Raw genomic sequence first — 57,671 nt, 5'->3', positions numbered from 1 at the left:
CCCGGTGTTGTTCACCGAGGTGTTCATCGGCTTGAGCGGGTCCTTCGGCGCCAGGGCCTTGTCCGCCACGAAGTCGTAGAACGGGAAGGCGTGGTTTTCGCCGATGAAGTACGGCCAGCCGAAGAATCCGGGCGCCTTGGCCTGGTTGAGTTCGTCGTAGCCGCGCGGGCCGAGTTCGGAATCCTGGGAGGCGTCGGGGCCCACTTCCCCCCAGTAGATGTAGCCCGTCTTGCTGTCGATCGACACGCGCCATGTATTGCGGTGGCCCATCGTGTAGATCTCCGGGCGCGTCTGCGGGGTGCCGGGCGGGAAGAGGTTGCCATCGGGGATGGTGTACGAGCCGTCGTCCTCGGGGTGGATGCGGATGATTTTCCCGCGGAGGTCGTTCGTGTTCGCCGCACCGCGCTGGTCGTCCCAGCTGCTGCGGCCGGGGCGCTCGTCCGTCTGCGACTGGATCACGTTCGCGGTGTTGTTGCCGATGGTCATGAAGAGGTTGCCGGCCTTGTCCCAGGCCATGCCGCCGCCCGTGTGGCAGCACTCCTCGCGCTGCACGGGATAGTCGAGCAGGATCTTCTTCGAGGCGTCGTCGAGCTTGCCGTTCCGGTAGTCCCACCGCGCGAGCACGTGTTTGGGCTCGGCCGGATCCGCGTAGAGCATGTAGATCCAGGGTTTCTGTGGGAAGCTCGGATGGAGCGTCATCCCCACCAGCCCTTCTTCCGCCTCGCGGACGTTCCCCTGGGCGTTCGTGTATTTGGTGTTCACGGGGATGGTGGCCACCAGGCTGACGGTTTTCGTCGCCGGGTCGAATCGTTTGAGGCCGCCCTTGCGCTCGATGAAAAAGACGGCGCCGTCCCGGGTCACCTCGAAGGCCATCGGCTCGTCCATGGTGGGTCCCTCGGTGAGGACAACCGGCGTGAAGCGGTTGTCGTCCGGCCGATCGGTCGACATGGGCCGTTCTGGGGTTGAAGCCGTACAGCCGATCAGGAGAAGGCAGAGGACGGCTGGCGCGAAAACGGTAGGTTTCATACGTCAGGTGCTCGTGGGGAGCGTTATGCGGTCGAATCTCATGAGCGACGCGCGCGCCGCTCGCGGGTGATAACCCTGTAGGATGCGGCAAAATGGGGTCAAAGTCATTAAGAGCTTGAAAAAACTTGCAAACGATGTAAAGGCGACGGCTATCTTTCCTCCGTCCTCGCCCCATTCCCGCATCGCATGAAACTCGGCACCTCCTCGCTCGTCGTCGCCGCCTTTATCGGCCCGGGCACCGTCCTCACCTGCGCGACGGCCGGTCTCGGGTTCGGGTACGATCTCGGCTGGGTGCTGCTGTTTGCCACCGTGGCGGTGTTCGTCCTCCAGTCGTATACCGCCGGCACGGGCATCCTCGCCGGCAAGGGACTGGGGGAAGCGCTGCGCGAAGCCGCCGACACGCCGGCGAAGCGCTGGGCGACGACGGCGCTGATCGTTCTGGGACTCTGGATCGGTTGCGCGGCGTTCGAAACGGGCAACCTGGTCGGCGCCGCCGCCGGCGTTCAGGCGATGCTGGGCCTGGAAGGCGATATGCGATGGCTGGTGGGTGGCTGCGCGCTTGTGGCCGGCTTGTTGCTACGGCTCCGGATGCGGCTCCTCATCCAGATCCTGGCGGTCTGCGTGGGCGGCATGAGCCTCACGTTCCTGGCGACGCTCGCGCTGGCGCCGGTCGACTGGGGGAGCGCCCTGGCCGGCCTGCTGCAGCCCGCGCTGCCGGAAGCGAGCCCGCTCGTCGCGGTCGCGCTCGTCGGGACGACGATCGTCACCTACAACCTCTTCCTGCACCCGAGCGCGGCGCGCGCGTACTGGGCCGGCGAATCGCCGCGCGCGGCATGGCGGGGCGAACTGCTGGGGATGGCGCTGTTCATTCCCGTCGGCGGCCTGATTTCGTTTGCGATCCTCGTCGCCGGCGCGACGCTGGCCGGCGAAGGCGGGACGGTGAGTCAGGTGGCGGACCTGGCCGCGCTGCTTGAGCCCGCGCTCGGCGGTGCCGCGCCCTACCTCTTCGGCGCCGGCCTCCTCGCTGCCGGGCTGACGTCCGCCGTGACGGCGCCGCTCGCGGCCGCGGCCGGCATCCGCGAGCTGTTCGGCTGGCCGGACGACCCCCGCGATCCCCGCGCGACGGCCGTGTGGCTGTCGGTCGTCGTCGTGGGGCTCCTGTTTAACCTCACCGGCTTCTCTCCCCTCGCCGTCATCGTCGCGGCGCAGGCGGCCAACGGGTTGCTGTTGCCCCTGATCGCGGCGTTCGTCGTGTACCTGGCCTACCGGCAGCAGGAGGTCCGGCTGCCGCGCTGGTACCTGGCGCTCGGCGTCGGGATCACCCTCGTCTGCGCCGGCCTCGGCGCGCGCACGCTGTGGTGGGTCTGGGGGGCGATTTGAGGGTTCATGGTTTCAGGTTGAAGGTTGCAGGGTTATGAAACGGTTTTGGATGCTTGAGGAATACGATCACGCGTCCTTGAACTTCGAACCTGAAACCTTGAACCCTGACCGGGTGTACCCCCCAAAAAATCCCCTTTGATCGATTATTTCAACCTTTAAACGACAACGATCGTGACTACCGAGACCAAAGAGGAAAAGGCCAAACGCTATACGTTCAAGGCCGAGATGAAGCAGTTGCTTCATCTTATCGTGCACTCGCTCTATACCCATCAGGAGATCTTTCTCCGGGAGCTGATTTCGAACGCGTCCGACGCGCTCAACAAGGCGCGGTTCAGAAAGCTGACGGATACGGACATCCTCAGCAAGGATGCGCCGCTGGAGATCCGCATCACGCTCGATGAAGCGGAGAACACCCTCGCCATCGAGGACACGGGCATCGGGATGACGCGCGACGATCTCGTCAAGCGGCTCGGCACTGTCGCAAGCTCGGGCACGAAGGCCTTTCTCGAGCAACTCCAGAAAGAGGGCAAGCCGATCGACGGCCAGTTGATTGGCCAGTTCGGCGTCGGTTTTTATTCGGCGTTCATGGTGGCGGAACAGGTCGTGGTCGAAACACGCAGCGCCGAGCCCGACTCCGAAGGGCTGCGCTGGACGTCGGACGGCGAGGGCTCGTTCACCATCGATACGGTCGACCGCGCCGAGCGTGGCACGAAGATCACCCTCAAGCTGCGGGACGATGCGAAGGAGTTCACGCGCGACTACCGCGTCCGCAGCATCGTCCAGAAATACTCGAACTTCGTCGACTTCCCCATCAAGCTCGGCGAGGAGCAGGTCAATACCGTGAAGGCGCTCTGGCACAAGAACAAGAGCGACATCACGGCGGAAGAGCTGAACGAGTTCTACAAGTTCATCTCGGGCGACTACCAGGAGCCGCTGGGGCATCTCCATCTGAATCTCGAAGGGGTCGTCAATGTCCGCGCCCTGCTTTTCATCCCGCAGCATGCCCCGCCGGCCATGTTCCGCGAGGACGAAGCCACAAAACTCCACCTGTACGCCAACAATGTCTTCATCCAGGACGACTGCAAGGCGCTGGTGCCGGACTACCTCCGCTTCATGCGCGGCGTCGTCGAAACCGACAACCTGCCGCTGAACGTCTCCCGCGAGGTGACGCAGAACAGCCCGGTGATGGCCAAGATCCGGTCGATCCTCACCGGCAAGATCCTCGGATTGCTGGAGGGCTGGGCGTCGAAGGAGGAGGACACCTACAACCGGTTCTTCCGCGAGTTCGGGCCGCTCTTCAAGATGGGCATCGGGAACGACTTCGCGAACAAGGAGAAACTCACGGATCTGCTCCGGTTCGAATCGACCCAGACGGGCAAGGGCGTCTACACGTCGCTGGCGGCGTATGTGGATCGGATGCCGGCGGACCAGACGCAGATCTACTACCTGCTGGGCGAGCACCGCGACGTGCTGGAACGCAGCCCGAACCTCGAGTATTTCCGCAAGAACGGGATCGAGGTGCTGCTGATGGACGACCCGATGGACGCGTTCGTCGTGCCGCACATCGAGGCGTTCCGCGAAAAGGAGCTGAAGAGCATCGAGAAGGCGGACATCGATCTGAAGACGGACGACGCCCGGCAGAAGGAGGCGCTCGCCGGCGCCGACGCGGATCAGCTCATCGCCCGCTTCAAGGTGACGCTCGGGGACCGGGTGAAGGATGTGGTCGAGTCCCGCCGGCTTGTCGATTCCGCCGTGACGCTCGTCGTGGGCGAAAGCGGGATGGACGTGCAGATGGAGCGCATGATGCGGATGATGGACAAGAACTTCAAGGCCGGCGCCCGCATCCTGGAGATCAACACGGCGCACCCGCTGATGAAAAACCTGCGGACCCTGCTGGACAGCGATCCGGAGACGGCGGACAAGGTCATGCTCCAGCTCTATGAGGGCGCCCTGCTCCTCGAGGGCGGCCTGACGCAGACGACCGACTACGTGGCGCGGATGACGGAGCTGCTCGTGAAAGCGACGGCCTGATGAGATCCGTGTGAAGCATGATTTCTCGGCCGCGCCGAACCGCACGCTCGTCGGCCTGACGATCCCCATCCTGTTTTCGCTCGTCGCCGAGCCGCTCACCGGGCTGGTCGATACGGCCTTCGTGGCTCGGCTCGGCGCCGCGCCCCTCGCGGCGCTCGGGGTGGGCACGATCACGCTGAGCAGCATCTTCTGGGTGTTCAACTTCCTGAGCGTCGGCACGCAGACGGAGGTGGCGCAGGCGTCGGGGCGCGGTCTGACGGAGCGGGCGGCGGAGCTCGCCGGCATGGCGCTCGCGATGAGCGCGGGGCTGGGGGTGGTCGTGGCGCTCGCCGGCTGGCCGGCGTCGGGTCTGGCGGCGGATGCGCTCGGGGCTACCGAGGCCGTGCGTGACGACGCCGTAGCCTACATCCGTTGGCGGCTCGTCGGCGGGCCGGCGGTGCTGCTCATGCTGGCGTCGTTCGGGACGATGCGCGGTCTCCAGGAAATGCGCCTGCCGCTGTGGATCGCGCTGGCGGTGAATGCGCTCAACATCGTGCTGGATGCCGTGCTCATCTTCGGCATGGGCCCCGTGCCGGCCATGGGCATCGCCGGCGCGGCGATCGCGAGTTCGGTTAGTCAGTGGGTCGGCGCCGGCCTCGCGCTCTGGCTGCTGTATCGACGCCTCGGGCTCCCGGCGGGCCTGAAGAGGGCGGACGCGAGCCGGCTCCTGGTCATCGGCGGCGACCTGTTCGTGCGGACGGGCATGCTGACGCTTTTCCTGCTCCTCACCACCCGCGAGGCGACGCGCATGGGCGCCGCCGCCGGCGCGGCGCATCAGGCCATCCGCCAGGTGTGGATGTTCGCCGCCCTCGCCCTCGACGCGTTCGCGATCGCCGGGCAGAGTCTGGTGGGGTATTTCATCGGCGCCGAGAACCGGGCCGCCGCGCGCCGCGTCGCGGGGTATGTCTGTCTGTGGAGCCTGGGGACGGGGGTGGTGCTGTTCGTGTCGATGGTCGCCGGCGAGCCGCTCGCCGTGCGGCTGCTGGTGCCACCCGAGGCCGTGGCCGTCTTTTCATCGGCGTGGTTCGTCGCAGCCGTCTTCCAACCCCTCAACGCGCTCACGTTTGCGACGGACGGTCTGCACTGGGGTACCGGCGACTTCCGCTACCTCAGAAACGCCGTCATCACCGCGACCCTGACCGGCGCGCTGTGCGTGTGGCTCCTCGTCGATGTCGCGCAACCCGGTTCGCTGACCCTGCTCTGGGTGGCGACCGGCGTCTGGATCGTGGTGCGCGCCGTGTTCGGGCTGGTACGCATCTGGCCCGGGGTAGGCGCGAGCCCGTACCGGGTGGGTGGTTCAAGGTTCGAGGATCAAAGTTTAAGGTCGTCTCCTTCCCTTGAGCCTTGAACGTTTTTTTCCGTGTCTTCTCGACCGGCGTACCTGCGCAGCAGGTACAAAGCGGAGAGACCTCCTGAAGATCGGCTATGCCATTCATCGGGAGGTCTCTCCATCGTGTCGCGGGAATTCGGTCGGGACGACAAATTAAGACGCAGGATCAAGGTCTAGGGTGTCTCCTTCCCTTAAACCTTGATCCTCACCCTTGAACCCTTCAATTGAACCCCGTGCCCGACACCACGGGCCGTTCGTCCTGATTCGCCACCTGCCAGGCGGTGGCGAAGACGAGGCGGGTGATGCGGGCCATGCGCTCGTATTCGATCTTGTCCGGCTCGTCGCCCACGCCGTGGTAGTCCTCGTGGGTTCCGGTGAAGAAGAAGATGAACGGGATGCTGTGCTTGCCGAAGTTCCAGTGGTCGGACCGGCGGTAGAACTGGTTGGGATCGTCCTTCGAGTTGTAGCGCTCGTCGAGTTCGAGGTGTGTGCCCGTGAGCTGGTTGACCCGCGCGTTGATGTCGTGCAGTTCCTGCGAGATCAGGTTCGACCCGATGATGTAGACGTAGTTCTCGCTTTTTGCCGGGTGCGTGGGGTCGAATCGGCCGATCATGTCGATGTTGAGATCGGTGACCGTGTTTTCGATCGGGACGAGCGGGTCGGAATCCGAATAATACGCGGACCCGAGGAGGCCTTTTTCCTCGCCGGCGACGTTGAGGAAGAGGATCGACCGACGCGGGCCGTGCCCGTCGCGCTGGGCCAGTTTGAAGGCTTCGGCCATCTCGAGCACGGCCACCGTGCCCGAGCCGTCGTCGTCGGCGCCGTTGTTGATGATGTCGCCCTCGCCGCCCTCGTTGATGCCGATGTGGTCGTAGTGCGACGAGATGACCACGACCTCATTCTTGAGGACCGGATCGGATCCCTCGATAAAGGCCGCCACGTTTTCGCTGCTGGTCTGGAACGTCTCCTGTTCGATGGCGCTCGTGATCGTGATGTCGCCCAGATCCATCACCGCCGGCTTCAGACTGGCGTCGATGCCGGCTTTCAGGTCCTCGATCTTTTTGCCGGAGGGCGCGAGAATCTGGTTTGCGAGGGTGCTGGAGATGACATAAAAGGGCGGAAAGGCGGGGCCGCCGCCCTGTTCGTTGAGGGAGAGCTGACCGATTCCTTCAAGAGCGGCCGCGCTCTTGCGGGCCTCGTCGGCGACGGATTTGCCGCGCGGCCCGAGGTCGCCCACCATGAGCACGCCCTTCGGCCGCGCGCCCTGCCGGCGCAGGATGGTGCCGCGTTTCATGTTGCCCCGCAGCGTCCAGCGGGACGGGCCGCCGTCGGAGGTCGGCAACAGGCTTTTGTCGGCCGTTTCGAGCGGTTCGTCGCCGAGGATCAGGAGCCATTTCCCCGACATGTCGATGCCGGCCTCTTCCATGGCCTTGAAGTCGTTGTAGCCGAGCGCCTCATCCTCGATGCCATAGCCGGCGAAGACGACACCGCCCTCGGCGTTCATCGCGCTGCCGAAAGCGAGGTAGGCGTCTTCGTCCTGGTGGGAGGCTGAGTAGCTCCTGGACGCCACGCTCCGGTTGCCCGCCTTGATCTCCAGCGAGGCCTGTTTCAGCCGCCGCCCGTAGAGGGGGAACGGCTGGAAGTAGTTCTCCGGGGCCATCGGGTTGGCGGTCGGGGCGTTCCCCTTGGGATCCAGCCCCATCTTTCGGTACTGGCCGGCGAGGTAGGTGGCCGCCAGCTTCTGGCCTCGGGTCGCCGTCTCGCGCCCCTCGAAGTAGTCCGACGCGAACACATAGAGGTGCGACGCGAGGTCGGATTCCGTGATGGTGGCCTGGTAGCGCTGGACGAGTTCGGGGTTTTCGAACGCGGTGGGCGTCGTGGCCGGCGACGCTACGCGGCCGGCGTCGGCGTTTTGCGCCGCGACGGGCCGGGCAAGCGAAACAACAACGAGCAAGGCCGGCACGCCCAGGCGGCCGGCAAATGAACTGGGCATAAGAGATCCTTCAAAACGTGCTGAAAACACCCGCAGGCGCGGCCGCGATGTATGGCGGCCTGCCCCAAAATACCACATCCCCGATAAAAAGGCCGCTTCCGGGTCAGCGTTTGTTCAGGTTATGTCCGAACAGCGTCACCGGCACGAGAGCGGCCAGGAAAATCAGGTTGTACCAGAGCGGAAACGAATCCCACGCGCTGGCCTGCACGCCGATCCCTACCGCGAGCAGGATGATGCCGAGCACCCAGGCCAGCCTGATTTGCGGTCCTCTGGCGATCAGGGGGATCACCCAGCCGGCGAGGAGCGAGCACACCATGCTGGCGATGAGAAACGCCACGAGCACGCCGGCGGAATCGGTCGATCCATCCTCATTGAAGTACTGGGGGGTGACGGACGATGCGGCGGCGAAGAAGCCGAGCCAGCCGATGGTCCAGACGATGAAGCCGCCGGCGACGGCCAGGATGTTGCGGAGCATGGGAGCGCCCGATTCGTGAAGTGTTTGTGTGGAGGCGGCTGGCGCATGACTGAAAGCGCTTTTTTGCTACCTTGGGTCAAGATACCCCCCCGCTCGCCGGCGTGCAAGCCGGCGCGGCCTCCGCCTCCCACACGCCTCCCGCCCGTGTGACCGTGTGTGACTCCGCATCGGTTTGTCGCTCGGCCCGGGCCTGCGGCAAGAGCAGTGCGGGTAGGTCCGCAGCGTCATCTGCAAAAAAAGATAAGGTCAAACCGGTCTTAAGGCTTCACTTAAAATGCGTTAAACAAGACGCCGGTGACTGCATTCAAGGAGCAGCACCGCTACACGGTTAGCGGCGCATCGACCCACGCGACTTCCAGCGTATGAATAATGTGGCACTCATCACGGGCGCGTCCAGCGGGATCGGCCGTGAACTCGCGCGCATCCACGCGTCGCGCAAAGGCGATCTCGTCCTCGTGGCCCGGCGCGCGGAACGGCTGCTCGAACTCAAGACCGAGTTGGAGCAGGCGCATGGCGTACAGGTGTTGACCATCGCGCGCGACCTGGCCGTCCCCGGTGCGGCGAAGGCCATCTACAAGGAACTGACCGACAAGCAGGTCGATGTGGAGGTGCTGATCAACAACGCCGGCTTCGGCGGCCACGGCTTTTTCTACGAGCGCGACTGGGAGGCCGACAAGGCCATGATCAACCTGAACATCCTCGCGCTGACGGCGCTGACGCGGATGTTTCTTCCCGGCATGGTCGAGCGCAATCGGGGTTGTGTGATGAACGTCGCGTCCACCGCCGGCTTCATCCCGGGCCCGCTCCAGGCGGTCTACTACGCGTCGAAGGCCTACGTCATCTCGTTTTCGGAGGCGCTGGCCAACGAGCTATCGGACACCAACGTGACGGTGACCGCGCTCTGCCCGAACTTTACGCAGACGGAGTTCATCGAAAACGGCAACCTCACCCGCACCCGCGCGGTCAAGCTCCTCTTTATCCCCACGGCCCGCACCGTGGCCGATTACGGTTACCGCGCCATGCTGCGAGGCAAGACGATGGCCGTCTTCGGCATCTTCAACAAATTTGCCTTTCACATCCTGCTGCGCATCCTGCCCAGAAAGCTGGTGACGGCGATTTCGCGTTCGACGATGGAAAAAGAGGGATAAGGGCGACCCACTATCTCTCCGGCGTCTCGCAAAAATGACCTCCTGCCCGGCACCGTCGCCTCGCCCGGCGCTCAGGCGATGGCCCGTTTCTCGATGGCATTGCGCGCGAACCATCCCTCCTGTTCCTCGGTGTGCTGGCCGTTCGCCCGGTCGTAATGGATGGTGAGCTGCTCATGCGCGGCGATGGGACGCCTGGCTGTGTAGGTCATCAGATCGTTCGCGGCATCGGGGCTGTACGACAGGTTCGGGTTATCGCTGTGGTTGTACAGGCTTCCGTAGCCGAGCACGATGGCCTTGCCGGTGTCGGCGCCCGTGAGGGATTCCCAGTCGTACACCCGCAGCTCAATGGACGGAGGGAGCATCCCCGTCAGGCCCTTCAGCAGGAACAACGGGGCGATTTCCACGGCCTCTCCTTCAAGAAAGGAACGGGCGGCAAATACCCCTCTCCCGAGGTTATTTCCGCAGTCTGCTACATAAATGTCGGGCGGATAGAGTCGGGCCGACGCGACGTCATCCGATTGTTTCTTGTGCGTGACCATGGTTCCAGGAAGGGCTGTTGGGCTGCACTCCGTACGGTTGTAACGGATTTCCCCACCGTATTTCCCCACCGTATTTCCCGGGCGGAAGGGGTTGTGCGAACCTTCGTTTCCCAGGAGTGGATGTATCGGCATGGAGAAGCGCCAGCCAATCGATCGTGCCCACCGGGGAGATTGCATCCGGTGGATGTGATCCGGCTCGTGTGTGCAGGTTGAAGTTTACTGTGACGGCGCGGTATGTCGCTGAGGCGACGGAAAAAATTCTTGAGTGAGCGGGAAAAAGCTTGACCACGATATAACATAATTGTTATATATCAAGTGTGTTATATCTAAATCCTATGGATCAGCTCGACCTAACATTTTCCGCCCTGGCCAACCCGATACGCCGGGCCATCCTGTCGCGTCTCGCCGAGGGCGAGGCCACGGTGACCGAATTGATGGAGCCCTTCGAGATCAGCCAGCCGGCGATTTCGCGGCACCTCAAGGTTCTCGAAGACGCAGGGTTGGTTTCGGTCAACCCGCAGGGCCCCTCGCGCCCCCGGCGCATCGAGGCGGCGCGGCTTTCGGAGGCCAGTGGTTGGCTGGATCGATACCGGGCGATCTGGGAGGCGAATTATGGGCGCCTGGACGAGGTCCTGGCCAAACTGCAAGCAAACCCTGAAGGTACATCCGATGATACCACTCCGACTGACAACACCCTCTGACACGCAGGTCCGCACCGAGCGGGGATTCAAGGCGCCGCGCTCGCTGGTATGGCGAGCGTTCTCCGAGCCCGAGCTCGTCAAACAGTGGCTGACCGGTCCGGAAGGCCACACCATGCCCGGGTGCGAAATCGATTTCCGGGAAGGTGGATCCTGGCGTTACACGTGGCTGACGCCCATCGATCCGATGGTGGCGTTCGGGACGTTCAAGACTATCACGCCGGAGACGTTGATCGTGCATACCGAGACGTTCGAGCTGTTTCCCAACGGCACCAGCATCGTCGAGACCGAATTTTTCGAAGCCGGCGACGAGACGATTGTGATCATGACCATCAACTGCAACGACAAGGCCACCCGCGACGCGATCGTCATGTCGGGGATGGACCAGGGCCTCGAAGCAAGTTACCGCAACCTGGACCGGCTCGTCCTCGAAGATCAGCACGCGTAACAATGCGCGATCGGTCAAACGCGGTGTCGTAGGTCGGGTTAGCGGCGCGGCACACGTGTGCGTTCGAGCACAGGTCCCTGCCCGCCGCGTAACCCGACGAATATCCGATTCAATCGCCCGATTCGACAGCCAGGCCGAAGAAGCCTCATCCCAAATTCCGAAATAAAGGGCGTGATGTGGATGCGCGACGATCAGCCGGCGATCATGGTCACCTTCACGCTTGGCGGGTTAAGTGGAATCAGCGTTTGATGAGTACAGCGGTGTCGGCGTGGCCGGCATCGTCGGTAAGGCGGACGAGGTAGGTTCCGCCACGCAACGGGGAGACATCGATGCTTTTCTCCGATAGGCTGGCGCTACCGGCAGAAATCGGCCCGGTGATCAAGGTCCGACCCAGCAGATCGATCACGTCGATCGTTGCACCATGGTCTGCACGCAAGGCATAGCCGATGGTGACGGTCTCGCCGGCGGGCATCGGAAATAACGAGAGGATGTGCGTGGCAGGAAGGGGGTGCGCGGGCTGTTCGTATCCGACATGGATGGCCGGGACGCCGTATGTGCGTCCGTCGATACGCGCATAGGTGAGGCCAGCTTCGTCGCCGTCCCAGTACTGATAGCTCACCAGACCGAAACCGGCGGCTATCACCTCCGAAACGAAAGGAACGAAAGGTACACGCTCGCCGAGATACTTGACGGCGGCAACCGGCACGACCGTGGTACCGATAAAAACCGTCGTGTCATATCGTCCCTCCACGATGGCTCGGGCTCCGAATTCCGCATCTACGCTGTCACCAAAATCCTTGTGATACCAGAAGAGGGTGGAGTCGATAGCCATGGTATCTTCGCCGGGATCCGCGAACGCGACGACGGCGCCAGCCGCATTATATCGCAGCCAGGCTGTGTGCGTGCGAATGAGGACCATGGAGTGATCGAACCCTTCTACGACATAGCGGAAATACCGGCGGTCCCCTACCAGCGTATCGGCGACGACGCGTTTCCGCTCATAAAAAGGGATGGCGGAAGCAAATCCATGACCTTCGTACTGCCACTCATTGCCCACGGCGAGCGGGAAATAGCGCCTGTGATCGAGGGTGTCCCGGATGATTTGCCCCTGCGCGGCGCCGGCGGATAGGAGGAGGGCCATGATGATGAACAGGGCTGAGCGGACGGGCTGTCGCGCACCATCCCGATAACCTGCCGTTGGATTCGGCCTCAAAAGAGCCGCAACGCGGCGACCCTCTGAGAAGCCCCCGTCTCCTGAGGCGGGGGCGGCGTCATGGATGGCAGGTGCGTTCATACGAGGCGGGAGAGGGGCGGGCAAAATGAATGGGTACATCGTCGGGTTACGGTCCCTGGGGGGGACCTAACCCCCATAACAAGGTTTTTGTCAAGGTAGCCCCAGATTTTCTTTCTGGCGCTGTATCGTAATCTACCAGGGTATACCTCGCCCGGCGGCGTGCTCGCTCGCACGTCGAATCTCAATAAAGGGCCGCACCGCAGGATCACGTTTGGTGTGTCCATCGACTCAGTTACGAGGCGTGGCAACCAAACCCCCATTCGGGCTTTGTGACTGGTTCAGTCGTGGAGCATTCGCTCCTGCCCAGATCCATGTCGGTGGCATGCTTGCTCCGTTCCCATTCCCGACCAGGAACGTCTACGGTTCAGTTAGACCGTCCGGGCTTCGGAGCAAGGGCCACGTCTCTTCTTTGACTCGGCTCAAGAGTTCGCCCTTGAACCGGCCATTGAATGCTTCCCCCTTCGTCCATACCTGATAGACAATCCGCGCCAGCTCCTTGGCTACCAACGTGCGCGCCAGCGCATCGGGTTTCTTTCGCTTCTTGCGCTGGTACCACGAGCGGATTTCGGGGTAATACTGTATCGCACGGAGGCTCGCCGTAGCAAAGACCATCTTCAAATACCGATTGCCCTCGCGCGAGCGTTTGTGCCGCGAACGCTCCGCCGAGTTATCGGCCCCGGGGACAAGTCGGCAGTAAGAAAAGAACTGTCGATCGCTCTCAAAGCGCGCGATGTCATCCACTTCCAGACGGATGGTAAAGGCGTTGATTTTGCCGATCCCAGGAATGCGTAACAAGCGTTGTACCTCCTCATCAGGTACCAGGTGCGCCTGCAGCGAATGCTCCAGCTGCTTGATCTGCTGCTGCAAGAGCACGATCTGCTCCTGGTGGCAACGCGCTGGAAGCTGCATCAGCTCAGGGAGGTCGTCCACCTGCTCGACATTCATCTTCTCTAGCAGACGATGGATCGAATTCTGCGCTGCGCTAGATCGCTCGACCAGCTTGAGCCGCGTGCGCAGCACGTCGCGCAGGGGTCTGAGCTCATCTGATATCATATGCGCCTCCGGAAGTAGATCGTTGCGAAGCAACTGAGCTAACATACGGGCGTCAGCGGAATCCGTTTTTACTTTCGCGCTCGTAATGGCCTTCACTTGCCTGGCATGGGCCAGGTGAAGCGTGAACGGAGCAGCACGCAGGGCATCTTTCACCCAGTACCATCCCGTCGTGGCTTCAACAACAATGTGGTGCTCGCTCTCTGGCGGCGCACAATCGGCGAAATAGTGACGCAAGACGTCGGGATGGCACCGAAACGTTGCCTGCGATACCGTCTCACCCCGGGCGTCGAGTGTGGTTGCGGTGATCGTTCGCTTGTGCAAATCAAGACCCGTGTAGTAGCGTGGCAGCGTTTCCATCATTGTCTCCAATGCAAGGTGGACAGGGCAACTCAGTGCATAGTACCTTGTTGGAAAGATCCCGACCTACGGTCGCGATGCGTCGATTATGGGACGAGCGACTGGTACACGGCGGCCTTGAACGACTCGCGGATGCCGGAGCCGACGTACGGGACGACCTGAATCATCAGGACGAGCACGAGGCGTTCGTGAGGGTCGACTTCATACACCGAGCCGTAGGCGCCGCTCCATCCGAACGACCCGACGGAGGCGAAGTCGTTCGCGCCGGCCCGGTCGGTGGTCTCGAAACCGAGTCCAAACCCGAGGCCGTTTTCGTTGTGCAGGTCGCCGACCTGGTTCGAGGTCATCAGCGCGACGGTATGCGGGGCGAGGTAGTGCACGCCGTCGAGCGTGCCGGCGTGTCGGATCATCTCCAGGAAGCGGGCATAGTCGCGGGCCGTCGATAGCAGGCCGGCGCCGCCGGCGAAGCTGACGCGCGGCCCGTCCACATAATCCCCCTGCCCCAGTGGCCCGTCGGGCGCGCGCTCCATCGTCCCGTCCGCGGCCGGGGTGTAGACGGCGGCGAGGCGAGAACGCTGGTCGGGCGGCATGAAGAACCAGGTGCTGCGCATCCCCAGCGGGCGCGTGATGCGTTCGGCGATGAAGGCGTCGAGCGACTGCCCGCTCTCGCGTTCGACGATACAGCCCAGGATGTCGGTGTTGTAGCCGTATACAAAGCGTTCGCCGGGCTGGGCCGTGAATGGGAGCGAGCCGAGCCGGTCGAGCCGTTCGCACGCCGGCTCCTCGAGGTGCGCGAAGTACCAGCCGTAGGCCTCGCCGTAGCCGAGGCCCTGTTCGAGGTACCGCTCGGCCAGCGCGGCGTCGCGGCCGTAGGAGATGCCGGCGGTGTGCGTCAGCAGATCGCGCACCAGGATGGGGCGCCGCGCCGGCACCATGACAACACCGGTGTCCGAGGGCACCGCGACCGTCGTTTTCGCAAACGTCGGCATCCAGCGGCTAACGGGCTCGTTCAGGTTGATGCGCCCCTCCTCCACCAGCATCAGCAGGGCAGCGCTGGTGATCGCCTTCGTCTGGGATGCGATGCGGAAGACGGTCTCTGTGGTCATCGGGCGCTTCGCTTCGCGGTCGGCCCAGCCCACGGCCCGCTCATAAACGACCTCGCCGTCGCGCAGCACGAGCCCGACCGCGCCGGCCACCCGGTTTTCACGGACGTACCGCTCGAGCACCGAATCGACCCGCGCCAGACGCGTCGCGTCGATATGCAACGTGGACGGCGTGCGGTCTTGCGCAAACCCGGCGATAGGGGCCAGGAGGAGCAGGATGAAGAGGAGTCGTTTCACGAAAGTGTGTTGGAAGGTAGGTGGATGGAGAGTCGCCATACTGCCACTCATTGCCCACAGCGAGCGGGGAATAATGTCGGTTGTCGAGCGTGTCAGGGATTACCTGGGCGCAAACAGGGGCACATATCAGCAGTGCAAGGATACCTGGAAACACGTCAGGGCAATCGCATGCTCTTCAAACGTGAGCATCTCCCGGTATGGGAGGTTTTGCGGTAAATAATGCCCCCATGCACCCAAACTCCCATACGCTTCTCACGGCCACGGCGAGAATGCGATTGCCCTGGGAAACACGTGAAGGGACGCCCATGCTGCGGATCGTGCACGGCCTTTGGCCGCAATAGAAGAATCTGTCCTCTTTTTCATGCGTTGATATCCCATATTGGATCGAAGAACCCATGACGCCACCCATTCAAACAGCTGCGGACGCCAATCCGACGCTTGAGCAACTCAAAGCCAAGGCATTTCCTGTGCTGAGTGCGTACGGCATCCGCCGCGCGGGGTTTATCGGTTCACGCGCCCGGGGAGACCATGCGCCGGACAGCGACCTGGATATCATGGTGGAATTTCCACACGATGGCAAGTACTCTCTGTTTGATCTCATCGAACTCCAGGATGCGCTGGAAAAAGCCGTTGGACTGTCTGTTCATGTCGTCGAGTATGACAACCCAAACAAGCAGTTCCTGGCTCGCGCGCTGCCCGATGAAGTAGCGATTTTTTGATTCCAAGCATGAAACCGACTCCACAAGATCGCCTGCAAGATATTGCCAGGGCGCTCGATCTGATAGACGCATTCAGCGCCAAGCATACGGAATCCACCTTTTGCGCTGACGAACGTGATCAATCGGCAGTCTGCTGGCAACTCCTCGCGATTGGAGAAGCTGCCGCAAGGCTACCAGAAGAATTTCGCATGCAACATGCAGGCTTACCATGGCAACAGCTGATAAGCACACGCAATTTCCTTGCACACGGGTATAACACGATCAAGCCCGAGCGAATCTGGGTGATCATTGTCGACCACCTACCGTCCCTGCGAAAAGACGTCCAGGACTTGCTTGCGAGAGGTTGAGCTTTTTTCGGTCATTCCACCCCGCACCACGCCTCGTCCGGCAGCCAGGCTTCGAGCCGGGCGGCGCGCCGGCGCTGGCGCGAAACGAATCCCCTATCCTCCTGTCCGATCGGTGAGCCGGGGGGCGTGTCGAGTTCGGTCCGATTTTCCATCTCCTCGTATTTCCGCGTCATGACCCGCTGGATGTCGTCGTAGATGAGGTCGCGATGGGCGATGGTTTCAGGGTCCCGGCCGCGGTTCTGCTCGAGCCACACCTGGATTTCGCGCAGGTTCAGGAGCGCGCGGGCGCGGACGGGGTACGCGGTGCCGGCGTTCGTCGCCAGGGCGAGCAGCTGATCGACCCATACCTGCTGTACGAGACGCTGGAGTTCGGCGTCGTAGTCGTCGCGGTCGACGCTGACGTCCCAGATGGCGTCGAACACGCGGGTGAGGACATCGCGGAATTCGGGCAGGTCGTCGTCGAAGTCGTGCTGGTTGACGAGCCGTGCGGCGCGTTCGGGGCGCAGGATCATCCCGAAGGTGAGGGAGGCGACGGCTTCCGCCGGCGCGTAGGGATCGAACGTGAGCCCGGTGTGTCCGTCGAACAGCTCGGGATGCGGGGCGTAGCCGGGCGGCCGCGGCGGAAGCTGGGTGCGCAGGTTCTGGGGTAGTCGCAGGGCCGCCGGCGTGACGGTTTTCAGCAGGGCGTCCAGCGCCTCTTTCTGCCGGGCGCCGGGGATGGCCTCGGGCAGCGCCTGCGTGTCGCCGCGGAGGGCGTAGGTGTAGTCGACCCCGCCGATTAGCTTGGCCACGGCCTCGATCTGGTAACGATGCCAGAGGTACACCGGCACCAGCGCCTCCTCCAGAGTGGCGAGCGGCCAGCCGGCACGGACGTTGCCGAGGCCGAACTGCGCGAGGGCGCGGGAGCGGACCTGCATGTCGTGTTCGAGGGTCAGGACCGGGTCGGAGCCATTATCCCACAGATGCGCGGCCGGATGGGCCCCTCCCTGCGGGCGGGCGTCGGTGTCCGAGATATAGAGCAGGCCGGCGTCGGACGCCTCGTCGAGGAGGCGGTTCAGTTCGGCGCGTTCGTCGACGCCGGCGGGGAACTGGCTGTAGCTGTAGCGGATCGCCACCTTGTCCCAGGCCCCGATGCCGGTGTCGTAGGCTTCGTCGAGTGTGAGGGCGCCGTCGGCGGTGAAGCGGATCAGCGGGGCGGGGTAATCCATGACCGAGGCGCGGTCGTTCACCGAGGAGGCGAAATTGTGCATCAGCCCCAGCGTGTGCCCGACCTCGTGGGCCGACAGCTGGCGGAGGCGGGCGAGGGCCATCGCGAGCATCGGGTCCGAGTCCGGCGGGAGGCCGGCGCCGTCGTTGCGGTAGGGCGAGAGGAGGCCGGCCGCGAGCAGGTAGTCCTGCCGCACGCGCAGCGAGCCGAGGCTGACGATCCCCTTGAGGATCTCGCCCGTGCGCGGGTCCGTCACGCTGCGGCCGTAGCTCCAGCCTCGCGTCGAGCGGTGGACCCACTGGATGACGTTGTAGCGGAGGTCCATCGCGTCGGCGGTGTCGGGCAGCATCTCGACGCGGAAGGCGTTGCGGAAACCGGCAGCCTCGTAGGCGTCCGCCCACCAGCGGGCGCCGTCGAGGAGGGCGCTCCGGATCGGCTCGGGGGTGCCGGGGTCGAGGTAATACACGATCGGTTCGACGGGATCGCTGACCGCCGCGTTCGGGTCGGCCTTGACGAGGCGGTGCCGCGCGAGGTAACGCACCTCCTTGGGCTCGCTGACGGGCGTGGCGTAGTCGACGAACTCGATGCCGTAGCTCCCGGATCGCGGATCGTACGGGCGCGGCGTGTAGCTGCCGAGTTCGGGGAGACGGACAAACGACTGCCGCATGCGGAGGGTTACGGCGTACGGGTCCGACGCGACGGCGCGGACGTACCTGCCTGGGTTGTCGGACAGGAAGGTCAGCTGGGCTTCCAGTTCGGTGTTGTCCGGGAAGGCTTTCGTTCGTTCGAGATAGACGGCGCTGCGCGAGCCTTCGAGGCGGAAGCTCCCCTGCTGCATGCCGTTGAGGGACCGGACGACGCCCATCGCGTCGCGGAGCACGAACGGGGTGATGTCCACCAGCGCCCGGTCACCGGTCTGGGCGGCGACGGTGAAGCCCCAGCCGATACTGGATGCGAAGGCGTCCGCCACGGCCGCGCGCTCGGCGGCGTTTTCGGTCAGCGCCCGGAACTGGAGGTTGGGCGCTTCCATCAGCACCTTCGGGCCGACGCGTTTGAACCGGACGACCTGTTCGCCGCCCATCAGGCCGCGGTCCAGCCCGACATCGTTCGACCCCAGGCCGGCCGGCAGGGACGGGACATACAGCAGATCGGTATCCCACACCCCGATCTCCATCCACAACTCACCCTTCGTCGCATCCCAGTAGAGCGGGAGGAAGCCGGCCTGGCGGGTCATGCCCTCCGTCTTGGCCTCGATGGTGGGCAGGTCCTGCGCCGATGACGCGGCGGGAAGGAGGAGCAGCACGAAAAGCAGAAAACGGGCAGGATGTATCGACATGGCAGATCGGATGGGGTCGCTTACGACGCAAAGGTCCCGCAAGACGGGCCAGCGCAGCGCAACCCGACGAGCAGAGAGGTCGCTCCTCGACCCCGGTAACTCCGGGAGCCCGTCGGGATGCCCGTAAAATACGCCCCCGGCGCGAATGCCTCCACCCGCCGAGCGATTACGTTTGGTTACGCCGCGTTTCGAATAGCGCCCGTTGCGGGGCGGCCGGCACGGATTCGGTCGACGCCGGCGGAAACGGATCGGTCGCGATTCTGCGCGCTTAAGCCGCGAATTTCAGGTAGAAACGACGTTTGGCATTACGAACCGGGAAACGGGACGCCGAGATTGGTCTGCTTCTCGCCTTCCACCGTCTCACACCAGCCCCCCGGTAGGCGACGGGTCTCCACCCATAGATTCGACCCGCGCAGGTCCCCGACCGCTACCGGCTTTCGTTTTCAGAACCATCCGAGTGTTGTATGACACGGATTTCGCGGCGTACCTCGATGGGCGCTCTCGCCCTGCTTCTCCTGACGGCGTCGGCGGTCCTGCCGGCGCAGGCGCAGCAGGCCACGCTGGCGCTCTCAGAAGCGACGGTAAGTCCGGAACAGACCTTCGCATTGAGTCTGACCACCAGCGATCTCACCGGCCTCAACGTCACCGCCTACAACGTCGTCCTCACCTACGACACCGCCAAGCTCACCGCGCAGAGCGTCTCGCTGGACGGCACCCTCAGCGGCCCCGACGCGGCCGGCATGACCCTCGTCTATAACAACGACACGCCCGGGACCCTTTCGATCGTGGCCGCCGGCGTCAAAGCCATCGTCGGCGCCGGGACGCTCGCCCACGTGCACTTCAAGGCGGGCGCTACCTCCGGCACGGCGGCGGTGGCCTTCGGAAGCATCATGCTGAACGAGGGCGATCCCGTCGCTACCGGCGCGACGGTCAACGTCACCATCCGCCCGATCCTCTTTGGCGATGCCTCCCAGAATGGCGAGGTGACGGCCTTCGACGCGGCCCAGATCCTCCAGCATGCCTCGGAGATCAACGTGCTCTCCGGCGCGGGCCTCGAGGCGGCGGACGTGTCGGCGAACGGCTCGGTATCTGCGTACGACGCGGCGCTGGTGCTCCAGCATGTCGCCGGCGCGGTGACCTGTTTTCCCGCGGCGAACGACTGCGTCGCCAAGCAGGGCGGCGAGACGCCGGAGCTGGCGCTCCGCTGGGGCCGGCCGTACGTACGGGATGGTGAGACCCGCGTCGACCTGATCGCGGCGACCGCGAACCGGGCGGTCCGCGCGCTCGAACTCGATGTCCACTTCGCCGGCGCGGTGCTGCGCGGCGTCGATGAACGCTCGGGCCGTGGCTGGGCGGCGGCCTACCGGGCGAGCGAGGCCGATCTGGCCCTGTCGCTGGCCTCCCCCGGTACGCTCGCGGCCGATACGCTGCTGACGCTCCGCTTCGCCGGCCAGCCCGATCTCGCGGCGGCCGAGGCGCGGCTCCAGCTGAACGAGCAGGCGATGGCACGCGTCGCCATCGACGTCACCGATACGCAGCCGGCGACGTTCCATCTGTCGCAGAATTACCCGAACCCGTTTAATCCCTCCACCCGCATCCAGTTTGCGCTGAACGACGCCGCCCCCGTCCGGCTCGCGGTGTACGACCTGCTGGGCCGGGAAGTCCGCACCCTCGTCGACGCCACCCGCGCGGCCGGTACCCACACCGTCACGTTCGACGCCGGCGACCTCCCCAGCGGTGTGTATTTCTACCGCATCGAAGCCGGCGCCGCGTCGGAGACGCGCCGCATGGTGCTGATGAAATAGAGGCCGGATTGCAGCGAACGGCGAAGCCGACGGTAACCTTGACTTTGAGTCGCCTCGCGACTCGCGAATAGCACCTCCCCCCGAAGCATATCTAGACCCTGACCAGGCAAACGACGCGGGCCGCACCCCATCCTCTCCGGTGCGGCCCGCGCTGTTTTTGTTTCGGCTTCTAAAAAATTTCCCCAAAACAGAGAGATCCTATTCGGACGGAACGAGTAGGAGGAAACGCAACGTTTTTTCGTGCTCTTTATTCATCTTTATTCATACGAACTGACCGTCCGCACGTCGAGCGAGGAAGCAGGTCGATCACGGCGAAACCGCTTTTTTTGCAGCCGCTTGGTAGTCGCCCCCTGCATCGTATCCGGAGTCTCCGCTCCCCGCTCTTGCCGATCCCTGCAGTCCGTGCGCCGACGCAGTCATAGAAGATTTTATTCCTGATGGAAGCTACCGCAACCTTGACCCCGGGGCGCATCGTCCAGATCATCGGTCCCGTTGTTGACGTCGAATTTCCGGCCAGTGCCGTTCCCGACATTCTGGACGCCCTGACGATCGATCGCGGCGAAGCCGGCACGCTCGTGCTCGAGGTGCAGCAGCACCTCGGCGAGAACCGCGTCCGTACGATCGCGATGGACTCCACCGACGGCCTCACGCGCGGCACGACGGTGAATAACAGCGGTCAGCCGATCGCGATGCCGACGGGCGACGAGATCCGCGGCCGGCTGTTCAATGTCGTCGGCCAGGCCATCGACGGGCTTCCGCAGCCGAAGGTGAAGACGAACCGCCCCATCCATCAGGAGCCGCCGCCGTTCGACCAGCTCGCGGCGTCGACCGAGATGCTGGAGACGGGCATCAAGGTGGTGGACCTCCTCGAACCGTATGCGCGCGGCGGCAAGATCGGCCTCTTCGGGGGCGCCGGCGTGGGCAAGACGGTGCTCATCATGGAGCTCATCAACAACATCGCCAAGGCGCACGACGGTCTGTCGGTGTTCGCCGGCGTGGGCGAGCGTACCCGTGAAGGCAACGACCTCCTCCGCGAAATGCTCGAAAGCCGCGTGGTGGATTATGGCGACGACTTCATCCATGCCATGGAGAAGGGCGAGTGGGATCTCTCGAAGGTCGACCTCGAAGCGACGAAAAAGAGCAGCCTCGCCCTCGTGTTCGGCCAGATGAACGAACCCCCCGGGGCCCGCGCCCGCGTGGCCCTCTCGGGGCTGACGATCGCCGAATACTTCCGCGACCTCGGCGGCCGCGACGTGCTCTTCTTCATCGACAACATCTTCCGGTTCACGCAGGCCGGCTCCGAAGTGTCCGCCCTCCTCGGCCGCATGCCGAGCGCCGTGGGCTATCAGCCGACGCTCGCCACGGAGATGGGCCAGATGCAGGAACGCATCACCTCGACCAAGACCGGCTCCATCACCTCGGTGCAGGCCGTCTACGTACCGGCGGACGACCTCACGGACCCCGCGCCGGCGACCACCTTCGCCCACCTCGACGCCACGACGGTGCTCTCGCGCCAGATCTCGTCGCTGGGCATCTACCCGGCCATCGACCCGCTGGACTCCACGAGCCGCATCCTCGACCCGCGCGTCATCGGCGACGATCACTACAACACGGCGCAGGAAGTGAAACAGCTCCTCCAGCGCTACAAGGAACTGCAGGACATCATCGCCATCCTCGGCATGGACGAACTGAGCGACGACGACAAGCTGGTCGTCGGCCGCGCGCGCCGCGCCCAGCGCTACATGTCGCAGCCGTTCTTTGTCGCCCAGCAGTTCACGGGCTTCGAGGGCAAGTACGTCAAGATCGACGACACCATCCGCGGCTTCAAGATGATCCTCAACGGCGAACTCGACCACTACCCCGAAGGCGCCTTTGCGTACAAGGGCGTGATCGAAGAAGTCATCGCCGCCGGCGAGAAGATGCTTGCGGAAGGCTGACGCCTTCGCGTTCAAGGTGTTGGGTTCAAGGCTCAAGGAAGGGCGCGTAGCTCACCTTGAGCCCTGAACCTCGAACATTAAACCGACTTTCCATGCCAGGTACTTTCTACGTAGATATCGTCTCTCCCAGCGGCAGCGTGTACCGCGGCGAGGCGGAGCGGGTGCGGGCGCCGGGTGTGGCCGGCACGTTCGAGGTGCTCCACAACCACGCTCCGATGATCGCGGCGATCGATATCGGTCCGCTGTATGTGACCACGCCGGCGGGAGAACGCATCGCTTTCGCCACGACGGGCGGATTCGTCGAGGTGCTCAACAACACGGTGACGATCCTCGCCGAGACGGCGGAGCCGGCGTCGGCGATCGACGTCGAGCGCGCGAAGGCTTCCGAGGCGCGCGCGCTGGCCCGGCTGTCCACGGGCAACGAGGCTGACAAGGAACGCGCCAAGCGCGCGCTCGAACGGGCGCGTCTGCGGGTGAGTATGGCCCAGGTGGGCACGCAACGCCGCACCTGATTCCTCCCCCACGCCCATGCAACTCGAGGACCTGCCCTCTCCGGCGATACTGATCGAGGATCGTCGACTCGATGCCAACCTGCGCCGCATGCAGGCGCGGGCGAGAACGCAGCAGGTCGCCCTGCGTCCCCACACGAAAACGCACAAATCGATCCGCCTCGCGCGGCGTCAGCGCGATCTCGGCGCCCGGGGCATTACGGTGGCGAAGGTCGGCGAGGCGGAGGTGTTCGCGGAAGCCGGCTTCGACGACATCCGTCTGGCCTACACCCCCGTCAGCGACCGCGACTTCGCGCGGCTTCTGGTGTTGATGGAACGCGCCCGCATCTCTTTCTGCGTGGATACCGACGAAGGCGCCCAGGCGGCGTCGGCCTTTTTCGCAAGGCACGGCCGCGAGGCCGAAGTGCTCATCGAAGTCGATTGCGGCTATGGCCGATGCGGCGTGCCGTGGGATCATCCGCGGGCCGTCCAGTTCGCGCAACACGTCAACAGCCTGCCTGGACTCCAGCTCCGGGGCATTCTGACGCACGCCGGCCACGCCTACCACGGCCCCAAGATTACGGAGACCGCGGAAGACGCGCTGCGCCGCGTCAGCGCCGAGGAGCGGGACCGCATGCTCGATTTCGCCGGCCGGCTCCATCTGCTCGGGCTCATCCGCCCGAATGCCGAGGATGCCGGGCCCGACCGATTCGAGATCAGCATCGGGTCGACGCCGACCATGCGGTTTTTCGAGAACCGGGTCGATCAGGGCTTTACGGTCACCGAAATCCGCCCCGGAAACTACGTCTTCAACGATGCCATCCAGGTGGCGCTCGGCGTGGCCAATCTCCCGGAGTGCGCGCTGACGGTGCAGGCCACCGTCATCAGCCGGCATCGCGACAAAACGGGCGCCGACCGGCTGTTCCTCGATGCCGGAAAGAAGGTCTTCACCTCGGATACGGGCTACAACACCCAGGGCCACGGCATCCTCCTCTACAACGCCCGCACCATGCAGCGGCTGCCGCACGCCCAACTCGTCGGCCTCTCCGAGGAGCACGGCTGGGTGCGCGTCCCGGGCGGCGCCACGCTGGACATCGGGGCGTTGGTGCGCATCGTGCCGAACCACGCGTGCGTCGTGATGAACAACTTCGACACGGTCTACCTGGTCGAGGGCGATGAGGTGCTGGAGGAGATTCGGGTGGATGCGCGGGGCCGCGTGAACTGATGACGCCGTGGGGGGTCACGCGGTGAGGAGGGCTTCGTCCCGATCGGCCGGCAGGAGGTACGGGCCCGTCGCCGGCTGCTCGGCGATGGCGTTCGTGACGCGTTCGATCTCGTCGAGATCGACATACGGACCCTGAAGCCGGATGAGCCGGCTGCCTTTCATGTATAACAAATCGCCGCGGCCGACGAGCTCTTCGGCCCCGTTCTGATCGAGGATCGTCCGCGAGTCCACTTTCGTGGCGACCTGGTACGCGATCCGGGCCGGGAAATTGGCTTTGATGAGGCCCGTCACCACGTCGACCGACGGCCGCTGCGTGGCGACCACCAGATGGATGCCGACAGCCCTGGCCATCTGGGCGAGGCGGGCGATGGGGGCTTCGACGACCTTCCCGCTGCTCAGCATCAGATCCGCCAGCTCGTCGATCACCACCACCAGGAACGGCATCGGGCGATGGCCGTCGCGTTCCAGCAGGCCGCCCCACCGGCATCGGGCGTTGTACTCGGCGATGCTGCGCACGCCGGCGCGGGCGAGGCGGTCGTAGCGCTCTTCCATCTCGCGTTCGCACCGCTGCAGCACCTGCAGCGCCGGCGCCACGTCGGTGATGACCGGCGTATCGATCAGGTCGGGGTCGGCGGCGAGGTAGTGCTTCGCGAGGCGGGCGTAGACCTGCAGTTCGATTTTTTTGGGGTCGATGAATACAAATTTCAGCGACTCGGGCGGACAGGCGTACAGCAGTCCGACGATGAGGCTGTTGAGGCCGACCGACTTGCCCGCTCCGGTCGCGCCGGCGATCAGGAGATGCGGCATCGTCGTCAGGTCGTCGACGTACACCTCGCCCTCAATGGTTTTTCCGAGGACGAGCGGCAGCGCGTACTGCGTGGTCGAGAATGCGTGCGAGGCGATGAGGTCGCGCACCCGGACCAGCTCCCGGTGCCGGTTGGGCACCTCGACGCCGATGGCCGACTTCCCGGGGATTGGCGCGATCATGCGAAGACTCGGGGCGGCGATGGCCATCGCGAGGTCGTCCCGCAGCGAGCGGATGCTGCTGATCTTGACGCCGGGCGCGAGGCCCAGTTCATAACGGGTGACGGTCGGGCCGACGATCGTGTGGAGGTCGTCGACTTCGACGTGAAACGTCGACAGCGCGTCGAGCAATTCGCGCTGCTGGTCCTGTCGTTCGTGGTCTTCCGGCCGCGCCGGCGCGTCGCCGGCATCGAGCAGGCTCAACGCGAGGCGCCGGGCAGGCTCGGCTTCCTCGATGGGCTCGTGCGCCTCCGTCTGCGCGGGGGCCGGCTTTTCACGCGGCTCCGGGGCGAAGGGGTCCGCCGCCGTCCGGGTCGTGGCGCGAGGCACGACGGCATGGTGCACATAGCCGATTTCGATGGGGTGCGATACCGCCGGCGCCGGTTCGATGGGCGGGTGGAGCCGCATGCCGCCGTCGAGGCGCCGCGCGAGGCGCGTTCGCCAGCGTCGGAAGGTCGAGCGCAGGGCGCGGAGCTTCCGGCGCGCGGCCGGCAGATACCCCTCCCGGATCGTCGGCAGGGCGACGAGCAGGCAGGCGAGCTGCACGAAGGCGAGAAAGACGATCGACCCGGGCGCGCCGATGGCTCGGATCAGCCAGCCGGCCATCGCCGTGCCGGCGGCTCCGCCGTAGAACGACAGGTTGACGTGGACGACCAGGCCGAACCACCCCAGGATCGTGCTGGCGGCCAGCATGTCGACCACGGTGGTGGCGGCCAGGAGCGGCGCGCGGCCGGGGGCTCGTTTCCGGAGCAGTTGGTACCCGCACAGGAAGACGAATAGCACAGGGATGAGGGCCGCGTAGCCCAGATTCGGGACGAGCCAGTACGCCAGGCCCGCGCCGGCCATCCCGACGGCGTTGCGCGCCGGGCCGGCGTCGAGGCCGAACGCCGCATCGGCCAGGCGGTCGTCGGACGGGTGGTAGGACAGGATCGACATCGCGAGCATGACGGCGAAGCCGACGAGCAGCAGACCGAGCAGTTCGAGCTTGCGGTCGCGGGGAAGGACTGGTGCGTGAACGGATGGGTGCATGGTACGAACGTACGGACGGGTTTTATGTGCGTTGAGATCGCCTCGCAGGGCGAACCCGTGTATCTTCTACCGAGCTTCCCGTTTTTGCCACGGTCGACGAATCATTCCCCATGACCGGATTCAGCGCACTGGACTATGCCGTGCTCGCCGTGTACCTCGCGGCGCTGGCCGGCATGGGCGTGTTTTTCGCCCGGAGGGAGACGACCACGGCCGACTTCTTCCTCGCGGGCCGGCGCGTTCCCTGGTGGGCGGCCGGCCTGAGCATCTTCGGCACCCAGCTCAGCGCGATCACGTTCATGGCTATCCCGGCGAAGACCTACGCCGAGGACTGGTCCTATTTTTTCGGGCAGATGGCCATCGTAGCGATCGCGCCGGTGGTCGTGTATTATTACCTGCCGTATTTCCGCCGGCTCGACGTGGCCTCCGCCTACGAATACCTCGAGCGCCGATTCGATCGCCGCGTCCGCTGGTTCGGGAGCGCGTCGTTCGTCCTGTTTCAGCTCGGCAGGATGGGCATCGTGCTGGCGCTGCCGGCCATCGCGCTATCGACCGTGACCGGCATCGATGTCTACGTCTGCATCCTCGCGATGGGCGTGCTGGCCACGCTCTACACCGCGCTGGGCGGCATCGAGGCCGTCATCTGGACGGACGTGGTGCAGGTGGTGGTCCTGCTCGGCGGGGCGGCGCTCAGCCTGATCTGGATCGCTTTCCACGTCGACGGCGGCGCCGCGGAGATCGGCCGCATCGGGGAAGCGGCGGGGAAGTGGCGAGCGTTCGATTGGGCGTTCGACGCGACCGCGCCGACGATCTGGGTGGTGTTTGTCGGCAACCTGTTCGCCAACCTGGTGCCCTACACGACGGATCAGACGGTCATCCAGCGGTATCTCACCACGCCGGATGAGCGGCAGGCGGCCCGGTCGATCTGGACCAACGCCGTGCTCACCGTCCCGGCATCGCTGACGTTTTTTACGATGGGCACGGCGCTTTTCGCGTTTTACCAGGTTCACCCCGCCTCGCTGCCGGCCGGCCTGGCCGGCGATGCCATCTTCCCGTGGTTCATCGCGCACGAGCTGCCGCCCGGGGTGTCGGGCCTCGTGATCGCGGCGCTCTTCGCGGCGGCGATGTCGAGCATCGACAGCAGTATGAACAGCGTGGCGACATCGCTGGTCGAAGACGTCTATCGGCTGGCGCGTCCGAACGAGCCGGATGCGGCGTATCTCCGCCTGGCGCGCCGGCTTACGGTAGGGCTCGGGGTGCTGGGAACGTCGGCCGCCCTCGCGCTCGCCACGTTCGAGGTGAAATCGCTCTGGGATGTGTTTCTTCAACTCGTGGGGCTCTTCGGTGGCAGTCTGGCCGGCGTCTTCGCCCTCGGGATGTTCACCCGCCGCGCCGACGCCCGCGGCGCGTGGGTCGGGGCCCTCGCCAGCGCCGCGATCCTTTTCGGCGTGCAGCGTTATACTTCACTGCATTTTTTCCTCTACGCCGGCGTGGGCGTCGTATCGTGTTTCGTCATCGGGCTCGCCGCCAGCCGAAGGCGTTCCACGATGTGATCTTTCGATCCGTTTGCCGTGTTCCATTTGCCCAGCGAGATCCCATGGTCCTGTTCCAGGTCGACGCGTTCACCCGTAGCCCGTACTCCGGCAACCCGGCCGGCGTCTGCATCCTCGATCGACCCGCCGATGCGCGCTGGATGCAGGATGTGGCCCGCGAGATGAATCTGGCTGAAACGGCCTATCTGTTACCGGAGGCCGACGGCTATCGGCTGCGGTGGTTTACGCCGACGGTGGAAGTCGACCTCTGCGGTCACGCCACGCTCGCCAGCGCGCATGTCCTCTGGGAGCAGGGCGTGCTGCCGGCGGACCGGACCGCCGTGTTCCACACCCGCAGCGGCCGGCTGACGGCCGAACGCCGGGGCGACCGGATCGAACTGGATTTCCCCACGGAAGCCCCGTCGCCGGCCGCGGCGCCCATCGAGCTGTACGGCCTGGGCGCCGAGCCCGTGTACGTCGGGGCGAATCGGATGGACTATCTCGTCGAGATCGCCGACGCCGACAGGCTGCGCGCGATGCGTCCGGACATGACCGCGCTACGCCAGATCCCGGTGCGCGGCATCATCGTCACCGCGCAAAGCGACGACCCGGCGTACGATTTCATCTCCCGGTTTTTTGCCCCCGCCGCCGGCGTCGACGAGGACCCGGTCACCGGCTCGGCGCACTGCTGCCTCGGGCCGTACTGGGCGCAGAAGCTCGGCAAAACGGACCTGCGGGCCTACCAGGCGTCGCCACGGGGCGGGGCGGTGGGTGTTCGCGTGGCCGGCGAACGGACGTACCTCCTGGGCGAGGCTGTTACCGTGATGCGGATCGAACTGCTCGTTTGAGGAGAGGCGGTTCGCCGCCGGCATGATGGGGGGATTTTTGCCCTGGCGAGGGGGGCGTTAGCCATTGCAAAGCGAGGCTAGACCCCCGATCTTGTAAACTCAGGTACAATCGGCACCTCCATGCGCATCGCTTCGCCACAATTCTATCGCCCGCTGCTTATCTCCCTGTTCGCCCTGTCGATCGGATGGGCGCAACCCGACCCGTCGTCCGCCGCTTCGTACGGTGCGGTGGAAGACCTCGCGGCGGATTACGGCCGGGATCGGTTGGATGCGCATACCTCATCGGTGGTTGTGGAGGCGTCCGACTCCCTCGCGCTCGTGGCCCTCTACGAGTTAGCCCGTGGCCCCCAGTGGGCGCAAAATGCCGGCTGGCTCACCGCCCCCGTCCGCTTCTGGTATGGCGTTACCGTTACGGACGGCAGGGTGACGCATATCAGCCTTCCAGAAAACCGCATGGGGGGAGCCGGCAGCACATCGTTACCGCTCGAGATCGGCGACCTGACCTTTCTGCAGGTGCTGGATCTCCATGGCAATTCCCTGCTGGGCGACGTGCCAGAGACGATCACCCGGCTGTCGCACCTCGAGGAGCTCTACCTGAATGACAACCTGCTTCGCAGCCTGCCCGATTTGAGCGGGCTGGGCGATCAGGCGCTCCGGGTGGTCGATGTCTCCGGAAACCGCCTCACTTTCGACGACCTGGAGCCGAATGCCGGCCAGCGGTTTACGTTCACGTATGCCCCGCAGGGCAGTTTCAACCTGCCGGTATCGCCGCGATCAGCCTACGAAGGCGATGCGGTCACGCTGGCGGCCGGGGATGGCGGCGCGCAGAGCCGCTTTCAGTGGTACCTGGACGGGGTCGCCCTGGAAGGAGCGAACGCATCGACCTATACGATTTCTGAAGCGACGGATGCGAACGCGGGCCCGTACGAAGTGGAAGTCACGAATCCACTCTTTCCAGAGCTTGTCCTGCGCAGCGACCCCAAAACGCTGGCCCTGTATCGGCGCAACGAGCTGCAATGGCTCGACATCGGTTCGTACCAGAATGGGTACCCTGTTAGTGGCGCGCACATCGACCAGGGCAGCGGTACGGTGGGGATGCAGTACCCGGCTATCCTCCGGTTCTCGAATCATCTGCGGTACTCGGCGTTCTGGGTCGGTGTGAGGGATTGGACGGATGATTCGGGGTCGAACTATCCGTACTACGTGGCGCGCATCGGAGGCAGCGCTGGAAGCCGTAATGGGGAGGCCGAGTCGCCGGTTCCGATCGAACATCGACTCATCGGGCGGTATGCGGATACCGTGGTGGAGGTCGATGGCGTACCCTCCTTCGACAAAAATACGGTGCTCGACGATGTCGACCCGACCCTGCCGGCCGATCGGATGGTCCATTCCGTCCGCAATCTATCCATGGGCATAACGGTCGAGCAGAAGGCGTACGCCTATACGAACGAATACAACGACAACTACCACCTGATCGACTACGCCTACTGCAACACCGGCAATATCGACGAGGATGAGGAGGTCGAACTCCCGGATCAGACGCTGCACGACGTCTACTTTTTCTGGAGCCGTGCCTGGCGAGGCGCCGAGCAGGCGTCCCGCGTCACCTCCAACGATCAGGCCTGGGGCCGGTACACGACGTACGATGTGGTCGGCGACGGCCATGAGCCATATCCCGTCGATTTTACGGCGCAGTATGGCTGGGTGGGGTGGGGTCTTGGCACCTCCTCCTACTATGAGCTCGGAGGGCCGGTCAATTTCAGCGACGGAGAATACATCGCCCGCAACGATACGGTCGGCCGGCTTTCCGCCGCGACGATGATGGGCGCGGAAACCCTGCATGCCGATCGCTCCACGACGGATGCTTCGTACGATCGGGGACAGCCCAGCGTCATGTCCTTCCATCAGAACGACGGTCCGTATAACCACGACGGCCTGACGCACGAGGACTACTACCGGCTGGGCATCCTGGGGCCGACGCTCAGCCCCGAAGAAGCCGAGTGCATCCCCTGCCGGCGTGTGTATCCGCATTTCGCCGATCAGAACCAGCCGGACGGTACATTCTGGACGCTCACCGACGCCACGCGGCTCACGGGATTGCAGGCCGGCGGACATGCCGCCACGGCCGGCTACGGACCCTACGAGATGGCCCCCGGGGAATGTGTGAACATCACAGTGGCGGAAGGCGTCGCCGGCCTCAGCTTCGACGCCGCCACGCGCATCGGGCGCGCGTTCAAACGCGGCGGAAGTGATCGGGACACCGAACGGATCGCGTACGATGCGGATGGCGACGGCCGGATCGATTCGACGGGGTTCGACTACGACCAGGTGTTTACGGGCGCGGAGGCCCTGACGAAGAACCAGTGGGTCATGAGCGCGCGCGACTCGCTGTTCCAGGCGTTCAACCGCGCACAGGCCGTCTTCGAGGCGAGCGACGGTTTTTCGGTATACCCGATGGCCGAACCGCCCCATCCGCCCTCCCGCTTCAGCCTCCGCAGCCGGCCACCAGATGCGATTGACCTCGAATGGACGCCGGCGACCGACGGCCCCGCAGTGGACCGCTGGGAGCTGTTCCGCACGGAGGGCTGGGTGGACAACCTGTATGGCAACGGATGCCTCGACGACCCGTCCGTGGCCTGCGGCTACGAGCGCGTCGCGACGCTTCCAGCGGATACCCGCGTCTACACCGACACCGACGTCTCTCCGGACGCCGCCTATTATTATTACCTCCAGGCCGTCGGGAAGCCGCAACCCGAATCCAACGACGCGATTTCCGGCACCCCGGGCGGGGTGCCGCTGCGGAGCGGCCGGTACCTGACGCAGACGTATTCGCCCGTCTCGCCGGCCGGACCGGCGGTGCAACCCGAACCGTTGCCTGAGGGCATCGGTCAGCTGGCCCAGTTCCCCAACCCGTTTCTGGACCAGACGACGATCCGGTATATCATTCCACAAACCACGACCGTGAAGCTGGTCGTGTACGACGTGCTGGGTCGCGAGGTCGAGCGACTGGTCGACGGCGTTCAGGCCGCCGGCCTGCACGAGGTCGTGTTTCATCCCGGCGGGGTGCTGGCAAGCGGGGTGTATTTCTACACGCTCGAAGCCGGGGATCTGAAGGAGACGGGCAAGATGGTGCGGCTGCGCTGAGGCCTCTGGGGAATGCCGTTCACGACCCGCGGGGGTCCGGCGGGGGGGCGACGGGGTCCGGACGCGGGTCGCCCATCCAGTAGCGTGGGCCGGCGCCGAGGCCGGCGGCGCGGTCCGCCGGGTTGACCAGGTGGCATTTTTCCATCGAGAGGCAGCCGCAACCGATGCAGTCGGTGAGGGTGTCGCGGAGCCGTATCAGTTCGGCGATGCGCGTGTCGATGCGCGCGGCCCAGCCGGCCGACAACTTTTCCCAGTCTTCCTTCACAGCCAGCCGGTCGTCCGGCAAGAGCGCCAGTTCTTCAGCGATCTCTTCCAGGGTCAGCCCCACCCGCTGGGCGAAGAGGATGAACGCCACCCGGCGGATCGTGGCGCGGGGATACATGCGGTAGCCGGAGGCGTTGCGAAAGGACTGGATCAGGCCCTTTTCCTCGTAAAATCGGAGTGCGGACGTCGCGACGCCGCAGCGTTCGGCGAGTTTGCCAATCGAGAACGGGACGTAGAGCGAAGCGATGCCGCCGGCGGCGTGTGTGTCGGGCATGACAATATACGTGTGGCAGGTTTCGGTGGAAATTTAACGCGAACCGCTTCTTGCCTTCAAGTGAACTTGAAGGTTTGTCTTGCCGGCGTTTCGTTCATCTCCCATTCCGACGCCATGTTCACGCTGTACATCCTGATCAAATGCCTTCACATCGTCGCCGCGACCATCTGGTTCGGGGGCAATTTTATCATCGCGCTGCTCCACCTGCGTGCCGCCCGATCCGGCGACTGGGAGGCGGTGACCACCCTCGGCCGGCAGGGCGGGTTTGTGGGGGGCGCCGTCATGGCGCCGGCCGCGGCGGTCGCCCTGATCACCGGCATCGTCCTGACGGTGCAGGGCGGGTTCCGGTTCGACATGGTCTGGATCGTGTGGGGGCTCGTCGGACTCATCCTGTCGTGGTTCGTCCTGAGCGCCACCCTGATCCGGAAAGCCGGCATCGAACTGGGCCGGGCGGCGCAGGAGGGCGGCCCGGCGGATCCCCGGGTGGCCGGACTCCATCGCCGGATGATGCGGCTGACCTTCCTCAACCTCGCGGTGCTGCTGTCCGTACTGGTCGTCATGGTCGCCAAACCCGTCTGATCGCGCTCCCACGAACCAGCATCCGGTATCCTGCCATGCCTACCGTCATCCGATCCAACGCGCTCGTCCCGAGCCCCGGCGGCACGATCCTCTTCGAGGGCGGGCCCCACGGGGCCAACGTTTCCTTTTTTCTGGTCGACAACGAACCCGGCGCCGGCCCCGCGCTGCATGTCCACCCGTACCCGGAAACGTGGATTGTCCGTGAGGGGCGCGCCCGCTTCACGGTAGACGGGGAGGTGATCGAGGCCGGCGCCGGCGACATCGTGGTGGTGGAAGCCGAGACCCCGCACCGGTTCAAGAACATCGGTGAGGATCGGCTTGAAATCATCTGCATCCATCCTTCCAACCGCGTGATCCAGCGGGATCTCGAAACGGAGCGGCCCGAAGTGTAGCGGCCCGAAGTATAGCGGGCGAATCCCGAGCCGCGCCGCGGTGAGGGCGCGGCCTACATGCGATCGATTCGTTCCGATTACAGCTTCCCGGAGTGGCGCGTCCTACCCTGTCACTACTTGTCCCTGAGATTTTCCACCATCACCAAAGGGAGGTTGATCTACCATGAACGGCACGATCGTACGAATGCCTGCGGATGCAGGTGACGTCAGAATACCCGAACACCGCCCGGCCACGACCCCATCGTTGCTGGGTCTTCTTCTGCTGGCCGCGATCCTCACCGGCTGTGTGAATTCAGGCGCTTTTTACGCCGCCAATCGCACGAGCGTCGAACTCGGCGAAGCCAATTTCAGGATCGTCGCGCTCAACGCGCAGGGCCAGGCCGAGGCCGGCTATATCCTCGGGTTCTCGGCCAGCCAGGGGGGGCAGGCCACGACGCTGGCGCTCTTCCGGGTCGAGGGAGAAGGGCTGCTCTACAAGGCGGCCGTCGAAGACCTGTGGGCGCAATTCGAGGCGCAGCACGGGGCGGTGGGCAACCGCCGGCTGGCGCTGGTGAACGTCCAGTTCGACGCCGACGCGAGCAACTATCTTGGCCTTTATTCGAAGTCGGTCGTGTCCGTTCGCGCGGACGTCGTCGAGTTCGAATAGCAGATTAACGCGTTGTTGACGTATCGTACGCTGAGCGCTCGGACTACGGGTTGGAACCGTCGACATCGACCCGGCTATCAAGCTCATGCACACAGGTTCACAAATGACCTATGATTTCGGCCATCGACGACATCACGCATAAGCTGGAGAAAAAGCCCGAGGTGGCCCGGGTGCTCTTATTTGGGTCCCGCGCCAGGGTTGATCATGATGCTCGTTCCGATATCGATCTGGCCATCGATTGCCCTGCGGCTTCTCGCGAGCAGTGGCAGCGGATCCGTGAAGAGGTCGATCGTACCAGAACGCTGCTTTTTATCGACGTAGTTCGATTTGATACGGCGCCGCAGTCGCTTCGCGACCGCATCCTCGAGGAAGGCATAGTGCTTTATGAGCGTTGAGAAGATTCGACAATCGATGGAAAATCTAGGGCGAGCCCTGGATCGGTTGGGCGATGCGCTCCGAGCGGAGCGGAGTGAGTTGACCGTGGATGCAACCATCCAACGTTTCGAGTTTTGTGTCGAGCTTTTCTGGAAAACGCTTCGTCGCCAGCTTGAATATGAAGGGGTTGAATCCAGAAGTCCGCGTGAGGCACTCAAGCACGCGTACCCACAACGATGGCTCCGTGCTGAGACCGTATGGCTCGACATGCTGGACGATCGCAACAGGACGTCGCATCTGTACGACCAGCAGATGGCCGAGGAGATCTACCAGCACATCATCACGTATTATGACGAACTCGCGTTTACCTACGCGTTCCTGCGGGATCGTTTTTCGGATCTGCTTCGGTAGCCGAAACCGTTTGCCGGCCTTGCTCCGGCGCTGGTGAACGTCGAGTTCGACTAGGCGTCAGCCGGCGTCGCTGCCTCCGCCGAAGTGCCGGTAGCCGCGATTCTCGAGGGGGATGACGGCGCCTTCGGGCGTCTGGATGCGGACGCCTTCCGAGGCGTCGGTGACGGTGCCGATGACTTTGAACGTGGAGGCCTCCATGCGGGCGAGCGTTTCCTCGGGCATGGTGAAGAGCAGTTCGTAGTCCTCGCCGCCATAGAGGGCGTATGTATCCGCATCCTGCGAGAAGTGGGCCGCGGCGCGGCGGGTCTCTTCGTGGATGGGGAGCGCCTTGGCATCGAGCAGGGCGCCGACGCCGCTGTTGCGACAGAGGTGCAGGACCTCGGAGGCCAGGCCGTCCGAGATGTCGATCAGGGCGTTCGGCTGGATGCCGGCTTGATGCCAGGCGCGCACGATGCCCATGCGCGCGGCCGGCGTCAGCTGCCGGCGGATGACGTAGCCGAATTCCTTGAGGTCGGGCTTGTAGTCCTGGCCGATGCGTTGCAGCATGGCGCGCTGGTCGAGCAGGATGCGCAGGCCGGCGAAGGCGCCGCCGAGATCGCCGGTGACGCACAGCTTGTCGCCGGCCCGGGCGCCGCTCCGGTAGACCACCTGGTCCTCGCGGGCCTCGCCGATCACGGTGACGGAAATCGTCATTTTCTGCGCGGCCGTCGTGTCGCCGCCGAGCAGCGCGACGCCGTACGCCTCGCAGGCTGTCTTCATGCCCTGGTAGAAGTCGTCGACCATCTCCACCGAGACGTCGTGCGGCAGACCCAGCGCGATGGTGGCGAATCGGGGGATGGCATTCATGGCCGCGATGTCGCTCACATTGACGCCGATCGATTTGGCGCCGAGGTGTTTCATCGGGGCAAAGGTGCGGTCGAAATGCACCGACTCGATGAGGGCGTCGGTGGTGACAACATGGACCCGCCCCTCGCCGATGCGGTACACGGCGGCATCGTCGCCGATGCTCTTCAGGATGTCGCCATCGGCCGGCTTGCCGAGGACGGCCTGGATGCGGTCGATCAATCCGAACTCGCCCACGGTGCTGATGGGCGTGAAGGTGGCTTCCGTTGAGTGCATGTCGACTTCGTCTGGGGCGGCACACCGCGACCGGCGCGGTGCGACAGGGTGGGCTATCGCGAGGGCAGGCAGATTTTCCCGGCGATCGCCGGCTTCGATGCGCCGGTGACGCCCGGCATCCCGGTGGGGACGCGCTGCATGGTTTCATGACCGAGCACGGCGAAGCAGAGCGCCTCCTTGGCGTCGGCGTCGAGGCCGTATTGGTCGGTCGTGTACACGCGAACCGGGGCGAGGCGTTCCGTGAGGGCGTCCATCAGCACCGGATTGCGCACACCTCCGCCCGAGGCGATCACGGCGTCGATCGCATGGCGCGGGGCGACGATGCGCTCCATCGCATCGGCGACCGAGGCGGCGGTGTAGGCGGTGACGGTGGCGACGAGATCCTCGCGCCGGCAGGCGGGGCCGGCCTCGGCGACCAGCCAGTCGACGAACGCCTGCCCGTAATACTCTCGGCCGGTCGATTTCGGGGGGATTCTGGCCAGATACGGGTCGGCGAGCAAAACGTCCAGCACGTCTTGCACGACGGCGCCGGAGGCGGCGATGCGGCCGTCGAGGTCGAACGCCCGATGAAAAAATCGCTGCGCGAGCGCGTCGATGAGCATGTTGCCCGGACCGGTGTCGAAGGCGAACACCCCGGCGGGCGGGGCGCCGGCGGGCAGGATCGTGACGTTGGCGATGCCGCCGATGTTGAGGAGCGCCCGGTTTTCGGCCGGGTCGCCAAAAAAGACATAATCGAAATACGGCACGAGCGGCGCGCCCTGACCGCCGAGGGCCATGTCGGCCATGCGGAAGTCGCCTACCACCGGGACGCCGAGCAGGTTGGCGAGGGTCGATCCGTCGCCGATCTGGAGGGTGGAGCGGGTCGGCGCTCCGGCGCAGTCTTCGGCGTCGGGGACGTGCTGCACCGTCTGGCCGTGGAGGCCGACCAGATCGAGGTCCTCTGGCGTCAACTCCACGCGTTCCAGCGCGGTGCGGATGGCGTCGGCGTAGACGTGGGCGAGGCGGACGTTGAGCTGCGAGAGGTCGCGTACGGACGACGATTCGGGCGCCGAGTTGGCGAGCAGGAGGTCGCGCAGGTCTGCCCGGTAGGGAATGCTGGAGAAGGCGACCAGTTCGATGTCCATGCCCGGGCCGGAGCCGGCGAGGCGGGCGAGAGCCACGTCCACCCCGTCGAGCGAGGTGCCGCTCATGACGCCGGCGACGAGCCGGACAGGCGGTGGGGCGTCGGGCATCGAGGCGGCTTATTCGCTGTTCGCGCGGGTGCGCAACTCGACGGCTTTCTGGGTGAAGTCGTCGGCGCGGTCCGGTTTGAGGATCGCCAGCTTGTCGTACATCCGGGCAGCCTCGTCGTACTGCTTCTGGCCCTCGTAGATGCGGGCGAGCGTTTCGGAGACCATGTCGTCGATCGGCGCGCCGAGGTCGGGCGCTTCGATCGTTTCGTAGTCCGGCTTGGGCACGATGCGGGCCGATTCGAGATCGGCGATGAGGCGATCGAGTTCCTCGTCTTCCGCCGGCATGGCCCGCGCGGCGCCGTTGGCCGCCGGCGGCGGTTCGGCGGGTTCGGCCGGTTCGGCCGGTTCGTCGAAGAACGCCGTGGCCTCCGTTTCGAGATCTTCTTCGCCCGCTTCCTCCTCCGCCTCGTCCGTGGCGTCTTCGTCGATCACGAAATCTTCCGTCACGTCGACCTCGAACGTCGCGTGATCCGGCAGGATGTCGTCATCGGGCGCGAGGAAGGCGGCGATGATGTCTTCTTCCTCTTCTTCCGGTTCGACCGCCATCAAGGGCTCCTCGATGTCGAGGAGGGTGTCGTTGGGTTCGGGGGCCGGCTCGTACTGAGCGGGTGCATCCGCGACGACGATTTCCTCGCCGTCCTGCTCCGGCGCGGGGCCCACCATCGCGAACATCTGCATGGCGTGGTCGAGCCCTTTCTGGATGGCCGGACTGTTGGGCATGAGAAACGCGGCCTGCTGCCAGGTGATCATCGCTTCCTGCCACCGTGCTTCCGCCGCATAGGCCTGCGCGAGCAGGACGTAGGAGGTCACATGCCCGGGGGTGATGTGCTTCAGCTGTTCGAGCATCGGGATGGCTTCGTCGGCCTTCCCTTCGCGCAAGCAGGCGAGTGGCTCCTTGATGTCGTAAACAGACATGGGTTCATGCAAGGCATTTACGCGGAATACGTACCGAGGCAAACGCTACCGAACCGCATTGGGTTCGGTCGTTGGCCGGAATTTCCCCGGTCGTTTCGAAAAGAGCAGGTGTACAGAGCAAACGAGCGGACGCGACGCGCCGGGCAAAGATGCGATCCAGAACCGGTATGCCGCCGCCGGCCGGGTGTCTCGGGGGCACGCGTCGTCTCCTGGCAAGATACTATCCGCGCGGCGTTGTGCCAAGAGGCGCTCGCTGGCGCCGCAAATCGCGGAAATTGTAGGCGGTTACGAGACCGAAGCCGAGCGCGAACATCGCCTGGAACGGTACGGCGGCCCATTCGCCGTAGGCGGTGACGGCGACGAGGCCGGCCAGGCTGTACGCGGCGAGCAGGGCCTCGAAGAGCGACCACGGCGAGATGCGGAGCCTGTGCGTCGTGGTTCCGCCTTTGGGAGTGCGCACGAACGGCGTCCGTTTGCCGGCGAGGCCCAACGCGAGCGCGCGGGTGTTGTTGAGAGCGAGGCCGATCGAACCGGCCATGAAGAGCGGGAAGAACGCCACGCGGCGGAGCCAGTCCGGGTAGAGCGCCCGCTGGGCGAAGAGCTGCGCCAGAAAAAAACCGAAGAACCCGATCAACCCGAACCCGAGGAACGCGAAATACAGGGGGCCGGGGCCGTCGTACCCGAGGTGGTTGAGCAGGAGCAGCGGCGCGTGCAGGAGCGCCGCGGCGAGGATGCAGGGGAAGACGAAGTGGGCGGTCAGCTGGAAGGTGCCTTCGACCTTGACGCCTCGGGATTCGCCCGAGCGCCACAGCCGGCCGAGGAGTTTGCGGCCGGCCTCGGTGGCCCCCTTCGTCCATCGGAATTGCTGCGAGCGGAGCGCGTCGAGGTCGCGTGGCAGCTCGGCCGGCACCTCGATGTCGCCGACGAACGTGAAGCGCCACCCCTTGAGCTGGGCGCGGTAGCTGAGGTCGAGGTCCTCGGCGAGCGTATCGCTCTCCCAGTCGCCGCCGTCCTCGATGCACGCCCGGCGCCAGATGCCCGCCGTGCCGTTGAAGTTCATGAAGTAGCCGGCGCGGTTGCGCACGAACTGTTCGAGCGCGAAGTGCGCGTCGAGCCCGAAGGCCTGGATGCGGGTGAGGAGCGATTCGCCGGCGTTGAGATGCCCCCAGCGCGCCTGCACCATGCCGACGTCCGGCCGATCAAAATGCGGAAGCATCCGCCGAAGGAAATCCGGCGCCGGGATGAAGTCGGCGTCGAAGATGGCGATGAAGGCGCCGCGCGCGAGGCGCAGCCCGTTCTTGAGCGCGCCGGCCTTGTAGCCGCCGCGGTCGGCCCGGTGGACGAGCGTGATGTCGACGCCCCGCTCCTGCCAGTGGGCGACGCGGCGCGCGACGATGGCGGTGGTTTCGTCCGTGCTGTCGTCGAGGACCTGGATTTCCAGGAGAGATCGCGGGTAGTCGAGCGCGGCGCAGGCGTCGATGAGCCGCTCGCAGACGACCGGTTCATTGTAGAGCGGCAGCTGCACCGTGACCGCGGGACCGTCGCGATCCACCGGCGGCGGCGCGTCCGCCGGCGGCACCGGGCCGTCCTTCAGGCGATCGTTCCGCACAAACATGACGGCAAGCCAGAGCAGGTTCGCTCCGTACAGCGTCATAACGAACGTGGCGATGGCGTAGAGGATGGGCAAGAAAGGTAGCAGGTTCAAGGTTCAAGGCTCAAGGAGTCGGGGTTCACGCTGTGCATGTCGCGACAGCCTTAAACCGTGAACGTGACACCTTGAACCGGCGAAGCCAGTTTTACCAGTTACTCGTAGCCGCTGTAAAGATGTCGTCCGCGAGGTTCTGGAGGGCGGCTACGGCCGCGACTTCTTCCTGGTCGAGGTTTACCGGGTCGTATTCCTCGAAGCTGGTGAAGGTGCGGCGCAGGAGCTCCTTTTCGTCGTCGCCGGAGCGATCGATGTAGAGGACGGAGGCGCTGAGGCTGACGCGGTTGAGGGCGGCGCGCTCTTCGCCGCTGACGGCAGAGGGGGCATTCGTGTAGCGCTGGAGCTCGACGGTCAGCACCGCGTCGGCGTCGTCCTCGTTTTCGACGAGCGACAGCCGCGTCTGGCGAACGAACCGGTTGATCAGCAGCTCCGTCATCTGATCCCCGAGTGTGGGGAACGTGTTGACGCTGTTGTCGACCACCTGGGGGATGGCGATCGTCTGGATATTATCGGGGATGGAGGCGCCGGTGAAGCTGTAGAAGCCGCAACCGGAGAAAGGCAAAAGGCAAATCGCACAGTGCAACATGAACCATGGGGCATACCATGAGCGAACTCGGCTACCCGGGCGGCCCAGGCCATTTTGCAAGTTGCGATGTGCACTTTGCGATTCGTTACGCTTCTTCATCGATCTCCTTCAGCTTGCGGTACAGCGTCCGCTCGCTGATGCCGAGGGCGCGTGCGGTCTGCCTGCGATTTCCCTTGTAGTATTTCAGGGCGTCCGCGATGAGCTGTTGCTCGGCGGATTCCAGCGTGGGGAAAACGGGTTCGGCATCCTCTTCCTCGGGCTCGATGTCGTCGTAGTCGCGCGGCGGCGGCGATCCGGCGCCGAGCAGCGGCCGGCCGGGGACGGACGTCGGCTCCAGCTCGTAGGGCACTTCTTCGACGAGCGTCGAAAACGCGTCTTCGCCGGCGTTTTCCCGGACGATGACAAACGGGCTGCCGGACCGCTCGTAGTCGTTCGACTCCATCGCGTCGGACCCTTTCGGGACCCGCACGCCCGGCGACATCCGGACGATATGCTCCTTGAGGTCGCGGATCTCGAGGCGCAATTCCAGCAGCGCGCGATAAATCAGCTCCCGGCCACGGTCATCCCCCTCTCCCTCCTTCCATCCCCCGGGGCGGACGGAAGGCACCATCTCGCTCGACGCCCCGGACGCGGTGACGCCGCGCAGGAACGTGCGGAGGTCTTCCACGCCCACCACGTCGCGCTTGAGCAGCACGATGACCTGTTCCGCGAGGTTGCGGAGTTCGCGGACGTTGCCGGGCCAGCGATACCGCACCAGCATCTGCCGGGCCGCATCGTCCAGCCGGCGCATCGGGGAATTGTATTTCTGCGCGAACTGGTGGAGGTAGCTCTCGAAGATGGGCAGGATGTCCTCCTGGCGGTCCCGCAGCGGCGGGATCTGGATGATCACCGTGCTGATCCGGTAGTAGAGATCCTCCCGGAACCGGCCGGCCTGCACCTCCTTGCCGAGTTCCTTGTTCGTTGCGGCGATGACGCGGGCATCGGACTTGAGGATGGTCGACGACCCCACGCGCGAAAACTCGCCCGTCTCGAGGACGCGCAGGAGGCGCACCTGCGCCGCGAGCGGCATCTCGCCGATTTCATCCAGAAAGATGCTGCCGCCGTCGGCCTCTTCGAAGTGCCCGCTGCGGCGGTCTACCGCCCCAGTGTACGCGCCCTTCTCGGCGCCGAAGAGCTCGGACTCGATCAGCCCCTCGGGGATCGCGCCGCAGTTCACGATGACGAGCGCCTTGTGCCGGCGCGTTCCCATCTCGTGGATCGCCTTCGCGATCACCTCCTTGCCGACGCCGCTCTCGCCCTGGATCAGGACGTTGACTTCCGTGCGAGCCACGAGCCGCATCTGATCGATGACATGCCGGATCGCGGCCGAGGTGCCGACGATCCCGAAGCGTTCCTGTACCGATTCTCTATCCATGCGCGCCAAACAGGGTTGCCGATGTGCAGTCGGTGATGCGGACCTTCGCATAGGCGCCCGGCGCGAGGCCGGCGCGGTCGAAGATCACCATCTTGTTCGTATCCGTTCGCCCGCAGAACTGCGCGTCGTCGCGTTTGCTGGGGCCTTCGACGAGCACCGTGTGCCAGCGCCCGATCTCGTCCCGGTTGCGCGCCAGCGACATGCGGTTCTGCAGGGCGATGATCTCGCTGAGCCGGCGTTTTTTGGTCTCGACGGGCACGTCGTCCGCATATTTGCGGGCGGCGTAGGTGTCGGGTCGTTCGGAGTAGATAAACATGAACGCGCTGTCGTAGCCGACCTGCTCCATCAGGCTCAGCGTATCCGCGTGCTCGTCCTCGGTTTCGCCGCAGAAGCCGGCGATGATGTCCGTCGAGAACGAGACACCCGGCACGATGGCGCGCGCGCGTTCGATGAGATTCAGGTATTCCTCCCGCGTGTACGTGCGGCGCATCCGCGCCAGCACGTCGGTGTTGCCGTGCTGCACCGGAAGGTGGATGAAATTGCAGACGTTGTCGCGCTCGCGGTGGACGTGCAGCAGCTCGTCCGAACAGTCCTTCGGGTGGCTCGTCGAGTACCGGATGCGCAGTTCGGGCGAGAGCAGGCTGATGCGGTAGAGCAGTTCGGCGAAATCGACGGTCGTGCCGCCGGCCTCGGCGCGGTAGGAGTTGACGTTCTGTCCGAGGACCGTCACTTCCTTGAAGCCGTTGTCCACCAGCTGCCGGCATTCGTCGAGGATGCTCGCCGCCGGCCGGCTCCGCTCGCGGCCGCGGGTGAAGGGCACCACGCAGAACGAACACATGTTGTCGCAACCGCGCATGATGGACACGAAGGCGGAGATGCCGTTCGAGTCGTATCGCACCGGACTGATGTCCGCGTACGTCTCCTCACGCGAGAGCTGGACGTTGACGGCGGCCTGGCCGCTTTCATCGGCCGCGTGGAGGAGGTTGGGCAGGTCGCGGTAGGCGTCGGGGCCCACGACGAGGTCGACCAGCTTCTCCTCATCCAGCAGCTTGTGGCGCAGCCGCTCGGCCATGCAGCCGAGGACGCCGAGCGTGAGGTCCGGCCGGCCGCGCCGTTTTTCCGCCCGGAAGGCCGCGAGGCGGGTGCGGACTTTCTGCTCCGCGTTGTCGCGGATCGCGCAGGTGTTGATCAGCACGACATCCGCCTCGTCCGGGTTGCGCGTGAGCCCGAACCCCTGCTCGCGCAGCACCGCCGCGACGATCTCGGAGTCCGACACGTTCATCTGGCAGCCGTAGGTCTCGAGGTACACCTGCCGCATGCCCGGCGTCTCCTGCGCGGTGGGTTTCGGCGCATCGAGGTCGTCGAGGATGCCGATATCGGGAATGGGGTTCATGACGGGTGCCGGATGCGGGAAGCGTGGTTGGTCCTGGGCCGGGGGATCGCGGGGTGACAGGATGTCAGGTCTATGATATTCAACTCGGGTGCTCTGGATCCCGCGCGGCAGAGCAAAGATCGTATGATGCGATTATGTTGAGACACGACGTGTCGTGTCCCTACCGGCTGAGGGATTCGCGGCGTTCCAGGAACCGGACGATGTATTTGCCGATCATGTCAAATTCCAGGTTGACGCCGGCTCCGGGGACCCACGCCGGCACATTCGTGTGCGTAAAGGTATGCGGGATGATGGCGACGGTGAGCGCGTTTTCGTCCAGCCGCGCGATGGTCAGGCTGATGCCGTCGATGGCGATGGAGCCCTGGGGGACCAGGTAGGCGGCCTGCTCGGGCGCGAACCGGATACGGTAGAGGCGATCGGTGGCCTCCTCGACGACGGATTCGACGACGCCGGTGCCGTCGACGTGGCCCTGCACGAAATGCCCGTCCATCCGGCCATCCGCCCGCATGGCTCGCTCCAGATTGACGCGCGTGCCCGGCTCGAACGTGCCCAGCGTCGTCTTTCGCAGGGATTCCTCGATCACGACCACCTCGAAGGCGCGGTCCTCAACCCGCACGACGGTCATGCACGCGCCGTTGATGGCGACGCTCTCGTCGGGTTTCAGCTCGGGCGCGAAGGAGGTCTCGATGCGCAGGCGCTTGCCGCCGCCGAGGTCGTCCACGCCGGCGATGCGGCCTACTTCTTCGATAATGCCCGTGAACATGCTGCGATGTGCTAAGAGGGGGTAGAACCAGGAGGATCCTTTAATCCGGGAAGAGGACGTTCAGTTCGATGCCAAATTTCGGGAGAATGCGGGAATCCGCTCGTTCGTCGCTATACGCATGCCGATGCCCACGACAGGTCCCATCTCGTAGCACGAATACGGCGACACGACGCGTTGTCCTCCTACCGTCGGTATCCGAGGAAAAGCATATCCTCGCCGACCGGTTCCCAGCGCGATGCGGGGAAGACAAGGGCGTCCGCCATGCGGTCGATGCCGAGGCTGCCGAACGCCGGCAAGCCGCCCCCCACCAGCTTGGGTGCCACGAAGACGGCGAGGCGGTCGACGAGGTCCTGCCCGAGCAGCGCCGTCGCGAGGCCGGGGCCGGCCTCGACGAGCAGCGACGTCATCCGCCGGCCCGCGGGCCCGCCTTCCGCGCCGAGCCACGCGAGCGCGGCGTGGAGGTCGAGATGGCCGTCGCGCTCGGGGATGCGCACGAGGCGTCCGCCGGCCGCGCGGAGGGCTTCCGCGTAGGCGGGCGCATCGGCCGGCGTCGCGATCATCGCGACGGTGGAGCCCGCCCATCGATCCGAAAAAAGGTGGAGCGACGCCGGCAACACGCCCTCGCGGTCGAGCACGACGCGTACGGGCTGCCGGCCTTCGACATGCCGGACGGTCAGGGCCGGATCGTCGGCCAGGGCCGTCCCGGCGCCGACGAGCACGGCGTCGAGTTCGGCGCGCCAGCGGTGGACGAGCGCGCGCGACGCCTCGCCGCTGACCCAGCGCGCGTCGCCGGTGGCGGTCGCGATCGACCCGTCGAGGGTCTGCGCGAGCTTGAGCGTGACGAGCGGCTTGCCGGTGCGGATGTGATGCACGAACGCTTCGTTGAAACGCCGGCATTCGGCTTCCAGCACGCCCACGCACACGCGCACCCCATGCGCTTCGAGGCGCGCGACGCCGGCGCCGGCGACGGCTGGAAACGGATCGATCATGCCCACGACCACGCGCCCGATCCGCTTTTCGAGGAGGATGTCGGTGCAGGGCGGCGTCTTGCCCTGGTGGTTGCAGGGTTCGAGATTCACGTAGAGCGTGGCGTCCTCGAAGGACAGCCCGGGATGCCGGCGCTCGGCGTCGCGGATCGCGTTACGCTCCGCATGCGCCTCGCCGTAGCGCTCGTGCCACCCCTCGCCCAGCAACTGCCCGTCCGCCCCGACGAGTACCGAGCCGACCATCGGGTTCGGGCTGACCTGCCCCGCGCCGCGCGCCGCGAGTTCGAGGCATCGGCGCATCCAGCGGTCGTCGTGTTCGGTGACGGGCGGCAAGGGAGTTCGGGGAAAGGCGGCGGCTACGTGCAAATCACACGGTGCATACCACACGGTGCAAATCGCAACATGCGGTGCGCCTGAGGGATTAGGGCGCGTGTTTGAAGAACGAGCACATTGAAGACTGGCCGGGACGCGGGGTTCCGTTTCCGGGCAAATCGTATGCGAGCGGCTCGGAGTCGGTTGAGGAAAAATACCGCGCTCGGGTTGGCGCTCAGAGGGGGATGACGATGCGCATGCGGGGCTCGACGCGCCGGCGGCGCTTGAGGCCCGTCGGTATCCCCCGGTCGTAGACGGGTTCGTAGCTGTGCCGGAAGCCGAAGCCGAGCATCAGGTATTTGAAGAACTGGTACGCGCCGTCGAAGCGCAGCAGGGTGATGCTTCGGCCGGTGTCGGTTTGCTCCTGCAGGGGTGTCGCGCGGACCTGGTCGAACGAGAACTTCAGGTAGATCGGGAGGCTCTTGGACTTGACGCGGGCATCCAGGTGAAACCACCCGTTGTCCTCCTGATTCCAGACGTATTCGTAGCTCCAGGTGAACTGGACGCCCCGGCGGAAACGCCAGGACATCGACACGTAGGACCCGATGCGCGTGTCCTGGTAGGAATGCAGCAGGTTCTGCTTGGTATTGAGGGCGTCGATGGATTCGCCGTCCGCATCGAGCCCGATGAGGCGGAAGCGCTCGACCTCGTAGAGGGCGTTGAAATAGTTGGCGAGGTACTCCTTGCCCAGCAGCCGCTGTTCGAGCTGGGTCTGGACGCGCACGTTGTCGTCCACTTTCCACTCGCCGATCACGCCGATCGAGGCGCCGGCGCCGTAGTGGAAGATCCGGGACAGTTCGAGGTAGGCGAGGGCCTGGGAGGTCTCCGTCGTCAGGAGCGGGAGCCCGAAGTCGACGCCCATCATGGCGATGCGCGGCGCGTCGACGCCGACAGGCGTCTCCAGGACGCCGGGGCGTTGCAGGGTGGAATCCGTCAGGAACGGCGTCCCGGGGATGTCGGCGTTGACCATCGCGCCGAGCCGGCTGATGTCGCCGGCGAAGCTGATCCCCACATCCAGAAACTGCCACCGATCGAGTGTTTTCTCGATGTAGGGTTTGTACGACCCCCGAAATCCGTACACCTCGGCGGCGAGGACGTTGGAGTAGACCGCCTCGATCTGAAAGTTGCCGAGTCGATAGTAGCCTTCCAGGCCTCGTTTCTGGTTGTCGAGGCTGAGCGAGTTTCGGAATACGTTGATGAACTGACCGTACCCGAGCGTGGCATCTTCCAGTTCGCCGAAGCGGGCATAGCGGTCTCCTTCCCGCTTTTCGGCGTATTGCACGTAGCGAATGATGCTCAGGAAATCGCTGAAGGTGTCGTAGTCCTCCTTGCGCGTCGCGCGCGTCTTCAGGTTATAGTGGAGTTTGAAGAGGAGGCCGGCGCTGTAGAGGCCGTAGGTAAATTCCGGGAGGAGGGCCGTGGCGAAATACGGGTTGCGCTCCCCGTCGGCGTTTTCGATCCGGCTGACGCCGACGTCGAAGTCGGTGTCGTACCCCAGCTCCGGGTTGAGGAGGAGCGTGGAATCGACATCCGACTCCATGGGGAGGTAATGGGTGATCTGCCCCGTCGCCGGCGAGGCGGCGAGCAGAATCAAACATAAGATGCAACAAACCTGTCGCATGATGGGCCGAGGTGCATGATTGGGGCGTCCGTGGCGCGTAAGGTGCGTGATGCAAGCACCGGGCCAGTCGCGTCACGAGGGGAGCCGGGTCTCGCCGACCTCCTGGCGTACGCGGCTCCGGAGGACGCCGAACTGGTCGTTCAGCGCGGTCGATTCGGTTCTAACGGCATCGACCAGCGCGCGTTCGTTTCGGACGAAGGTGGTGTAGGGTTTGATGGTGTCGCGCACCCGTTCGAGTGAGGTGTCGACTTCCCCGCCCAGCTGTTCGTCGAGGGCGCGGCGGACGTCGGCGCGGAGCGCCTCGACCCGTTCCTTGAATTCCCCGATGGCCCGCCGCTTCTGGCGCGGCAGGAAGATGAGCCCGACGACGGCGAGCACGCCGGCGGCGATGAAGCCGCCCGTGACGTCGAGCGCCGTCGCGCTCACGACGATCGTCGCGATGGCCCCGATGCCGACGGCCACCGCCTCGGCGCCGACGAACATGGCGGCGGCGTTGCGCGCGTTTTCGAGGATGCGGCGGGCTTCTTCGCGCAGGTTGTACATCTCGATCTTGCGGCCGGCCTCGCGCATGATGCCGTGGAACAGTTCTTCCCGGTTGTAGAAAAAGGCGCCGCGCTGCGTGTCGCTGGGGCCGGCGACGCGGCGGACGCGGTCGGCGAATTCGTTCAGCGTCTTGTTCCAGAGCGCGAGCGCCTGTTTGAGGAGGCCGTCGACCGCCTGGGTCACCTGCGCCTCGATCTGCTGATCGGTATCCTGGATCACCTGCCGGCCGAACTCCTCCTTGAAGAGGTCGCGATCCCGAAGCATGTTGAGCTTGGCGATGCGGATTGTGTCGTCGAGAAACTGGATGCCGCGTTTCTCCATCTGGAAGAAGAGGTTGTCCACTTCGGTGAGCCGGCGCGCGTAGCCGTCGGCCAGCTCGGCGCGCGCGGCGGTCATGTGCTGGTCCAGCAGCCTCAGGTTGACCTCGTCTTCCTTCAGCACCTGTTCGCGTGCCCCCATCCGTTTGTCGACCTGCTCCAGCAGGCGCGCGCCGGCGTCGAGGGGCGCGTTGAACTTGAGGGCGAGCCGCTCCGTGTCGCCGAGGATCTCCGTGACGAAGGCCTCGAAGGCGCCGAAGCGGCTCTTCTCCCAGAGCGCGTCGCGCTCCGGGCCGGCGGGCATCTCTTTCGCCTGGTACGCCATCTCGGCGCTGACCGGGAAGATGGGCGGCGAAAAATGGAGCACGTCGCGGCATCCGCTGGCCACATGTTCCAGCACCTGCTGCAACGTCTCCTCGGTGCGCGCCATATCCACCTTGTTGACCACGAACACGAGCCGTTTGCCCCACGACTCGCGGATGAAGGAGAGGAAGGTGCGCTCGGATTCCGACAGCGGGCGGTCGAACGACGTGATGAAGAGGACGAGGTCCGCGCGCGGGATGAAGTTTTCCGTGATGGTCTCGTGTTCGCGGATGATCGAATTCGTGCCCGGCGTGTCCACCAGGTTCATGGTGCGGAGCAGCGGGGAGGGATGCCGGCGCTCGACGAGGTACTCGGACACCTGCCGATCCATCCGGGCCTCGCCGTGCCGGATGACCGTCACCTTGGCCGTCGTCGGGATGGGCCCCTCCTCCATGATTTTCTCCCCGAACAGCGCGTTGAGCACCGAGGATTTGCCGGCGTTGAACTCGCCCACGACCACGACGAGGAACAGCGCGTCGAGGTTGGCGAGGATATCGTCCAGCCGGCTCAGCGTCTGCGGGTCCTCGTCGGTGCGGCTCAACAGCGCGCGGAGGCGCATCAGCGCTTCGCGCTCGTCGTTCAACAGGGCAGCGAGCGCGGGGTTGGATGGAGCGAGCATGGAAAGCGGGTTTATGGATCAGGGATTAAGGTTCAAGGCATGGACCGACAAAACCTTGAACCATGAACCATGAACATGGAACTGACGGAATATACTGCAAGGCCGGCGAGTCGGAACGAATTGAACATACCACGGTAGTTCACCCACCTGTTCGGGCCTTCCGTATCATCGATTTCTCCTGCCCGCAGTACATGGATAGCGACCCCAACGCGAAAGGAGTGGGCCGTACCCCACCCGCCGACTACGATTCCGAACCGACCTTCTTTATCGAGATCTCGACGGCCGAGTTGAACCGGTTGCTCGAGGAGCATCGGGCGTGGGTGGATACCGCCGGCAAATCGGGCCGGCGCGCCAATCTGGAACGCGTCAATCTGGGGGGGCTGGATCTCCACGGGGTGAATCTGTCCGAGGCCAATCTGTATCAGGCCAACCTGTCGAAGGCCAATCTGCAGGGGGCGAGTCTGTCAAAGGCCAACTTGCAGGGCAGCCTGCTCGGCGGCGCCAATCTCCAGAAAGCGAGTCTGTGGGAAACCGAGTTGCAGAGCGCGCGCCTCTCGCTGGCGAACCTCCAGGGCGCGAACCTCACCCAGGCCAACCTGTTTCGGGCCAACCTGCGTGAGGCGAGCCTGCAGAAGGCGAACATGACCCGCGCGAACCTGCAAGAGGCGCGGCTTTCGCTGGCGAACATGCAGGGCACGAACCTCGTCCGCGCCAACCTGCATAACGCGGTGCTCACGCACGCGGTGCTCCACGAAGCGAACCTGCTCGAGGCCAACGTGACGGGCGCCCGCGGCTTGCAGATCAATCAGCTGCGCGGGGCCAACGTGTCCGGCGCGGAGCTGCCGGAGGGGATCGAGAAGCTGGACTGGCTCAGCCACGTCGAGGCCGGCTCCCGCAAAGCGAGCCAGCTCTACCTGGCGATGCTGGTCTGCTGTCTGTACAGCTGGCTGGGGGTGGTTTCGACGCAGGACATCCACCTCATCACCACTACGGCCTCCGCCCCGCTTCCGATCATCGGCACCCTGATTCCGATCGCCGGCTTTTACCTGGTCGGCCCGATGGCGGTGTTTCTCCTGTTCGTCTTCCTCCATCTGTACATCCAGCGGCTCTGGGAGGATCTGGCGCTGTTCCCCGCCGTCTTTCCGGACGGGAAGTCGGTGGACAAAAAGGTGTTTCCCTGGCTGATGAACGGCCTGATCCGTTCGCACATCCCCCAGCTGGAAGACACGCCGATCCCGTTTTTCAGGCTGCAGCGTCTGGTCCTGCTGTTCACCGCGTGGGCCGTCGTCCCGCTCACGCTCCTCTATTTCATGTGGGGCTATCTGCCGCGGCATCACGGGATGTTTACGGCCTATCATCTGCTCCTGTTTGCCGCGAGCATCTGGCTCGGCATCGCCTTTTACAAGACCGGCGCGACGACGCTGCGCGGGCTGAAGCCGAGGCCGTTCGTCTGGGAAGAAGCGCGGCAGGACCAGCGCACGCGCCAGGCCGCGGTGGTGCTCGCCTGTTGTGCGGTGGTGTGGGGAATGCTGTTTTACGGGCCGGTCGAGCTGCCCTCGGTGCAGCTTGCGTCCGTCGATCTGCACGGGCAGTACCTGCGCGGGGTGAGCCTGGAACGCGCCAACCTGGACGGCGCGAACCTGCGCGGCGCCCGCCTGCAGGGGGCGCATCTGGAGCGCGCCACCCTCTTTTCCGCCCAGCTCGACAACGCGGATCTCACGGGAGCCAATCTGCATGGCGCGGATCTGAAAGGGGCGACGTTGCTCGGGACCATACTGATCCGCTCGAACCTGACGCGGGCCGATCTCCGGGGCGCCAATCTGCAGGGCGTGAATCTGGAGGGCGCGACGCTGGCCGGCGCGAATCTGTCCCGGGCCAATTTGCGCGAGGTGGAAGGCGTGACGATCGCCGAACTGTGCAAGGCCCGTTCGGTGCTGGGCGCGGAGATGGACGCGGAACTCGTGGGCCAGGTGACGACGGCGTGCGTGGAGCTGCTGATGGGCGGCCAGGAGGCGAGGCCGGCGACTCCGGAGCGGTAGGACGGGCGGGGTGTGGGATCCTGGATGCGGGACGGCCAACCTGCCGGTGTGTGTCGCCCGGACCCGTCTTTAAACCTTGAGCCTGAATCCTCGAACCTAGAGAAGAAGTGGGGACGGGGACCCAACCCACCAGAGGGTCCCCGTCCGCCTCGGGATATGCTGTGACGATCTCTGTGTCGTCATTAAAAAGTCACCGCGTAAATACGCGTTTGCTGAAACTCCGGAGAAGATTTTTTCAGCCGGAACCCCATCCTTTTGCGGGCATTTCAGCACCCTGTGCAAAAAGCAAGGTGGGCTCGCGTCCATCCTGCCCCGTGCCAGGTCGAGGGGATTGCACGGATACGCTGCCCTGTAGCTCAACTGGCAGAGCGTCTGACTCTGGATCAGAAGGTTCGAGGTTCGAGCCCTCGCAGGGCAACCCGGAAGGCCGGCCTCCATCAGGGAGGTCGGCTTTTTTTATATCCGGAGACACGCCGCGCTCACCCTTCGAACGCCCGGGCGTGGCGCGACAGCGCCGCCAGCGCTCCGCCGGCGGCTTCGCATGCGGCGCGATCCCCCACGATGTGTAGCGCGGCGCGGGCGCGGGTGACGGCGACGTTGAGCAGCGACTCGGTGGTCGCCGCCCACACCCGGGCGCCGTCTCGAATCCCCTCCGCCACGACCGGCGAAAAGACGACGATGTCGCACTCATCCCCCTGGAACGTGTGCGACGTGCCCACGCGCAGCCGGCGATTCGACACCTCGTACCACGCCGCGTCGCGGACGCGCGCCTTGAGCCGGTCGATCTGCGCCCGAAACGGCGTCACGACGCCGATGCTGACCTCGGGGCCGGCCGTCTCCATCAGCCGCGCCACATGTTCGAGGACGGCGTCGATCTCGTCGGGATTGTAGGCGCTGCGGGTGGCGTGGGGGACGGTGCCGGGCACATCCAGCCAGAACACGCCGGCTTCGAGGCCTTCGAGCCGGCGCTGCAGGGCATCGAGGTCCGTCCGGATCGTCAGCCGGCCGTCGTAGAACTGTTCGTTGGAGAAGGAGATGATCGCCGGATGGCTGCGGTAGTGTTCGTCGAGGAACAGCGGCTCGCTGTGGCCGGCGCGCTCGAAGGCCCGCGCGGCGACGTCGAAGATGGAGTGCGACACGTACGACCAGTTGGGCAGCAGCCCCTCGCTCGTGGGCAAGGCCGCCTCGCCGGCCGGGTCGAGGCTGGCGATGTGCCGGAACTGGTGCGGATCTCCGATGACGGTAGCCCGGTGGGCGCGGTAGAGGAGCGGGACGGCCGACGCGATGTCGCACTGGCTGGCCTCGTCGATCACCACCAGATCGAACTGCCCCGCGCGCAGGGGCACCGCGTTGCGCACCGACAGCGCGGTCGTGATCCAGATCGGCAGGTACTGCGCCAGCTCCTGCTGGGTCGCCGCCACGCGGTCCAGCGACTGCACGAACGCCGCGCCGCGTCCGCCGACGAGCCGTAGCGCATCGCGGTAGCTTTTCAGGGCCCGGCGGACGGCGTCCGCCTCCCGGCACAGCTGGCGCCCCCATACCGCCCGGCACAGCCGGCGCGTTGCTTCCGCCACCTCGGCCTTGAGGGCGCGCCATTCGTCGAGAAAGACGTCGATCCCGCCGTCGATCTCGCCGGCCGCCTGCTGGCGGTACAGGTCGTCCAGCGCCGCGCGGGCCTGCTTGAGCCGGTTGCGCGCCTTGCGTTCGCCCCCGGGCGGGCCGGCATCCGTCAGGCGGTTCAGCCGGTCGAGGATCTCGGGCCCCATCGCATCCATCGCCTCCCGGTTGCCGACCCGAAGGCTGAAATCCAGGTCCTCACCCAGCGCCTCCCGCAGGCGCTGACGCACCACATCGACGGCCTGGTTGTTTTTGCTGGCGAAGAGGATGGGCTGGCCGGAGAGGATCGACGAGGCGAGGAGGTCGACCACCACCTGCGACTTCCCGGTCCCGGGCGGCCCGGTGACGACGGTCAGCGGCAGGTCGCGCGACGCCCGCGTGGCGTGCTCCTGCGACGGGTTGAGCGGCAGCGCCTCGGCGATCCCGCCGGCGGCCCGCTTCGCCTTGTGCGGGCGCGTCTCCCACAGGAGCCGCAGGGCCGTGCCGGTGGTGTCGCCGTAGACCGACTCGTACCGCGACAGCGCGGCCAGATCCTGCCGGAGGTTGAACGTGAACGGACCGCGCGCATCGCGCAGGAACACCGGGACACGCACCCATCGCGAGGGGCCTTCGGTGGGCAGCGGCTCGATGCGGCGGTCGGAGTACGAGAAGGCCGGCGTTTTGGCGTGGGCCAGCGCCGCCCCGAGGCGGTCGGCGAAGGAGGCGTAGGTGTCGCTTTCGAGTTCGCGCTGTATTTCGTCCAGCTCCTCGCCGGTGTACGCGCTGAAGAGGTACCGGTTGAGGATGAGCCGGTCCGTGCGGTGAAGGAGGTAGGCGCGCTCGTTGCCGCGGCCGCCGAGGTCCTCGACGGTGACGGGGACGATGAACAGCGGCGAGAGGCGGCCGGCGGCGTCGTGCCAGAGCGGGAAGCCGTAAAAGCCGATGTCGGCCCCGCGCGGGTCGCCGATGCCCTTGGCCAGGAAGGCCCGCTCCGCGTCGCCGGCCGGATGGCATTCGATCGATTCCACGTTGCCGTGCAGCAGCGTCTCCTGCCCGATCCACGGTGCGATGAACCGTTTCCCCAGCTCCTCGCGGCGGAGCTGGAGCGAGCGCCGGTCTTCGGCCTCGACGCACGCGAGGTAGTGCGCGGCGAGGCGCTTCGCGAGGGTGTCGGGAGAAAGGTCCATGGAGCCGGCGGATGGATGGGATGCCGCACGATACGAAGGCCGCCGGGGATTGGAAAGTAAACGAGCCCGAACCGTTTTGAAATCCCTCCGGCGCGCCCCGTATATTGCCGGCCTCACCAACCTCCATCCCCCATGAACTACGTCAACCTCGGCGCCACCGGACTCCAGGTGTCCGAACTCTGCCTCGGCTGCATGACCTTCGGCATCCCCGACCGCGGCACGCACCCGTGGACCCTCCCCGAAGACCAGAGCCGGCCCATCATCCGCCGCGCCTACGAACTCGGCTTCAATTTCTACGACACGGCCAACACGTACTCCGACGGCACCAGCGAGGAGATCGTCGGCAAGGTGCTGAAGGAGCTGGGGCCGCGCGATGAATTCGTCATCGCCACCAAGGTCTACAACCGGATGCGGCCGGGCCCCAACGGCGCCGGCCTCTCGCGCAAGGCGATCATGATGGAGATCGACAACAGCCTCCGCCGCCTCGGGACAGACTATGTCGACCTCTACCAGATCCACCGGTGGGATTACGATACGCCCATCGAGGAGACCCTGGAGGCGCTCCACGATGTCGTCAAGGCCGGCAAGGCCCGCTACATCGGGGCTTCGTCGATGTTCGCCTGGCAGTTCGCGAAGGCGCTTTATACGTCGGACCTGCTCGGGCTCACGCGCTTCGTGACGATGCAGAACCACCTCAACCTGATGTACCGCGAGGAAGAACGGGAGATGATCCCCCTGTGCATCGACCAGGGCATCGGCCTCATCCCCTGGAGCCCCCTCGCCCGCGGCCGGCTGACGCGGCCCTGGGGCGAGTCGACGACGCGCCTGGAGACGGACGATGTCCTGAAACGGATGTACACGGCGACGGAAGCGGCCGACCGGCTCGTCGCCGAACGCGTCGCCGAGGTGGCCGGCCGGCATGGCGTGCCCATGGCCCGCATCGCCCTGGCGTGGGTCCGCCAGAAACCGGGCGTCAGCGCGCCGATCATCGGGGCGTCGAAGGTGGGGCAGCTGGAGGATCTCGTGGCGGCGCTGGATGTCCGGCTGACGGATGAGGAGGTCGCCTACCTCGAGGAGCCCTACGTGCCGCACGCCGTGGCGGGGCATTCGTGATAGCTACGGGCCAACCATAGCTTATTCTGTGACGTTACGCACGTTGCGAGGCGATGTATGACGGGATACGGGATGCAGGATGCGGGATATGGGATGCGGGATACTGGGATGCCGGATCACGATAAAACGCACGGTTTTTCGACAAACATCCTGCATCCTGCATCCCGTATTCAGTTACCGCCTCGCTAACGTACGCAACGTCACTTGAGCAAAAGGATCGTGTAGGTCTCGATGGCCGTCGGCGTCTCGACCCGGTACACATACGTGCCGCCGGGCAGCCCGCCGCCGTCGAACGTCACTTCGTGCGTACCGTCCGCCATCAGGCCGTCCACGAGTACCTGGATTTGGCGCCCCGGCATATCGTATACCGCAACCCGCACCCATCCGGTCTGCGGCACGGCGTAACGGACCGTTGTCACCGGAATGAACGGGTTGGGATGGGCGCCGGCCGGCGATTCGGGCAGCGGTAACCCCGAATCGTCGAGAAGCGACCCCACCCCTGCGGGGATCCGGCCGGGGGCATCCATCGCGAGGCGATCCGGGGTAGCGTCGATCTGTGCCGGGATCCGTTGAACAGCGCCCACCTGTGCGTAGGCCGGCACCAACCAGAGCACACACGTCAGAAGTCCGCCAAGCGCCATCCTGAGTCGTCCCGCGCCCGCCGGCCTCCTTCTTCCCGAACTGGTTTTTACTGCGTCCATCGATCTGCCCTCCCGGCTGGCAAGCCGGCAATACAAAGAGTACCGACGCCCTGAAGCGAGCGCCATGCCTGGGCGGCAATCTACGGCAAGAGGGGTCGCACGCGTGTGAGGGGAACTCCCCTCGCTGCTGGGAGAGGAATGCGCGCTGCGGCACAAAAAAAGACCCGGCCCGCGCATAGCGAACCGGGTCCGGAAGACCGTATAGGGCCGCCTGGGTGCTCCACGCCCGGCTGCTGCCGGGAAAAGGCGCCATGCCCCAGGTGGACACAGCGCGCGGCGGGGAGCAGGGCCCGGCAGAACGTCAGATAATGGCGTTCATCCGGCCGCGAATCGAGGCGGGCGGCTCGCCGGTCACATCGTGGATGATGTCGACCAGTTTGTTCAGATCGCGACGGCCCTTGTCGAGTTCGGTATCCGTGAGCGCATCGCCAAAGATCGCGCGAATTTGTGTTTTAATACGGTTCCAGCTTTCATCCATCCGCGGCGTAGCCATGCGTCACCTCGTCTAACGTTGAACATGCTCCAGAAGCCGGCGAAGGACCGGCGGGACCGCATCGACTCATTCAGATTTGCATAAATCAATGCAAATATTGTACATACAACCGCCCTCCGTGTTCCAAAACAGTCTTTTTGATGCCGATCCTCCTGAACAGCATCGCCCTTGAGCCCAACCGCTGGACAGCCGACAAGACGCCTTTTTACGCGCTGGAGGACCTCCTGGAGCCCTGCGCGGGGGCCGGTTTCCACCATCTCGAGGTGTGGCAATACCACCTGACCGCCCTGCGGACCGATGCCTTCGAACGCCTGGTCGAGGCGGCGGAGGCGCGCTCGATCGCCTGCCCGATCGTGGGCCTCTATCCCCAGTTTCACCTCGCGGGGGACGCCTGGCTCAAGGAACAGCGCCGGCTCCAGCGGACCGTCGGCTACGCCGCCCGGCTCGGCGCCCGGCGGGTGAAGCTCTTCGCCGGCATGCGCGCCTCCGGCGACCTGGACGCGGACGCCCGCCGGCGCTCCATCGCCGCCGCCCGCGAACTTGTCGAGTGGGCGCACTGGCACGGGATGGACGTCACCGCCGAGACCCACGCCAACACGCTATGCGACAGCGTGCCGGCGGCAGCGCGCTTCCTCGAGGAAGTCGGCTCCCCCCACCTCGGCCTCTGCTTCCAGCCGTACGACTTCACCGACACGCCGCGGGCCGTGGCCGACTTCGAGGCGCTGCATGAGCATGTCCGGCACATCCACTTCCAGGGCCGCAAGAACGACGCGATGGCCTTCCTCGAAGAAGCCGACATCGACTACCCCGCGCTCTTCCGGGCCTTCGGCGAGCGCGGTTTCCAGGGCGACCTCAGCATCGAGTTCGTGAAGGACTGCGTGGTGGATCGCCCGGAGCAGCTCGATCTGGATCTGGTGTTAGGCAATGCGCAGCGGGATCGGCGGTTTGTGGAGGAGCTGGCGCAGGGGGCCGGCGTCGGGTTTTAGCGTCACGCGACCCGGGCCCCCGACCCTGGATGCTGCGTCAAAAAGGGGACTTCGTACGTGCACATGGAGCCGAAAAGCGTTCTCCCGGAGCGTCCCCCTCGCGAAAGCGGGGATTCTTCCTCGCGAAAGCGGGGATCATTCCTCGCCCTCCATCTGCGGCCATCCGACGCTGCGCCGGCCCCGAACTCCGTCCCCCGATTGGCCTTTTGCGATTTGCGATGCCCCGATCCTACGCCACCCGCAGCAAATCCCCCCACTGCGTCGTGTAGCACGGCGGTTTTTCGGTGCACCGCGATAGCCACTCCTTTTCGGTGCCGGTGGAGCCGAGGAAGACGGCATCGCGGCCGTACCGCTCGTTGATCGAGTCCATCGCACGCATCAGGGCGGACTCGCTCTGCCGGCGGTCGCCCTCGAAGGCGTCCAGCTGGACGAAGCGGTTATTGGATAGCCCGGTCAGCACCACGCCGGCGCGGCGGTAGGCGTACCCCGGCCGCCAGATCCGGTCGAACGCCTTCGAGGCATACCGAATCAGCAGCGGGGTGTAGGCGGTGGGCTCGGGCAGCATCACCGCGTGTGAGTTGCTGTAGTGCGGCCCCTGCCCGAAGCTCTTGGTGGTGATAAACACGTGGATCGTCGTCGCCTGCTGGCGGGCGTCGCGGAGGCGTTTGGCGGCGATGGCGGTGTAGGCGGACACTGCCTCGCGCACCCGGTCGTAGGCCTCGAGCGGGGCGCCGAAGGAGCGCGAGCAGATGGTCTGCTGCCGGTCCGGCAGCACCATCTCCAGCCCGATGCACGCCATCCCCCGCAGCTCGTGCACCACGCGCAGCCCGACGATGTTCAGCTTCTGCTTGATCAACGCGTCGCGGGCGTATTTCAGCT

The 57,671-nt window shown here is 65.2% G+C and carries 48 protein-coding genes and 1 tRNA gene (1 of these 49 running past the window's edge); 24 read left to right on the top strand and 25 right to left on the bottom strand.

The genetic code is table 11. From position 1 onward, the window contains the following. Positions 1–948, bottom strand: partial view of a PQQ-dependent sugar dehydrogenase gene (locus tag R2834_20895; protein MEZ4702803.1) — the 5' portion only. The gene continues 1,731 nt to the left of window position 1, outside the view; 948 of the gene's 2,679 nt are visible here — the first part of the coding sequence; it begins with the start codon at positions 946–948; the stop codon falls past the left edge of the window. A gap of 264 nt (positions 949–1,212) precedes the next feature. On the opposite strand from R2834_20895, the gene R2834_20890 reads away from it, so the two are divergent. The 3 genes from R2834_20890 to R2834_20880 all read left to right on the top strand — a co-directional run bounded on the left by R2834_20890 (position 1,213) and on the right by R2834_20880 (position 5,824). Then, on the top strand, positions 1,213–2,406 hold the full coding sequence (locus R2834_20890; protein ID MEZ4702802.1) for a divalent metal cation transporter: 1,194 nt from the start codon (positions 1,213–1,215) through the stop codon (positions 2,404–2,406). A gap of 171 nt (positions 2,407–2,577) precedes the next feature. Next, the gene (gene htpG, locus R2834_20885; protein ID MEZ4702801.1) at positions 2,578–4,437 is read left to right on the top strand and encodes a molecular chaperone HtpG; all 1,860 of its coding nucleotides are present in this window, start codon (positions 2,578–2,580) and stop codon (positions 4,435–4,437) included. Positions 4,438–4,447: 10 nt separating this feature from the next. Then, positions 4,448–5,824 carry an MATE family efflux transporter gene (locus tag R2834_20880; GenBank protein ID MEZ4702800.1) on the top strand — a complete coding sequence of 459 codons (1,377 nt, stop codon included), beginning with the start codon at positions 4,448–4,450 and terminating at the stop codon, positions 5,822–5,824. A gap of 202 nt (positions 5,825–6,026) precedes the next feature. Here the strand turns inward: R2834_20880 and R2834_20875 are convergent, their stop codons facing one another. Together R2834_20875 and R2834_20870 are read right to left on the bottom strand one after the other, a co-directional pair. After that, positions 6,027–7,799 carry a M28 family peptidase gene (locus R2834_20875; GenBank protein ID MEZ4702799.1) on the bottom strand — a complete coding sequence of 591 codons (1,773 nt, stop codon included), beginning with the start codon at positions 7,797–7,799 and terminating at the stop codon, positions 6,027–6,029. Positions 7,800–7,902: 103 nt separating this feature from the next. Beyond that, complete coding sequence (locus tag R2834_20870; GenBank protein MEZ4702798.1) at positions 7,903–8,274, bottom strand: hypothetical protein; 372 nt, start codon at positions 8,272–8,274, stop codon at positions 7,903–7,905. Between the two features lie 362 nt (positions 8,275–8,636). Between R2834_20870 and R2834_20865 the strand changes: the two genes are divergently transcribed. Then, positions 8,637–9,422, top strand: a complete 786-nt coding sequence (locus R2834_20865) for an SDR family oxidoreductase (GenBank protein MEZ4702797.1) — start codon at positions 8,637–8,639, stop codon at positions 9,420–9,422. A gap of 71 nt (positions 9,423–9,493) precedes the next feature. Here R2834_20865 and R2834_20860 read toward each other — a convergent pair whose 3' ends face one another. Continuing rightward, positions 9,494–9,826 carry an SET domain-containing protein-lysine N-methyltransferase gene (locus R2834_20860; GenBank protein MEZ4702796.1) on the bottom strand — a complete coding sequence of 111 codons (333 nt, stop codon included), beginning with the start codon at positions 9,824–9,826 and terminating at the stop codon, positions 9,494–9,496. 470 nt (positions 9,827–10,296) lie between these two features. Between R2834_20860 and R2834_20855 the strand changes: the two genes are divergently transcribed. Both R2834_20855 and R2834_20850 read left to right on the top strand, forming a co-directional pair. After that, positions 10,297–10,662: a metalloregulator ArsR/SmtB family transcription factor gene (locus R2834_20855; protein MEZ4702795.1), complete on the top strand. Its 366-nt coding sequence runs from the start codon at positions 10,297–10,299 to the stop codon at positions 10,660–10,662. After that, the gene (locus tag R2834_20850) at positions 10,631–11,107 is read left to right on the top strand and encodes an SRPBCC domain-containing protein (protein MEZ4702794.1); all 477 of its coding nucleotides are present in this window, start codon (positions 10,631–10,633) and stop codon (positions 11,105–11,107) included. Before R2834_20855 ends, R2834_20850 begins: the two co-directional genes overlap by 32 nt. Positions 11,108–11,345: 238 nt before the next feature. On the opposite strand, the gene R2834_20845 is transcribed toward R2834_20850, so the two are convergent. The 3 genes from R2834_20845 to R2834_20835 form a co-directional block, all read right to left on the bottom strand. Then, positions 11,346–12,248, bottom strand: a complete 903-nt coding sequence (locus tag R2834_20845; GenBank protein MEZ4702793.1) for a T9SS type A sorting domain-containing protein — start codon at positions 12,246–12,248, stop codon at positions 11,346–11,348. A 510-nt stretch (positions 12,249–12,758) separates the two neighbouring features. Further along, the gene (locus R2834_20840; protein ID MEZ4702792.1) at positions 12,759–13,814 is read right to left on the bottom strand and encodes an IS110 family transposase; all 1,056 of its coding nucleotides are present in this window, start codon (positions 13,812–13,814) and stop codon (positions 12,759–12,761) included. Between the two features lie 83 nt (positions 13,815–13,897). Continuing rightward, entirely contained in the window at positions 13,898–15,151 is a 1,254-nt protein-coding gene (locus R2834_20835; protein MEZ4702791.1) for a serine hydrolase domain-containing protein, read from the bottom strand. A gap of 395 nt (positions 15,152–15,546) precedes the next feature. On the opposite strand from R2834_20835, the gene R2834_20830 reads away from it, so the two are divergent. Together R2834_20830 and R2834_20825 are read left to right on the top strand one after the other, a co-directional pair. Then, on the top strand, positions 15,547–15,870 hold the full coding sequence (locus tag R2834_20830; GenBank protein MEZ4702790.1) for a nucleotidyltransferase domain-containing protein: 324 nt from the start codon (positions 15,547–15,549) through the stop codon (positions 15,868–15,870). Between the two features lie 8 nt (positions 15,871–15,878). Next, positions 15,879–16,217, top strand: coding sequence for a HepT-like ribonuclease domain-containing protein (locus tag R2834_20825; GenBank protein ID MEZ4702789.1), 339 nt, complete (start codon positions 15,879–15,881; stop codon positions 16,215–16,217). Between the two features lie 11 nt (positions 16,218–16,228). On the opposite strand, the gene R2834_20820 is transcribed toward R2834_20825, so the two are convergent. After that, positions 16,229–18,760 (bottom strand): zinc-dependent metalloprotease, encoded by a 2,532-nt coding sequence (locus R2834_20820; protein ID MEZ4702788.1) that lies wholly within the window; start codon positions 18,758–18,760, stop codon positions 16,229–16,231. Between the two features lie 464 nt (positions 18,761–19,224). On the opposite strand from R2834_20820, the gene R2834_20815 reads away from it, so the two are divergent. The 4 genes from R2834_20815 (at position 19,225) to R2834_20800 (ending at position 24,215) form a co-directional block, all read left to right on the top strand. Next, the gene (locus R2834_20815) at positions 19,225–20,565 is read left to right on the top strand and encodes a T9SS type A sorting domain-containing protein (protein MEZ4702787.1); all 1,341 of its coding nucleotides are present in this window, start codon (positions 19,225–19,227) and stop codon (positions 20,563–20,565) included. Between the two features lie 437 nt (positions 20,566–21,002). After that, positions 21,003–22,502, top strand: coding sequence for a F0F1 ATP synthase subunit beta (atpD, locus tag R2834_20810; protein ID MEZ4702786.1), 1,500 nt, complete (start codon positions 21,003–21,005; stop codon positions 22,500–22,502). A 92-nt stretch (positions 22,503–22,594) separates the two neighbouring features. After that, positions 22,595–23,014: an ATP synthase F1 subunit epsilon gene (gene atpC / locus R2834_20805; protein MEZ4702785.1), complete on the top strand. Its 420-nt coding sequence runs from the start codon at positions 22,595–22,597 to the stop codon at positions 23,012–23,014. A 16-nt stretch (positions 23,015–23,030) separates the two neighbouring features. Then, positions 23,031–24,215 (top strand): alanine racemase, encoded by a 1,185-nt coding sequence (locus R2834_20800; protein MEZ4702784.1) that lies wholly within the window; start codon positions 23,031–23,033, stop codon positions 24,213–24,215. A gap of 15 nt (positions 24,216–24,230) precedes the next feature. Here R2834_20800 and R2834_20795 read toward each other — a convergent pair whose 3' ends face one another. Beyond that, positions 24,231–26,267, bottom strand: coding sequence for a DNA translocase FtsK 4TM domain-containing protein (locus tag R2834_20795; GenBank protein MEZ4702783.1), 2,037 nt, complete (start codon positions 26,265–26,267; stop codon positions 24,231–24,233). Between the two features lie 110 nt (positions 26,268–26,377). On the opposite strand from R2834_20795, the gene R2834_20790 reads away from it, so the two are divergent. The 3 genes from R2834_20790 to R2834_20780 all read left to right on the top strand — a co-directional run bounded on the left by R2834_20790 (position 26,378) and on the right by R2834_20780 (position 31,788). Further along, on the top strand, positions 26,378–27,817 hold the full coding sequence (locus R2834_20790; GenBank protein ID MEZ4702782.1) for a sodium:solute symporter: 1,440 nt from the start codon (positions 26,378–26,380) through the stop codon (positions 27,815–27,817). A 44-nt stretch (positions 27,818–27,861) separates the two neighbouring features. Further along, positions 27,862–28,644 (top strand): PhzF family phenazine biosynthesis protein, encoded by a 783-nt coding sequence (locus R2834_20785; protein MEZ4702781.1) that lies wholly within the window; start codon positions 27,862–27,864, stop codon positions 28,642–28,644. A gap of 120 nt (positions 28,645–28,764) precedes the next feature. Further along, complete coding sequence (locus R2834_20780; protein MEZ4702780.1) at positions 28,765–31,788, top strand: T9SS type A sorting domain-containing protein; 3,024 nt, start codon at positions 28,765–28,767, stop codon at positions 31,786–31,788. Positions 31,789–31,807: 19 nt separating this feature from the next. Here the strand turns inward: R2834_20780 and soxR are convergent, their stop codons facing one another. Continuing rightward, positions 31,808–32,326: a redox-sensitive transcriptional activator SoxR gene (gene soxR / locus R2834_20775; GenBank protein ID MEZ4702779.1), complete on the bottom strand. Its 519-nt coding sequence runs from the start codon at positions 32,324–32,326 to the stop codon at positions 31,808–31,810. Between the two features lie 114 nt (positions 32,327–32,440). Between soxR and R2834_20770 the strand changes: the two genes are divergently transcribed. The 5 genes from R2834_20770 to R2834_20750 all read left to right on the top strand — a co-directional run bounded on the left by R2834_20770 (position 32,441) and on the right by R2834_20750 (position 34,729). Next, positions 32,441–32,905: a DUF2269 family protein gene (locus R2834_20770; protein MEZ4702778.1), complete on the top strand. Its 465-nt coding sequence runs from the start codon at positions 32,441–32,443 to the stop codon at positions 32,903–32,905. 35 nt (positions 32,906–32,940) lie between these two features. Beyond that, complete coding sequence (locus R2834_20765) at positions 32,941–33,297, top strand: cupin domain-containing protein (protein MEZ4702777.1); 357 nt, start codon at positions 32,941–32,943, stop codon at positions 33,295–33,297. Between the two features lie 244 nt (positions 33,298–33,541). Next, positions 33,542–33,943: a DUF6567 family protein gene (locus R2834_20760; protein ID MEZ4702776.1), complete on the top strand. Its 402-nt coding sequence runs from the start codon at positions 33,542–33,544 to the stop codon at positions 33,941–33,943. A gap of 110 nt (positions 33,944–34,053) precedes the next feature. Then, a complete protein-coding gene (locus R2834_20755) occupies positions 34,054–34,338 on the top strand; it encodes a nucleotidyltransferase domain-containing protein (GenBank protein ID MEZ4702775.1) in 285 nt (94 codons plus the stop codon). Then, complete coding sequence (locus R2834_20750; GenBank protein MEZ4702774.1) at positions 34,328–34,729, top strand: HI0074 family nucleotidyltransferase substrate-binding subunit; 402 nt, start codon at positions 34,328–34,330, stop codon at positions 34,727–34,729. Before R2834_20755 ends, R2834_20750 begins: the two co-directional genes overlap by 11 nt. A 57-nt stretch (positions 34,730–34,786) precedes the next feature. Here R2834_20750 and thiL read toward each other — a convergent pair whose 3' ends face one another. The 11 genes from thiL to R2834_20695 all read right to left on the bottom strand — a co-directional run bounded on the left by thiL (position 34,787) and on the right by R2834_20695 (position 48,677). Further along, positions 34,787–35,848, bottom strand: coding sequence for a thiamine-phosphate kinase (thiL, locus tag R2834_20745; protein ID MEZ4702773.1), 1,062 nt, complete (start codon positions 35,846–35,848; stop codon positions 34,787–34,789). Between the two features lie 53 nt (positions 35,849–35,901). Then, positions 35,902–37,080, bottom strand: coding sequence for an anhydro-N-acetylmuramic acid kinase (locus R2834_20740; protein MEZ4702772.1), 1,179 nt, complete (start codon positions 37,078–37,080; stop codon positions 35,902–35,904). Positions 37,081–37,089: 9 nt separating this feature from the next. After that, positions 37,090–37,995: a tetratricopeptide repeat protein gene (locus R2834_20735; protein MEZ4702771.1), complete on the bottom strand. Its 906-nt coding sequence runs from the start codon at positions 37,993–37,995 to the stop codon at positions 37,090–37,092. Between the two features lie 220 nt (positions 37,996–38,215). Beyond that, positions 38,216–39,700 (bottom strand): glycosyltransferase family 2 protein, encoded by a 1,485-nt coding sequence (locus tag R2834_20730; protein ID MEZ4702770.1) that lies wholly within the window; start codon positions 39,698–39,700, stop codon positions 38,216–38,218. Positions 39,701–39,791: 91 nt separating this feature from the next. Continuing rightward, positions 39,792–40,262: an LptE family protein gene (locus tag R2834_20725; GenBank protein MEZ4702769.1), complete on the bottom strand. Its 471-nt coding sequence runs from the start codon at positions 40,260–40,262 to the stop codon at positions 39,792–39,794. Between the two features lie 109 nt (positions 40,263–40,371). Next, positions 40,372–41,700, bottom strand: coding sequence for a sigma-54 dependent transcriptional regulator (locus R2834_20720; GenBank protein MEZ4702768.1), 1,329 nt, complete (start codon positions 41,698–41,700; stop codon positions 40,372–40,374). After that, complete coding sequence (miaB, locus tag R2834_20715) at positions 41,693–43,093, bottom strand: tRNA (N6-isopentenyl adenosine(37)-C2)-methylthiotransferase MiaB (protein ID MEZ4702767.1); 1,401 nt, start codon at positions 43,091–43,093, stop codon at positions 41,693–41,695. The genes R2834_20720 and miaB overlap by 8 nt, the downstream gene beginning before the upstream one ends. Positions 43,094–43,253: 160 nt before the next feature. Beyond that, on the bottom strand, positions 43,254–43,856 hold the full coding sequence (locus R2834_20710; GenBank protein ID MEZ4702766.1) for a riboflavin synthase: 603 nt from the start codon (positions 43,854–43,856) through the stop codon (positions 43,254–43,256). A 182-nt stretch (positions 43,857–44,038) separates the two neighbouring features. After that, the gene (ribD, locus tag R2834_20705) at positions 44,039–45,175 is read right to left on the bottom strand and encodes a bifunctional diaminohydroxyphosphoribosylaminopyrimidine deaminase/5-amino-6-(5-phosphoribosylamino)uracil reductase RibD (protein MEZ4702765.1); all 1,137 of its coding nucleotides are present in this window, start codon (positions 45,173–45,175) and stop codon (positions 44,039–44,041) included. Between the two features lie 214 nt (positions 45,176–45,389). Then, on the bottom strand, positions 45,390–46,808 hold the full coding sequence (locus R2834_20700) for a hypothetical protein (GenBank protein ID MEZ4702764.1): 1,419 nt from the start codon (positions 46,806–46,808) through the stop codon (positions 45,390–45,392). A gap of 99 nt (positions 46,809–46,907) precedes the next feature. Then, on the bottom strand, positions 46,908–48,677 hold the full coding sequence (locus R2834_20695; GenBank protein ID MEZ4702763.1) for a dynamin family protein: 1,770 nt from the start codon (positions 48,675–48,677) through the stop codon (positions 46,908–46,910). Between the two features lie 191 nt (positions 48,678–48,868). On the opposite strand from R2834_20695, the gene R2834_20690 reads away from it, so the two are divergent. Continuing rightward, on the top strand, positions 48,869–50,716 hold the full coding sequence (locus R2834_20690) for a pentapeptide repeat-containing protein (protein ID MEZ4702762.1): 1,848 nt from the start codon (positions 48,869–48,871) through the stop codon (positions 50,714–50,716). A gap of 345 nt (positions 50,717–51,061) precedes the next feature. Further along, positions 51,062–51,134 (top strand) — tRNA-Gln (locus R2834_20685). 61 nt (positions 51,135–51,195) lie between these two features. On the opposite strand, the gene R2834_20680 is transcribed toward R2834_20685, so the two are convergent. Then, positions 51,196–53,499, bottom strand: a complete 2,304-nt coding sequence (locus R2834_20680) for a DEAD/DEAH box helicase (protein MEZ4702761.1) — start codon at positions 53,497–53,499, stop codon at positions 51,196–51,198. 132 nt (positions 53,500–53,631) lie between these two features. Between R2834_20680 and R2834_20675 the strand changes: the two genes are divergently transcribed. Then, positions 53,632–54,612, top strand: coding sequence for an aldo/keto reductase (locus R2834_20675; protein MEZ4702760.1), 981 nt, complete (start codon positions 53,632–53,634; stop codon positions 54,610–54,612). 200 nt (positions 54,613–54,812) lie between these two features. Here the strand turns inward: R2834_20675 and R2834_20670 are convergent, their stop codons facing one another. Both R2834_20670 and R2834_20665 read right to left on the bottom strand, forming a co-directional pair. Next, a complete protein-coding gene (locus tag R2834_20670) occupies positions 54,813–55,226 on the bottom strand; it encodes a T9SS type A sorting domain-containing protein (protein ID MEZ4702759.1) in 414 nt (137 codons plus the stop codon). 388 nt (positions 55,227–55,614) lie between these two features. Then, positions 55,615–55,806, bottom strand: coding sequence for a general stress protein CsbD (locus tag R2834_20665; GenBank protein ID MEZ4702758.1), 192 nt, complete (start codon positions 55,804–55,806; stop codon positions 55,615–55,617). A 140-nt stretch (positions 55,807–55,946) separates the two neighbouring features. On the opposite strand from R2834_20665, the gene R2834_20660 reads away from it, so the two are divergent. Further along, complete coding sequence (locus R2834_20660) at positions 55,947–56,792, top strand: sugar phosphate isomerase/epimerase (GenBank protein MEZ4702757.1); 846 nt, start codon at positions 55,947–55,949, stop codon at positions 56,790–56,792. Positions 56,793–57,021: 229 nt separating this feature from the next. Here the strand turns inward: R2834_20660 and R2834_20655 are convergent. Beyond that, positions 57,022–57,671 (bottom strand): DUF4113 domain-containing protein (locus tag R2834_20655; protein MEZ4702756.1); only part of this gene is annotated, 650 nt, incomplete at its 5' end.

The organism is Rhodothermales bacterium, assembly GCA_041391505.1.
Classification (GTDB): domain Bacteria; phylum Bacteroidota; class Rhodothermia; order Rhodothermales; family JAHQVL01; genus JAWKNW01.
Note: the sequence above shows the minus strand (reverse complement) of the source record. Positions and strands in the feature narration are given on the sequence as shown.

Coding starts and splice junctions, on each gene's coding strand:
- R2834_20855 (MEZ4702795.1), top strand. CDS start 10,297: ATGGATCAGCTCGACCTAACATTTTCCGCCCTGGCCAACCCGATACGC.
- R2834_20875 (MEZ4702799.1), bottom strand. CDS start 7,799: ATGCCCAGTTCATTTGCCGGCCGCCTGGGCGTGCCGGCCTTGCTCGTT.
- R2834_20870 (MEZ4702798.1), bottom strand. CDS start 8,274: ATGCTCCGCAACATCCTGGCCGTCGCCGGCGGCTTCATCGTCTGGACC.
- R2834_20675 (MEZ4702760.1), top strand. CDS start 53,632: ATGAACTACGTCAACCTCGGCGCCACCGGACTCCAGGTGTCCGAACTC.
- R2834_20825 (MEZ4702789.1), top strand. CDS start 15,879: ATGAAACCGACTCCACAAGATCGCCTGCAAGATATTGCCAGGGCGCTC.
- R2834_20790 (MEZ4702782.1), top strand. CDS start 26,378: ATGACCGGATTCAGCGCACTGGACTATGCCGTGCTCGCCGTGTACCTC.
- R2834_20740 (MEZ4702772.1), bottom strand. CDS start 37,080: ATGCCCGACGCCCCACCGCCTGTCCGGCTCGTCGCCGGCGTCATGAGC.
- soxR (MEZ4702779.1), bottom strand. CDS start 32,326: ATGCCCGACACACACGCCGCCGGCGGCATCGCTTCGCTCTACGTCCCG.
- R2834_20830 (MEZ4702790.1), top strand. CDS start 15,547: ATGACGCCACCCATTCAAACAGCTGCGGACGCCAATCCGACGCTTGAG.
- thiL (MEZ4702773.1), bottom strand. CDS start 35,848: ATGCACTCAACGGAAGCCACCTTCACGCCCATCAGCACCGTGGGCGAG.
- R2834_20800 (MEZ4702784.1), top strand. CDS start 23,031: ATGCAACTCGAGGACCTGCCCTCTCCGGCGATACTGATCGAGGATCGT.
- R2834_20735 (MEZ4702771.1), bottom strand. CDS start 37,995: ATGTCTGTTTACGACATCAAGGAGCCACTCGCCTGCTTGCGCGAAGGG.
- R2834_20840 (MEZ4702792.1), bottom strand. CDS start 13,814: ATGATGGAAACGCTGCCACGCTACTACACGGGTCTTGATTTGCACAAG.
- R2834_20765 (MEZ4702777.1), top strand. CDS start 32,941: ATGCCTACCGTCATCCGATCCAACGCGCTCGTCCCGAGCCCCGGCGGC.
- atpC (MEZ4702785.1), top strand. CDS start 22,595: ATGCCAGGTACTTTCTACGTAGATATCGTCTCTCCCAGCGGCAGCGTG.
- R2834_20665 (MEZ4702758.1), bottom strand. CDS start 55,806: ATGGCTACGCCGCGGATGGATGAAAGCTGGAACCGTATTAAAACACAA.
- R2834_20690 (MEZ4702762.1), top strand. CDS start 48,869: ATGGATAGCGACCCCAACGCGAAAGGAGTGGGCCGTACCCCACCCGCC.
- R2834_20695 (MEZ4702763.1), bottom strand. CDS start 48,677: ATGCTCGCTCCATCCAACCCCGCGCTCGCTGCCCTGTTGAACGACGAG.
- R2834_20820 (MEZ4702788.1), bottom strand. CDS start 18,760: ATGTCGATACATCCTGCCCGTTTTCTGCTTTTCGTGCTGCTCCTCCTT.
- R2834_20795 (MEZ4702783.1), bottom strand. CDS start 26,267: ATGCACCCATCCGTTCACGCACCAGTCCTTCCCCGCGACCGCAAGCTC.
- R2834_20865 (MEZ4702797.1), top strand. CDS start 8,637: ATGAATAATGTGGCACTCATCACGGGCGCGTCCAGCGGGATCGGCCGT.
- R2834_20890 (MEZ4702802.1), top strand. CDS start 1,213: ATGAAACTCGGCACCTCCTCGCTCGTCGTCGCCGCCTTTATCGGCCCG.
- R2834_20720 (MEZ4702768.1), bottom strand. CDS start 41,700: ATGGATAGAGAATCGGTACAGGAACGCTTCGGGATCGTCGGCACCTCG.
- R2834_20660 (MEZ4702757.1), top strand. CDS start 55,947: ATGCCGATCCTCCTGAACAGCATCGCCCTTGAGCCCAACCGCTGGACA.
- R2834_20850 (MEZ4702794.1), top strand. CDS start 10,631: ATGATACCACTCCGACTGACAACACCCTCTGACACGCAGGTCCGCACC.
- R2834_20680 (MEZ4702761.1), bottom strand. CDS start 53,499: ATGGACCTTTCTCCCGACACCCTCGCGAAGCGCCTCGCCGCGCACTAC.
- R2834_20785 (MEZ4702781.1), top strand. CDS start 27,862: ATGGTCCTGTTCCAGGTCGACGCGTTCACCCGTAGCCCGTACTCCGGC.
- R2834_20780 (MEZ4702780.1), top strand. CDS start 28,765: ATGCGCATCGCTTCGCCACAATTCTATCGCCCGCTGCTTATCTCCCTG.
- R2834_20770 (MEZ4702778.1), top strand. CDS start 32,441: ATGTTCACGCTGTACATCCTGATCAAATGCCTTCACATCGTCGCCGCG.
- atpD (MEZ4702786.1), top strand. CDS start 21,003: ATGGAAGCTACCGCAACCTTGACCCCGGGGCGCATCGTCCAGATCATC.
- miaB (MEZ4702767.1), bottom strand. CDS start 43,093: ATGAACCCCATTCCCGATATCGGCATCCTCGACGACCTCGATGCGCCG.
- R2834_20750 (MEZ4702774.1), top strand. CDS start 34,328: ATGAGCGTTGAGAAGATTCGACAATCGATGGAAAATCTAGGGCGAGCC.
- R2834_20845 (MEZ4702793.1), bottom strand. CDS start 12,248: ATGGCCCTCCTCCTATCCGCCGGCGCCGCGCAGGGGCAAATCATCCGG.
- R2834_20710 (MEZ4702766.1), bottom strand. CDS start 43,856: ATGTTCACGGGCATTATCGAAGAAGTAGGCCGCATCGCCGGCGTGGAC.
- R2834_20815 (MEZ4702787.1), top strand. CDS start 19,225: ATGACACGGATTTCGCGGCGTACCTCGATGGGCGCTCTCGCCCTGCTT.
- R2834_20755 (MEZ4702775.1), top strand. CDS start 34,054: ATGATTTCGGCCATCGACGACATCACGCATAAGCTGGAGAAAAAGCCC.